The organism is Anaerolinea thermolimosa (assembly GCF_001050195.2).
GTDB classification, from domain to species: domain Bacteria; phylum Chloroflexota; class Anaerolineae; order Anaerolineales; family Anaerolineaceae; genus Anaerolinea; species Anaerolinea thermolimosa.
In genome coordinates, this window is sequence record NZ_DF967965.1 from 2,875,411 (window position 1) to 2,933,081 (window position 57,671).

49 protein-coding genes and 1 tRNA gene (1 of these 50 running past the window's edge) are annotated in these 57,671 nt (G+C 56.7%); 19 read left to right on the forward strand and 31 right to left on the reverse strand.

Translation table 11 applies throughout. The annotated features are described in order from the left end of the window. Positions 1 to 194 precede the first annotated feature (194 nt). The 9 genes from ATHL_RS12940 (at position 195) to ATHL_RS12985 (ending at position 14,563) form a co-directional block, all read left to right on the forward strand. Positions 195 to 1,778, forward strand: a complete 1,584-nt coding sequence (locus ATHL_RS12940) for a hypothetical protein (protein ID WP_062194526.1) — start codon at positions 195 to 197, stop codon at positions 1,776 to 1,778. Positions 1,779 to 2,213: 435 nt separating this feature from the next. Next, on the forward strand, positions 2,214 to 3,353 hold the full coding sequence (locus tag ATHL_RS12945) for a transposase (protein ID WP_062194528.1): 1,140 nt from the start codon (positions 2,214 to 2,216) through the stop codon (positions 3,351 to 3,353). A gap of 659 nt (positions 3,354 to 4,012) precedes the next feature. Beyond that, complete coding sequence (locus tag ATHL_RS12955; protein ID WP_062194534.1) at positions 4,013 to 6,010, forward strand: hypothetical protein; 1,998 nt, start codon at positions 4,013 to 4,015, stop codon at positions 6,008 to 6,010. A 128-nt stretch (positions 6,011 to 6,138) separates the two neighbouring features. After that, on the forward strand, positions 6,139 to 7,206 hold the full coding sequence (locus ATHL_RS12960; protein ID WP_062194536.1) for an efflux RND transporter periplasmic adaptor subunit: 1,068 nt from the start codon (positions 6,139 to 6,141) through the stop codon (positions 7,204 to 7,206). 9 nt (positions 7,207 to 7,215) lie between these two features. After that, on the forward strand, positions 7,216 to 10,116 hold the full coding sequence (locus ATHL_RS12965) for an ABC transporter permease (RefSeq protein ID WP_062194539.1): 2,901 nt from the start codon (positions 7,216 to 7,218) through the stop codon (positions 10,114 to 10,116). A 3-nt stretch (positions 10,117 to 10,119) separates the two neighbouring features. After that, entirely contained in the window at positions 10,120 to 11,181 is a 1,062-nt protein-coding gene (locus tag ATHL_RS12970) for an ABC transporter ATP-binding protein (RefSeq protein ID WP_084001425.1), read from the forward strand. Continuing rightward, on the forward strand, positions 11,178 to 11,885 hold the full coding sequence (locus tag ATHL_RS12975) for an ABC transporter ATP-binding protein (protein ID WP_062194542.1): 708 nt from the start codon (positions 11,178 to 11,180) through the stop codon (positions 11,883 to 11,885). Before ATHL_RS12970 ends, ATHL_RS12975 begins: the two co-directional genes overlap by 4 nt. A 67-nt stretch (positions 11,886 to 11,952) precedes the next feature. Continuing rightward, a complete protein-coding gene (locus tag ATHL_RS12980; protein ID WP_062194545.1) occupies positions 11,953 to 13,602 on the forward strand; it encodes a TCP-1/cpn60 chaperonin family protein in 1,650 nt (549 codons plus the stop codon). A 13-nt stretch (positions 13,603 to 13,615) separates the two neighbouring features. Beyond that, positions 13,616 to 14,563: a WD40/YVTN/BNR-like repeat-containing protein gene (locus ATHL_RS12985; RefSeq protein ID WP_062194548.1), complete on the forward strand. Its 948-nt coding sequence runs from the start codon at positions 13,616 to 13,618 to the stop codon at positions 14,561 to 14,563. 6 nt (positions 14,564 to 14,569) lie between these two features. Here the strand turns inward: ATHL_RS12985 and ATHL_RS12990 are convergent, their stop codons facing one another. The 4 genes from ATHL_RS12990 to ATHL_RS13005 are packed head-to-tail and all read right to left on the reverse strand — an operon-like array spanning position 14,570 to position 18,716. After that, positions 14,570 to 15,220 (reverse strand): bifunctional 4-hydroxy-2-oxoglutarate aldolase/2-dehydro-3-deoxy-phosphogluconate aldolase, encoded by a 651-nt coding sequence (locus ATHL_RS12990; RefSeq protein ID WP_062194550.1) that lies wholly within the window; start codon positions 15,218 to 15,220, stop codon positions 14,570 to 14,572. 14 nt (positions 15,221 to 15,234) lie between these two features. Next, the gene (locus ATHL_RS12995) at positions 15,235 to 16,566 is read right to left on the reverse strand and encodes a hypothetical protein (protein ID WP_062194553.1); all 1,332 of its coding nucleotides are present in this window, start codon (positions 16,564 to 16,566) and stop codon (positions 15,235 to 15,237) included. Continuing rightward, entirely contained in the window at positions 16,563 to 17,516 is a 954-nt protein-coding gene (locus ATHL_RS13000) for a uroporphyrinogen decarboxylase family protein (protein ID WP_062194556.1), read from the reverse strand. The genes ATHL_RS12995 and ATHL_RS13000 overlap by 4 nt, the downstream gene beginning before the upstream one ends. 30 nt (positions 17,517 to 17,546) lie before the next feature. Continuing rightward, positions 17,547 to 18,716 carry a M28 family metallopeptidase gene (locus ATHL_RS13005; protein ID WP_062194560.1) on the reverse strand — a complete coding sequence of 390 codons (1,170 nt, stop codon included), beginning with the start codon at positions 18,714 to 18,716 and terminating at the stop codon, positions 17,547 to 17,549. A 144-nt stretch (positions 18,717 to 18,860) separates the two neighbouring features. Here ATHL_RS13005 and ATHL_RS13010 point away from each other — a divergent pair, with 144 nt between their 5' ends. From ATHL_RS13010 to ATHL_RS13025, 4 genes are read left to right on the forward strand one after another with little or no spacing between them, the layout of a single operon-like run. Continuing rightward, the gene (locus ATHL_RS13010) at positions 18,861 to 19,319 is read left to right on the forward strand and encodes an MGMT family protein (protein ID WP_201797979.1); all 459 of its coding nucleotides are present in this window, start codon (positions 18,861 to 18,863) and stop codon (positions 19,317 to 19,319) included. A gap of 16 nt (positions 19,320 to 19,335) precedes the next feature. Beyond that, positions 19,336 to 19,773, forward strand: coding sequence for a dUTP diphosphatase (locus ATHL_RS13015; protein WP_084001426.1), 438 nt, complete (start codon positions 19,336 to 19,338; stop codon positions 19,771 to 19,773). Between the two features lies 1 nt (position 19,774). Beyond that, the gene (locus ATHL_RS13020) at positions 19,775 to 20,986 is read left to right on the forward strand and encodes an MFS transporter (protein ID WP_062194570.1); all 1,212 of its coding nucleotides are present in this window, start codon (positions 19,775 to 19,777) and stop codon (positions 20,984 to 20,986) included. Between the two features lie 28 nt (positions 20,987 to 21,014). Beyond that, positions 21,015 to 23,072, forward strand: coding sequence for a beta-galactosidase (locus ATHL_RS13025; protein WP_062194573.1), 2,058 nt, complete (start codon positions 21,015 to 21,017; stop codon positions 23,070 to 23,072). An 84-nt stretch (positions 23,073 to 23,156) separates the two neighbouring features. On the opposite strand, the gene ATHL_RS13030 is transcribed toward ATHL_RS13025, so the two are convergent. Then, positions 23,157 to 23,348, reverse strand: coding sequence for a hypothetical protein (locus tag ATHL_RS13030; protein ID WP_062194576.1), 192 nt, complete (start codon positions 23,346 to 23,348; stop codon positions 23,157 to 23,159). 136 nt (positions 23,349 to 23,484) lie between these two features. On the opposite strand from ATHL_RS13030, the gene ATHL_RS13035 reads away from it, so the two are divergent. Continuing rightward, positions 23,485 to 24,264 carry an SDR family oxidoreductase gene (locus ATHL_RS13035; protein ID WP_062194578.1) on the forward strand — a complete coding sequence of 260 codons (780 nt, stop codon included), beginning with the start codon at positions 23,485 to 23,487 and terminating at the stop codon, positions 24,262 to 24,264. Between the two features lie 70 nt (positions 24,265 to 24,334). On the opposite strand, the gene ATHL_RS13040 is transcribed toward ATHL_RS13035, so the two are convergent. Genes ATHL_RS13040 through ATHL_RS13105 form a run of 14 tightly spaced genes read right to left on the reverse strand, consistent with a single transcriptional unit; the run spans position 24,335 to position 39,572 of the window. Next, positions 24,335 to 26,119: a polysaccharide biosynthesis tyrosine autokinase gene (locus ATHL_RS13040; RefSeq protein WP_062194584.1), complete on the reverse strand. Its 1,785-nt coding sequence runs from the start codon at positions 26,117 to 26,119 to the stop codon at positions 24,335 to 24,337. Positions 26,120 to 26,155: 36 nt separating this feature from the next. Continuing rightward, the gene (locus ATHL_RS19520; RefSeq protein ID WP_062194587.1) at positions 26,156 to 27,391 is read right to left on the reverse strand and encodes an O-antigen ligase family protein; all 1,236 of its coding nucleotides are present in this window, start codon (positions 27,389 to 27,391) and stop codon (positions 26,156 to 26,158) included. After that, positions 27,388 to 28,851 (reverse strand): undecaprenyl-phosphate galactose phosphotransferase WbaP, encoded by a 1,464-nt coding sequence (wbaP, locus tag ATHL_RS13050; RefSeq protein WP_062194590.1) that lies wholly within the window; start codon positions 28,849 to 28,851, stop codon positions 27,388 to 27,390. The genes ATHL_RS19520 and wbaP overlap by 4 nt, the downstream gene beginning before the upstream one ends. Before the next feature lie 39 nt (positions 28,852 to 28,890). Beyond that, entirely contained in the window at positions 28,891 to 29,655 is a 765-nt protein-coding gene (locus ATHL_RS13055) for a WecB/TagA/CpsF family glycosyltransferase (protein WP_062194593.1), read from the reverse strand. Beyond that, entirely contained in the window at positions 29,642 to 30,823 is a 1,182-nt protein-coding gene (locus tag ATHL_RS13060; RefSeq protein ID WP_062194596.1) for a glycosyltransferase family 4 protein, read from the reverse strand. Before ATHL_RS13060 ends, ATHL_RS13055 begins: the two co-directional genes overlap by 14 nt. Beyond that, positions 30,762 to 32,066: an O-antigen ligase family protein gene (locus ATHL_RS13065; RefSeq protein WP_062194599.1), complete on the reverse strand. Its 1,305-nt coding sequence runs from the start codon at positions 32,064 to 32,066 to the stop codon at positions 30,762 to 30,764. The genes ATHL_RS13060 and ATHL_RS13065 overlap by 62 nt, the downstream gene beginning before the upstream one ends. Before the next feature lie 21 nt (positions 32,067 to 32,087). Next, positions 32,088 to 33,323, reverse strand: a complete 1,236-nt coding sequence (locus ATHL_RS13070) for a glycosyltransferase family 4 protein (RefSeq protein WP_062194603.1) — start codon at positions 33,321 to 33,323, stop codon at positions 32,088 to 32,090. Positions 33,324 to 33,327: 4 nt separating this feature from the next. Then, positions 33,328 to 34,095, reverse strand: a complete 768-nt coding sequence (locus tag ATHL_RS13075) for a glycosyltransferase family 2 protein (protein ID WP_062194607.1) — start codon at positions 34,093 to 34,095, stop codon at positions 33,328 to 33,330. Further along, positions 34,092 to 35,195, reverse strand: coding sequence for a phosphotransferase (locus ATHL_RS19580; protein WP_062194609.1), 1,104 nt, complete (start codon positions 35,193 to 35,195; stop codon positions 34,092 to 34,094). Before ATHL_RS19580 ends, ATHL_RS13075 begins: the two co-directional genes overlap by 4 nt. Before the next feature lie 5 nt (positions 35,196 to 35,200). Then, positions 35,201 to 36,490 carry a nucleoside/nucleotide kinase family protein gene (locus ATHL_RS13085; protein WP_062194611.1) on the reverse strand — a complete coding sequence of 430 codons (1,290 nt, stop codon included), beginning with the start codon at positions 36,488 to 36,490 and terminating at the stop codon, positions 35,201 to 35,203. Next, complete coding sequence (locus ATHL_RS13090; protein WP_062194614.1) at positions 36,480 to 37,613, reverse strand: glycosyltransferase; 1,134 nt, start codon at positions 37,611 to 37,613, stop codon at positions 36,480 to 36,482. The genes ATHL_RS13085 and ATHL_RS13090 overlap by 11 nt, the downstream gene beginning before the upstream one ends. Further along, entirely contained in the window at positions 37,610 to 38,023 is a 414-nt protein-coding gene (locus tag ATHL_RS18945; RefSeq protein WP_162787709.1) for a polysaccharide biosynthesis protein, read from the reverse strand. Before ATHL_RS18945 ends, ATHL_RS13090 begins: the two co-directional genes overlap by 4 nt. Then, on the reverse strand, positions 37,975 to 38,268 hold the full coding sequence (locus tag ATHL_RS13100) for a glycosyltransferase family 4 protein (protein ID WP_062194623.1): 294 nt from the start codon (positions 38,266 to 38,268) through the stop codon (positions 37,975 to 37,977). The genes ATHL_RS18945 and ATHL_RS13100 overlap by 49 nt, the downstream gene beginning before the upstream one ends. Beyond that, positions 38,265 to 39,572: an MATE family efflux transporter gene (locus tag ATHL_RS13105; RefSeq protein WP_162787710.1), complete on the reverse strand. Its 1,308-nt coding sequence runs from the start codon at positions 39,570 to 39,572 to the stop codon at positions 38,265 to 38,267. The genes ATHL_RS13100 and ATHL_RS13105 overlap by 4 nt, the downstream gene beginning before the upstream one ends. Before the next feature lie 76 nt (positions 39,573 to 39,648). Between ATHL_RS13105 and ATHL_RS13110 the strand changes: the two genes are divergently transcribed. After that, positions 39,649 to 39,721 (forward strand) — tRNA-Gly (locus tag ATHL_RS13110). Positions 39,722 to 39,754: 33 nt separating this feature from the next. On the opposite strand, the gene ATHL_RS13115 is transcribed toward ATHL_RS13110, so the two are convergent. From ATHL_RS13115 to ATHL_RS13125, 3 genes are all read right to left on the reverse strand, one after another. Further along, positions 39,755 to 40,660, reverse strand: a complete 906-nt coding sequence (locus ATHL_RS13115; protein WP_062194630.1) for a tetratricopeptide repeat protein — start codon at positions 40,658 to 40,660, stop codon at positions 39,755 to 39,757. Positions 40,661 to 40,779: 119 nt separating this feature from the next. Continuing rightward, the gene (locus tag ATHL_RS13120; RefSeq protein ID WP_162787711.1) at positions 40,780 to 40,992 is read right to left on the reverse strand and encodes a hypothetical protein; all 213 of its coding nucleotides are present in this window, start codon (positions 40,990 to 40,992) and stop codon (positions 40,780 to 40,782) included. Positions 40,993 to 41,340: 348 nt separating this feature from the next. Continuing rightward, on the reverse strand, positions 41,341 to 42,078 hold the full coding sequence (locus ATHL_RS13125; protein ID WP_062194636.1) for a PIG-L deacetylase family protein: 738 nt from the start codon (positions 42,076 to 42,078) through the stop codon (positions 41,341 to 41,343). Between the two features lie 278 nt (positions 42,079 to 42,356). On the opposite strand from ATHL_RS13125, the gene ATHL_RS13130 reads away from it, so the two are divergent. After that, on the forward strand, positions 42,357 to 42,992 hold the full coding sequence (locus tag ATHL_RS13130; protein WP_062194638.1) for a lytic transglycosylase domain-containing protein: 636 nt from the start codon (positions 42,357 to 42,359) through the stop codon (positions 42,990 to 42,992). A 13-nt stretch (positions 42,993 to 43,005) separates the two neighbouring features. On the opposite strand, the gene ATHL_RS13135 is transcribed toward ATHL_RS13130, so the two are convergent. The 5 genes from ATHL_RS13135 to ATHL_RS13155 form a co-directional block, all read right to left on the reverse strand. Next, positions 43,006 to 44,163 (reverse strand): PP2C family protein-serine/threonine phosphatase, encoded by a 1,158-nt coding sequence (locus tag ATHL_RS13135; RefSeq protein WP_062194640.1) that lies wholly within the window; start codon positions 44,161 to 44,163, stop codon positions 43,006 to 43,008. Next, on the reverse strand, positions 44,160 to 46,094 hold the full coding sequence (locus ATHL_RS19165; protein WP_062194643.1) for an FHA domain-containing protein: 1,935 nt from the start codon (positions 46,092 to 46,094) through the stop codon (positions 44,160 to 44,162). The genes ATHL_RS13135 and ATHL_RS19165 overlap by 4 nt, the downstream gene beginning before the upstream one ends. A 149-nt stretch (positions 46,095 to 46,243) precedes the next feature. Next, positions 46,244 to 47,254 carry a UDP-glucose 4-epimerase GalE gene (gene galE / locus ATHL_RS13145; protein WP_062194645.1) on the reverse strand — a complete coding sequence of 337 codons (1,011 nt, stop codon included), beginning with the start codon at positions 47,252 to 47,254 and terminating at the stop codon, positions 46,244 to 46,246. Beyond that, positions 47,251 to 49,314, reverse strand: a complete 2,064-nt coding sequence (locus ATHL_RS13150) for a hypothetical protein (RefSeq protein ID WP_062194648.1) — start codon at positions 49,312 to 49,314, stop codon at positions 47,251 to 47,253. Before ATHL_RS13150 ends, galE begins: the two co-directional genes overlap by 4 nt. Further along, positions 49,311 to 50,291 carry a glycosyltransferase family 2 protein gene (locus ATHL_RS13155; protein ID WP_162787712.1) on the reverse strand — a complete coding sequence of 327 codons (981 nt, stop codon included), beginning with the start codon at positions 50,289 to 50,291 and terminating at the stop codon, positions 49,311 to 49,313. Before ATHL_RS13155 ends, ATHL_RS13150 begins: the two co-directional genes overlap by 4 nt. Before the next feature lie 176 nt (positions 50,292 to 50,467). Here ATHL_RS13155 and ATHL_RS19750 point away from each other — a divergent pair, with 176 nt between their 5' ends. After that, positions 50,468 to 51,199, forward strand: coding sequence for a redoxin domain-containing protein (locus ATHL_RS19750; RefSeq protein WP_272897356.1), 732 nt, complete (start codon positions 50,468 to 50,470; stop codon positions 51,197 to 51,199). 51 nt (positions 51,200 to 51,250) lie between these two features. On the opposite strand, the gene ATHL_RS13170 is transcribed toward ATHL_RS19750, so the two are convergent. Both ATHL_RS13170 and ATHL_RS13175 read right to left on the reverse strand, forming a co-directional pair. Continuing rightward, positions 51,251 to 52,210 carry an aldo/keto reductase gene (locus tag ATHL_RS13170; protein ID WP_062194653.1) on the reverse strand — a complete coding sequence of 320 codons (960 nt, stop codon included), beginning with the start codon at positions 52,208 to 52,210 and terminating at the stop codon, positions 51,251 to 51,253. Positions 52,211 to 52,311: 101 nt separating this feature from the next. Then, complete coding sequence (locus ATHL_RS13175) at positions 52,312 to 53,235, reverse strand: CPBP family intramembrane glutamic endopeptidase (protein WP_084001430.1); 924 nt, start codon at positions 53,233 to 53,235, stop codon at positions 52,312 to 52,314. 88 nt (positions 53,236 to 53,323) lie between these two features. Here ATHL_RS13175 and ATHL_RS13180 point away from each other — a divergent pair, with 88 nt between their 5' ends. Both ATHL_RS13180 and ATHL_RS13185 read left to right on the forward strand, forming a co-directional pair. Next, entirely contained in the window at positions 53,324 to 54,316 is a 993-nt protein-coding gene (locus ATHL_RS13180) for an aldo/keto reductase (RefSeq protein WP_162787713.1), read from the forward strand. Next, positions 54,306 to 54,986: a GNAT family N-acetyltransferase gene (locus ATHL_RS13185; RefSeq protein ID WP_062194660.1), complete on the forward strand. Its 681-nt coding sequence runs from the start codon at positions 54,306 to 54,308 to the stop codon at positions 54,984 to 54,986. The genes ATHL_RS13180 and ATHL_RS13185 overlap by 11 nt, the downstream gene beginning before the upstream one ends. Here the strand turns inward: ATHL_RS13185 and ATHL_RS13190 are convergent. Both ATHL_RS13190 and ATHL_RS13195 read right to left on the reverse strand, forming a co-directional pair. After that, positions 54,955 to 56,703 (reverse strand): hypothetical protein, encoded by a 1,749-nt coding sequence (locus tag ATHL_RS13190; protein ID WP_062194663.1) that lies wholly within the window; start codon positions 56,701 to 56,703, stop codon positions 54,955 to 54,957. The two genes, ATHL_RS13185 and ATHL_RS13190, sit on opposite strands and share 32 nt — an antisense overlap. Positions 56,704 to 56,718: 15 nt before the next feature. Beyond that, on the reverse strand, positions 56,719 to 57,671 hold the 3' portion of the coding sequence (locus tag ATHL_RS13195; protein WP_062194666.1) for a L,D-transpeptidase. 214 nt of this gene lie beyond the right edge of the window; only the last 953 of its 1,167 coding nucleotides appear in the window; its start codon lies off the right edge, out of view; the stop codon is at positions 56,719 to 56,721.

Here is a 57,671-nt window from a genome sequence, read left to right on the forward strand (position 1 = left end):
GAGGAGCCTCCTGCCGATAGGTTGTTGTGAACTATAAGTATCGGTTGTGAGGCTCTTTATACATTCATATGTCCTAACTCATGTCTCAATCTCAGTCGGAAGAACTTGCAGAGTTGGGCTGGTGTATGTTATTCTAATTCAACTGTGGGCAGGGCCAGCCGCCCTCCCTATTTTCGAGAGAGGGATAGCCAAACTTGGTCAAGAAAGATACGGCGCTGATTGGACTGTTTGTTTTGGTGATCCTTTTTGGGTTGATGGGTGATTTGGGGAAGATCATGACTTCCCTCAATCGCAACGAACACATGTATATTACCGCCGGCGTGCTGGTGTCTCAAGACAAAGTACTGTACAGAGATTTTGCCTTTCTCCAGATGCCTTACTTGCCGCTGCTGTATGCCGGGCTGTTTAAGGTTTTTGGATTGGAGTCGTATTATTTGTTGACGGGTAAAATCGTCAGCTTTCTGGCCCTGATTGCCGCTGGGGCGGCCGTATTTTTCCTTTCCAAACGGGTTTTATCCAGCCGATTGCTGGCTTTCGGGTTGGCTGCCTTGTTTGTGATGAACTTGACGATTGTTATTCCTTCTCGGGAAGTCTCGAATTACATTACCCCGCTGGCGTTGTCTCTTTGGGCGGTTTATTTCTTTCATCTCTCGCTTACTTCTTCGAGGTACGCCCGTTTGCTGACCGGGTTCAGCGGATTTTTGGTGGCCCTGGCAGTTGGCAGCCGGTTGACCTATCTACCCATCGTTTTGCCGTTTGCGATTGTGCTGGGGTTGTACTCCTTGGGTCAAAAAGACGGCCGGCTATCTGTTTTGGTTGCAAGGTTGGCATCCTTCACAGCGGGTCTTCTGATCGGATGGTTGCCTGTGATTGGCTTCTTGTTTTCCGACCCGACTTCGTTTATGTTCAACAATCTGGGGTATCACCGCCTCAATACCCAATGGCGGTTTCTGACCGGTTACACCGATGCCATGTCCCTATCGTCCAAGATCTTCTTTGGGGTTGAAATCTTCCTCAGACCAGAAAACTTAATGCTTCTTATTGCCATTGTGCTTGGTGGGGTTTTCACGATTCGTGAAGCATGGTTGAGCAAGCAAGTACCGTATGGTCTTGTGTTGGGGTCTCTTTTGCTGATCACCAGCCTCGTAATGGCGGTATCCCCTACCCCTTCTTTCGTTCAATACTACGCCCAGCCGGTTGGTTTGTTATATCCTCTGTTGGTTTTTTCGTGGTCGGCGAGAGCAGATTATCTGAATTCGTTTCGTCGCATAACACTGTTTATAATGGTCATGATCGTTTTGATGCTTAATGGATCGTCTCAGCTAGAGTCGATCCTGCAATTGAGCCAGCGGGAACAGTGGAGTGGATTGTTGGTGCGTGATCTGTCTATCGAGATTCGCAATCATCTTTCAACCCACACGGGCTGCTCTGCTGGAAAAGTGGCTACTTTGTCTCCGTTGTTTGCTTTAGAAACCGGTCTTTCAATCTATGAAGAACTGGCTACTGGGCCGTTCCTCTATCGGGTCGGGGATTTACTCACCCCGGCCGAGCGGTCGTATTTTATCGGTACTTCACCAAAAACTCTTTCTGGTCTTTTTGACAATGACCCTCCGCTTGCCATCCTGACCGGTTTTGAGGCAGAGCTGGAGGATCCCTTTGTCAGATATGCTGAAGAAAATGATTACAGGCGTGTTGAGCTGTCGAAAAATAGGGGGGCTTTGTTTATCTGTCCATCTTGTGCCTGCACGTCCTCATCAAAATCCATGCACCGGCCCTGACGGTCTGTTAGGGTATGGTTTTTATCCTCATAGTCCATCGCTTATCCGAAGATGGGTAAAGCAGTTTGTGGCGGGATTAGTATTGTTGTCTCTTCAGCCTAAACCGGTGGGGAAACATGCAGTTTGAGGGTGCTAAATGATCAAATGACAGTCCAGGAATTTTTGTACTTTGAATTTCTCTTCCTGTTATTGAATACAAAAACTAAACCAAAAAATCAGGATTTGCTATCTTTTGGAGAGTGTTGATAAAGTCATATTTGGCATACTCCTATCTGAAAAAATAATTATTTGACACCATATCTGGGGGAGTAGTTTGGTTTTTCAATTATCTCCCCTTGACCTGAAGTTCGGACATGAGTTAGGACATATGAATGTATAAAGAGCCTCACAACCGATACTTATAGTTCACAACAACCTATCGGCAGGAGGCTCCTCATGGATAAGTATATCCCGATGCGGTCTTTCATGCAGCACTTTTTTGAGGATGAAACCACTGCTGCCAAAGCGGCAGAAATTGGGCAAGCCATGCTGGTGGCCCGCTCCTTGCGGCTGAGCGAGATTGCGGCCAAAATGCGCGGCGGCAGCGCCGCCAGTTACAAACGCATCCAGCGCTTTCTGCGAGAGGTTGACCCGCGCGCCATGCTATGGCGTCTGTTTTGTGAACAAGCCGAGTATGTGATTGGCGACCCGACCGAGATTGAGCGTCCGCAAGCGTGGAAGACGGCGTATGTTGGCACGCTCAAAGACGGGAAGACCCGCGGCTTCTGGATGTTGCTGCTGGCTACACCGTATCGCGGCCGGGCCATCCCCTGCGGCTTGCTGACTTACTCGTCCAGGACGATTGCAGCAGGTCTGTCGTCACGCAATACGAACCATGTCCGTGCCTTCGCTGAACTGAAAGACCTCTTGGGGGAGCGTCCGTTGGTGTTGGATCGCGAATTCAGTTACCTCGAGTTGTTGCTCAATCTGGTCGAAGAGGGAGTGAACTTTGTCATTCGGCTGAACCAGGGCAGCCACACGCCCAAGTTCTGGGATGCCGAGGGCAAGGAAGTGGTCTTATCGCTCTCCCCCGGCGAAAAGGTCATCCACCCCGCAGTCTGGTACAAGGGCAAGGTGTGCCTCAGCCTGATCGGCGTGTGGAAGAAAGGCTTGGCTGAACCGCTGTGGGTGATGACCAACCTCGAACCTGAGCGGGCGTGGCAAATGTATCTCTCGCGGATGAAAATTGAGGAAACCTTCCGCGATTTGAAGGGACTGCTGGGAATGACCCGGCTGATGAATAAGCGACAGGAAAACATGGAAAAGATGGTAGCGATGCTGCTGTTGATTTATGCCATCGCTCTCTTACTCGGGGAAAATCTGCGAGACCGCCTGTATGGGGAGATATTCCAGCCGCAGGAGAGCGTTGACGTCCTTCCGCACAAGACGGGTAAGAAATGGCGGCGCTATTCGGGTCTGTTTATCTTACTCAAACAGAAATGGTGGCTTCCAGCCCGTCAGTGGCAGTCCATTGTCAAGGAGGCTTTGGCGTCGTTTGCTGCTATCGTTCGCCCCACTGTCCTAACTTATGTCTGAATTTCAGGTTTTACTGACGAATTCTGGGCTTTCTTAAAGTCGAGTAATAAGGGCTAAGGCTTCAGCAGGATGAACAGCAAAGTAGCGCCTGGCGCGGGGAAGGGAACGAAACTTCAGTTTGCCCAGGAGAATGCCTGGCACCAGATTGTTGATACAAGCCATTGCCTGCCCCATTCTTCCTTTGGTCATCCGCGTACGGTCTTAACATCTCGAAGATAATGCGCGGCATGTTTCTCCTTTTCAATTTCAGCCATTCCACCAGCATCTCCGTGCGATGCTCGGCTCATTCGGCAATCCACCGGGATGATCTTCTCCGCAAATCTTCGCCAGTACGATCAGCAGCACCAGTGCCTGCGGATACTGTACCTCCTCGGGCTTCCTGGTGTCCTGCAGGCCTTGAAAATGCGCATACAACCTCCCTGCATCAAACACCATCCCGGCTTCTGTGGTATGGTTTTTGTTTGATCAACTCAAAGCATAACCGAAGAAGGTCTCCTTTGTTACCTGTATGCCTGCTTTAAGAAAGCCCTGCTGACGAATTTGCAAGGATTTTTCAACCTCTTTACACCCGTTGGGCCTTTTCCTCCGGGAGCATGGCTTAAAAGTGACTTGCTTTTTTGGGGACAGGATGCCAAACTATACCTGGAGGTTGAAATTTTATGATGGAACATCCCTTCTTCCCTACCCGCTTTAGCGGCTCGCTGGTGCTCATGGAGCGCGAGCCGACCATTCCCCACGCCGTCTGGTTCGAAGCCCCTGAAGTCAACGATGGCCTGCTCTACACTTTCCCTACCGGAACACTGACCGGCTTCTCTTACCTGACCAGCGATCTCCTTCTGGACGGAGATGAACTGGTGGTATTTATGCTCACTCTTCAGGAAGGCGAAAACGGCCCGGTGTTTCGCTTTTCCTTCGGCCTGCTCAACCAGTGCCAGGCACGGATGCGCCTCCCCCTGGAAGCCGTCCATCAGAATCGCTGGATGTACCCGCGCGAAGGCGCCTGGCTTAAACCGCTCTGCTGGGGCGATCGCGTGGATCTGGCGCGGGTGGATCGTATGGGCTTTCACGTGTACCGTAAAACGTCGCGTCCGGCTCGCTTCTGCCTCTCCCCGATCACTGCAGTTACCGAAGAACCTCCGCGCCTTGAACAGCCCATCCTGCCGAAAGGCGCGCTCCTCGATGAACTCGGTCAGAATACTCTGCGCGAGTGGCCGACGAAGTCACGCAGCGCCGACGAAGTCACAGCGCGCTTGCTGGCTCAACTTGAAGTCGCTCCCCACCAGCACCTGCCAGACGGGTATTCACACTGGGGAGGATGGGAGGCCATTCGCTGGGAAGCCACTGGTTACTTCAGGGTGCACCACGACGGTCAACGCTGGTGGCTGGTTGATCCGGATGGTCACCCCTTCTGGTCTGCCGGCATCGATTGTGTGCGCGTGGATACCGAAGCTAACATCAGCGGCCTTCAAAACGCACTCAGCTGGATGCCCGACCCTCAGGGAGAGTATGCTCCCATCTACTCCACCCACAATGGCGCCCTTCAGATTAACTATCTGGCGGCGAACTTCATCCGCGCCTTCGGGCCATCCTCATGGAAAGAAGCCTGGGCAAAAATCGCTCTGGCCGAATTACACCGCATCGGGTTCAACACCGTTGGAAACTGGTCAGACTGGCCCATTGCCAGCCAGGGGCAAACCCCCTACGTGCGCCCGCTGGCTCCTCTTTACGAGACTCTGCCCTGCGTCTTCCGTGATTTTCCAGACGTTTTCCACCCCGACTTTGAAGCCGTCGCCGAGCGTTACGCCGCCCAACTCCACGAAACCAGAGACGACCCGGCCTTCATCGGATATTTCATGATGAATGAACCCACATGGGGTTTTGCCAGTCAATCGCCTGCAGAGGGTATGCTTTTCAATACCCCGTCCTGCCATGCCCGCCGTGCCCTGGCCGACTTTCTACGTCAGCGCTACGGGAGTGATGCAGCCCTGGCATCTGCCTGGAAATTGCCTGTTTCTTTCACCGCCCTCGCCGAAGGAAGCTGGGAAATGCCCCTCACTCCTGAAGCCCGCGAAGACCTCTCCAGTTTCAGCTCCCTGATGGTCGACCGATTCTTTGGTGGCCTCAGTGCCGCCTGCCGCCGCGTAGACCCCAACCACCTCAACCTGGGAATACGCTATTACACCGTACCGCCCGCCTGGGCAGTGAAGGGAATGCGGCATTTCGATGTGTTCAGCATGAACTGCTATAAAGAGCGCCTGCCCGCGCAGGAAATGGAAGCCATCAGCAGGGCATTGAACCTGCCCATTCTCATCGGAGAATGGCATTTCGGCGCCCTGGATGCCGGCCTGCCCGCCAGTGGCATCGGGCATGTGCCCAATCAGGCGGCCCGCGGCCAGGCGTATCGGGTATACCTTGAAGACGCCGCCGCCAAACCCTGGTGCGTGGGGGTGCATTATTTTATCCTCTACGATCAATCAGCCCTCGGTCGCTTCGATGGAGAGAATTACAATATTGGCTTCCTGGATGTGTGTAACCGCCCCTACGAACCTCTCTGCCAGGCGGCACGCACCAGTCACGAACGTCTCTACCCGGTCGCCATGGGTGAAATTCCTCCCTATGATGAGCCGCCCGAGTATCTGCCGCTTCTCTTCCTTTAAGCGGACTTGACCGGTTTTTGTCCCCGTTGAGTCCGACGAGCGGCATTATAATTATTAACGTTCTGCCCCGCGCGATTTCGTTCCCGCTGGATGAGATCGCGCCACTCGTATATCGTCCCGGAGATAAAATGTTTGCTCGCATGGTTTCTGCACACCGATTCATCGTCGCCCGGCGGTTGATCTTCCTGCTGGTGCTGGCCGCTTTTGCTCTCAGCGCCTGCGCGGCCCAGCCCGCCCAGGAAGAACCAACCCCCACCCCTCTTCCCACGCCCGTCATCCCTACCAAGCCCACCTATCAGGTACAGACCGGCGAAGTCGTCCGCAAACTTGAATTTACCGGCCGGATTGTGCCAGTCATTCAGCAGGAGCTTTACTTTAAAGCCAGCGGCCGTGTGGATAATGTTTATGTCAAGAAGGGTGACCGGGTAACCCAAGGCCAGCTGCTGGCCGACCTGGAAAGCGGCACCAGCGCCCTTGACCTGCGCCGTGCAGAAATCTACCTGGAAATGGCCAAGCTCAACCAGCAACTGGCCGAAATGCAAACCCCCCGCTACCTCAAAGAATACGATATTTTAATGGCCAAACAAAAGTACGAGGTCGAGCTGGCACAAATCGCCCTGGACGAAATTAAAGCCAGGGTTGAATCCACCCAGATCACAGCCCCCTTTGATGGCACCGTGCTTTCCGTATTTCTGAGTGAAGACACCTCTGTCGAAGCCTACAAGCCGGTCATTGTCGTTGCCGATCTGGCTGAGCTGGAGATCAGTTCCGAATTAAGCGACAAAGACCTGCAGCTTCTCACCGAGGGAATGGCCGTCGAAACCTGGCCGGTCAATGCTCCAGGGCAGGTAATGAAAGGCACTATTCGCAAGCTCCCCTACCCCTACGGCAAAGCCACCGAAGCCAAAGCCACCGACAGGGAAGATAAAACCACACGTATCAGCATAGAGGGTAATCTTGAAGAGAAAGGGCTCTCACTGGGCGATTTACTGCGTGTGGTAGTGGTGCTTGAGAAGAAAGAAAACGCCCTCTGGCTGCCGCCTCAGGCCATCCGAAACTTCGAAGGACGGCGCTTTGTGGTGGTCAAAGATGGCGAAGGGCAGCGCCGGGTGGATGTGAAAGTTGGAATTCAGGGCGACGATCGCGTGGAGATCGTCGAAGGGTTGACTGAAGGTCAGGTTGTGGTTGCCCCGTAGGCCAAACACATGAGCACCTTACTCCGCTTCTGGGCGATCTTTATCGTCACGATCAAGCGTATTTTCGCGCAACGCGGGCTGGCGCTTGCCACCTCTCTTGGAATTGTCGCGGCCGTTGCGCTGACGATGAGCGTTCCCATTTACTCCGATGCCGTCTACCAGGACATTCTCCAACAGCAGATCTCCGGAGAGACTGCCCCCACCGGGGAAATGGGGCGCCCTCCCTTTGCTTTCATGTACCGTTATGTCGGCGCATGGAATGGGTCTGTGAACTGGGAACGCATGAAGCCGGTGAACGAATATCTCTCCGGCAGGGTGCGCCAGGATATTGGCCTGCCGGTTAAGTTTTTCGTACGTTACTTCAAAACCGATTCCCTCAAACTCTTTCCTGCCGAAAAGGGTACTTACGACACCACCCAGGAACCCCTGGCATGGGTGTATTTTTCCACCCTTACCGACCTGGAAAAGCACGCCACCCTACTGGAGGGAAGCTTTGCCCCTGAATCAACCGGCCTGGCCGACAGCCTGATCGACGTTATGATCAGCGAAGAACGGGCCACCCTGCTGGGTGCCCATGTAGGCGAAAAGTTCATTGCCTACACCACCATCAAAAACGAACAAACCACCACCACGGTGGAATTCCCGGTGCGCATTGCCGGAATCTGGAAGCCTACCGACCCGCAAGAAGATTACTGGTTCTACAGCAGTCAGGAGTTTCGAGATGCGCTCCTGGTACCCGAAGCGACGTTCTTTGATCGCGTCATCCCTTACCTGAAGAATGATGTCTATCTTGGGTTATGGTACTGGGTATTTGACGGGTCACACATTCACTCTGCCGACGTACCCGGCCTGTTGGGGCGCATTTTTTACACCCGCCAGACCTCCATCAACCTGCTGCCCAATATGCGGTTAGATATTTCTCCCGAAGACAATCTGACCAAATACCTGCGGCTTTCACGCTCCCTCACCGTCTTCCTCTATGCTTTCAGCGTTCCCCTGCTGATCATGATCCTCACCTTCATCGGGCTGGTGGTCGACATGGCAGTGGGGCAGCGCCGGAATGAGATTGCCGTCCTGCGCAGCCGGGGTTCGACCACAGGTCAGCTGGTCGGCATGGCCATTCTGGAAAGCCTCATCCTCGGCGCCGTCGGGATGCTCCTGGGCGCTCCTCTGGCTCAACTGGTGGCTCAATTTTTCGGAAAAGCCCGCAGTTTCCTCGATTTTTCGGCAGTAACTGGATTAAAACCCGCCATCACCCCCGAGTCATTGCGCTTTGGCCTGGTGGCCGTCGCCGTGGCCATGCTGGCGATGGTTCTGCCCACGCTTGGTGCGGCCAAACACACAGTCATCACCTATAAACAGGATCGCGCCCGCCAGATTCAAAAACCCTTCTGGCAGCGCGCCTTTCTCGATTTCCTCCTGCTCATCCCTGCTGGCTACGGGATGTATCTCCTTCAACGCTCCGGGGATATTGGCGGGCTTTCGGCCGATCCGTTCCAGAATCCGCTTCTCCTGCTCGTTCCTGCTCTGGGAATCTTCGCGGTGGCCCTGCTGGTCATTCGGTTTTTACCGCTGGTAATGCGGGTCATCGCCTGGATAGCTTCTCAAACCAACAGTGTGGGGCTGCTCATGGCGGCGCGCTACCTCTCCCGCTCCACCTCCGGTTACACCGCTCCGCTCATCCTGCTGGTGATGACGCTCAGCCTGTCAACCTTCACCGCCACCCTCGCTCAGACACTGGACCGCCACATGCACGATCAGACCTTCTATAAAGTGGGGGCCGACGTGCATGTGATCGAAATGGGGCAGTTGCAGGGCGCATCGGGCGCTTCCGGCGCCCCGGGCGGTCAGCAGGCTCAAAGCCAGAGCCAGCAAGGCGCTTCCGCGGAAAATAGCGCCCCCATCTGGGTCTTTATGCCTGTCTCGGAACACCTCAAAGTGCCCGGGGTGCAGGCTGCGGCGCGAGTAGCGCGTATCAAGGCCCGCCTTTCAACGGGCGAATCGGTCGGCGATATCAACTTCATCGGCATTGACCGCATTGATTTTCCCCAGGCGGCCTTCTGGCGGCGTGACTTCGCCCCCGTACCCCTCGGCGCCCTGATGAATGATCTGGCGCGCACCACCGAGGGTGTGCTCGTCTCGTTTGACATGCTCCAAAAATACAACCTCAAACTGGGCGATACCATCGGGGTGAGTGTGTATCAATTGAGCAACGCCCGCGATATTCAATATCGCATTGTTGGCACTTTCTATTACTTCCCTACCTGGTATCCTGAAGAGGGGCCGCTCGTGGTGGGCAACCTGGATTACCTCTTTGAGCAGGTCGGGGGTGAGTTCCCCTACGATGTGTGGCTGCGAACCGCACCCGGAACCAATTACCGCTCCCTCCTGGAGGGCATCGATGACCTTTACCGGCGGGTGATGTACCCGCGGGTGTCTTTGGAAATTTTAAACCAGGAACAACTTCGCCCCGAGCGGCAGGGGTTCTTTGGTCTGCTATCCGTAGGTTTCGTAGCACTGGCGTTCTTAACCGTCCTCGGTTTTCTGCTTTATGCCTTTTTCTCCTTCCGACGGCGTTTCATCGAGCTGGGCATGCTGCGCGCCATCGGGCTTTCTGCCGGACAGATGCTCGTTTTCCTGGCTTCTGAACTGGCCTTCCTCTTCCTTGCGGGGCTGGCCGCCGGAACAGGCATGGGGGTATGGGTCAGCAACTTTTTCATCCCCCATCTTCAGGTTGGCAACGACATGGCGGCCCGCATTCCTCCTTTCCTGGTGCGCATTGACTGGCCCGCAGTGTTCCAGGTCTACATCCTCTTTGGTGTTTTATTTGTGATCGCCCTGGCCGTACTGGGCTGGCTGTTGATGCGGATGAAAGTGTTCCAGGCGATCAAACTGGGCGAGGCGGTATAAAACATGATCATTGAAGACGAACCTTTTATCCTTTGTGATGGTCTGGTCAAAATCTACAAGGTGGCCAACCTTGAGGTAGTGGCTCTTCAGGGGCTGGATTTACTCGTGCACCGCGGGGAACTCCTGGGCATTGTCGGAGCCAGTGGGAGCGGCAAATCAACCCTGATGAACATTCTCGGCGGGCTGGATCGCCCTTCGGCAGGACGAGTTTTCGTGGATGGGCGCGACCTGCTGAAAATGTCAGATGCCGAATTAAATGCCTATCGTAGCACACGGGTGGGCTTCGTCTGGCAGCAGGGTGCACGCAATCTGATACCGTACCTGTCTGCGCTGGAAAACGTAAAACTTCCCATCACCATTGCCGGAAAAATGACCAGAGAATCCAGCAAAAGGGCCGAAATGCTCCTCGATGCAGTGGGGCTGGGAGAGCGAAAATTGCACCGACTGGTGGAAATGTCTGGTGGTGAACAGCAGCGGGTGGCCATCGCAGTAGCTCTGGCCAATAATCCCTCTCTCCTTTTAGCCGATGAACCCACCGGCGAAGTTGACACGAACACCGCCAACGAAATTTTCCAGATCTTCAAGGATCTCAACCATGAATTGGGGATAACCACGATCATCGTCAGCCACGATATGAACATCGCCCGCCATGTTGACCGGGTGGTGGCCATTCGCGACGGAAAAACTTCTACCGAAACCGTGCGTCAGCCGGTCAACAACCTCCACCCCGCGGTTGCCGAAAGCGAACAACAAACCGGCGAGCCGAATGCCCCCACAAACCCTGACCACCACGAGGAAGTAACCTTTGAAGAGGTTGTTTTGCTCGATTCCGCAGGGCGCTTACAGGTTCCGCGCGATTATCTGGAACAATTCAATATCCAACGGCGTGTCTTCGTCGAGGTAACCAAAGACGGCATTCTCATCCGCCCGGCGCCCCCCAGCGAACGAGAGAAAGCTCTGGTTCAGGCCACCAGTGGAAAACTGCCACTGGAAGAAAAGGAAACCGGCCTGCGTGCCCTGTTTAGCCGTCTGCGCATTCCTAACATCACCCGGAGGCAACCATGATGACAGACGTTGAAGCTCCTGCCACCACCTGGGTCATCGAGGCCGAAGACCTCTGGCGCATTTACCGCACTGGCACACGCGAGGTATACGCCCTCCGGGGGGTCAACCTGCAAATTCCTCTGGGGCGGTTTATTGCTCTCAAAGGGCGCTCAGGAAGTGGGAAAACCACCCTGCTCAACTGCCTGGGCGGTCTCGATCGCCCCGATCGAGGCGTGGTGCGGATTTTCGGGCGCGACCTGTCGCAATTAAGTGAAAAAGAACTCACCCAGTGGCGGCGCAAAGAAGTGGGATTCATTTTCCAGTCCTTCGGGCTTCTGCCTACCCTCTCCGCTTACGAAAACATCGAGCTCATGCTGCGTATCGCCCAGGCTTCTCGAAAAGAGAAAAAACAGCGCACCATCGAACTGCTGGAGATGGTCGGGCTGGCCAAATGGATGCACCATCGGCCCTTCGAGCTTTCGGGGGGGCAACAGCAGCGGGTGGCCATTGCCCGCGCCCTGGCAAACCGACCCCGCCTCATTCTGGCTGATGAACCCACCGGTGAACTCGACAGCACCACCGCCCGTGAAATCCTCTCCCTCTTCCGTCAGATCGTTGAGGAAGAAAAGATCACCGTGCTTATGTCTTCCCACGACCCTCTGGTTGATGGTTATGTGGATGAAATTCTCCCCATGAAAGATGGGCAAATCGTCCGAGAGAGATGATACAATCACCATCCTTTCAGCATTCCATTCAACCCACCTATTTTATTCAGGAAGGTGAAACGAACGCATGGCACGCCCTCCCGTAGTAGTCAAGGACTTCCAGAAACCGAAAGTTGTTTTTCAGCCCGAAGTACGCCAGGGCATGCAACGCGGAATCAACCAGATCATCAACGCCATTCGCCCCACCCTGGGGCCCCTTCCGCGTACAGTGGCCATCGAACGCATCGCACGCACTGACGAGTTACCCGAACTGCTCGATAGTGGTGGAACCATTGCCCGCCGCATCATTCAAATCGAGGGGCGCGACGAAGACGTCGGCGCCATGTTCATCCGCCACGTTCTGTGGGAGCTTCAAGAAAAGGCCGGTGATGGAACCGCAACCGCCGCGGTGATGTTCCAGTCCATTTTCAACCAGGGAGTGCAACACATCGTCAACAGCGGCGGTAACGCCATGCGCATGCGCACTTACTTTGAGCGATGTCTCCCTCCCATTTTCGAGGCCCTTGACCGTCAGACCCGCCACCTGCAGGGGAAAAATCAACTGGCCCAACTGGCGGCGACCATCATCAACGACCCTCCCCTGGCCAAAATGCTCGGTGAAATCTTTGACGTCATCGGCCCCTTTGGCCGCCTGGAGATTCGCCAGGGGCGTTCGCGCGAGTTGGAACGTGAATATGTGGAAGGAATATACTGGGATTCGGGTTGGTTCTCCCGCGAGATGATGAACAACCCGCAAGACCTGCGCGCCGAGCTGGAAGATGCCTGGCTGTTGATCTCAGATCTGGAGATCAACGAGCCTGCCGAGTTGATGCCTCTGCTGGAGATGGCCGTGGGCGCCGGGGTGCAACGCCTGGTGCTGATTGCCGCTACCCTGTCAGACCGCGCCATGTCACTTCTGACGGTAAACAAAGACAGGATCACCGTCCTGGGGGTAAAATCGCCAGAAATTGCGGCCTCCAAACGGCAGGCCGCCCTGCAAGACCTGGCGATCTTAACCGGCGGCACACCCTTCTTCAAAGCCGCAGGCGACACCCTGAACAACGTCCGCCCGGAACATCTCGGACGCGCCCGGCGGGTGTGGGCCAACCGCGATTTCTTTGGTGTCATCGGGGGGCGCGGTGATCCTCGCCGCCTGCGCCAGCACCTTAAAGAACTGCGCAAGACCTTCTCGGCCACCTCCGATAAAGAAGCCCGTGAAGCCCTTCTCGCCCGCATCGGGCGGCTCATGGGCGGTTCGGCCACCCTCTGGGTAGGGGATATCACCCCCACAGCCATTGAACAGCGTAAAGAGCTGGCCATCCGTGCCGCCGAAGCCATGCGCGGAGCCATGCGCGAGGGAGTTGTCCCGGGTGGGGGAGTTGCCCTGCTGGCCTGCCGTGAGGTGCTTCGCCCCTATCTGATGAAGGCCGAAGACCCTGACGAAAAAGCGGTTTACCGCATACTGATGCGCGCCCTTGAGGCCCCTGCCCGCACCCTCTGGCAGAACGCCGGTTTTAACGACATTGAAATCATGGCCGATCTGCGCTTCGCCCCCCCCAATTTTGGTTTAGATGTTGTCCACAAACGCATTATCTCCATGGCCGAAGCCGGTATCTGGGATGCCGCTACTGTGGTCAAAGCCGCAGTACACAGCGCGGTAGCCGGTGCCGCACTGGCCCTCACCACCGACGTCATCATTCATCGCAGACGCCCCCCTGAATCCATGGATACTGCCTGAGGAAGAGGAAAGCATGGCCAAACTCAACGCAACATCGACCCCTGACGAATTCATCTACACCCTCGCCGCGTATGACAATGAGATGCTGGCGGCCAGCACTTCGGGGCTATATCGCTCAACTGATGCTGGAGAAACCTGGCAACTGGCCACCGCCTCTCTCGGATTGAGCGAGGAAGTGCCTGCTACCGCGGTGGTCTTTTCACCCGATTATCCCGAAGATCACACGATCATCGCCGGAATGGCCGGTGGCATTCTCCGCTCAGGGGATGGAGCTGCCACATGGGTGCTGGGAATAACCCCTCCACCCCCGCCTACCGTCACTGCGCTGGTGCTTTCGCCTGCCTTCCGAGAAGACGGCATCTTACTCGCTGGTACTATGGACGATGGCGTTCTGCGCTCTGCCGACCGTGGTTATCGTTGGGCGTCCTGGAACTTTGGTCTGCTCGATCTTTCCATCTTTTCCCTGGCCATTTCACCCGACTTCGCCAGCGATGAAACGGTCTTTGCGGGTACTGAATCGGGCATCTTCCGCAGTACCAACGGCGGGCGCGCCTGGCGCGAAGTAGACCTGCCCATTGGCTACGAGACGGTGCTCAGCCTGGGCATTTCTCCCAACTTTGGCAAAGATGGCACCCTCTTTGCCGGCACCGAAACCCAGGGTCTTCTCCGCTCTACCGATGGCGGCACCACCTGGCAGAAGCTCGGCGAAGGTGTTCTTGACGGGCCCATCAACAACGTCATCGTGTCCCCTGCTTATCCCCAGCAAAAGGACGTGGCCGTTCTTTGCAATGGCGAGGCCTGGCTCTCGCGCGATGGCGGCAACACCTGGCAAACCCTGTGGCCCGAACTTCTCGAAGAAGGTGAAATCACCGCGCTCCTTGCACCCCAGGGGTTTACCGCCAATGCAACCGTCTGGGTGGGAATCGTGGGGGGCGAGGTGAAACGCCTCACCCTCGCCTGAGTTCCATCAGGGCCAGGTTCGCCCCCGCGCCACCTCTACAAGAAAAGCCGCTGCTCGACGGGTGATTTCTGGAAAATCGCCAGCGTCGAGCAGCTTTTGATTGACCAGTTCTCCTCCAACCCCCAGCGCAGCGGCGCCCGCGCGGATAAATTCAGCCGCGTTCTCCAGTGTCACCCCGCCCACCGGGGCAACTTCAAGCTGGGGGAGCGGCGCCAGAATCGCTCTGAGCATCGCCGGGCCGCCCACCGAAGCCGGGAAGAATTTAATCATATCTGCTCCCGCCTCCCAGGCTTCAAGCATTTCGGTAGGCGTATAACAGCCGGGCATCACCGGCACACTGTAGCGGCGCGCCAGCCGAATGACCTTACGGTTGAGCGTGGGTGTGACCAGAAACGCCGCCCCGGCCAGAATAGCCGCTCGCGCCGTCTCCGCATCCAGAACCGTGCCTGCGCCAAATAGCACTTCGTCCCCAAAGCGTGCCACAGCCTCTGAAATCACCTGCAATGCCCCGGGCGTGGTCATGGTGACCTCAATGGCGCAGACCCCACCCGCTCGCACCGCCTCGGCGGCGGCAACCAGCTGGTCCGAACTGCTGGCACGCAGAATGGCAATCACTCCCGTCTGCCGAATCCGTTGCATCTTTTCATAAGATTTCATCGGCTTTTCCCCACTCATTCAATTCGCTTCACCTGCAACCCGAACACCTCAGCAAGCAGGTCAATCGCCGCTGTAAAACGCCCGGAGGCCAGAATATAATGATGCGATGCCAGTTCGGTCATCAGGCGGTGCCCATCCGGAACCCGTAAAATCGCCCCGTTCAGACAATCGGAACCCGGGAACCCGGCATACCCCTCAAGATCACCTTCGACTACCGAGAGAGTATCAAAGGGCGGCTGGAGCTTAAGCAGGGTCATGGGGCCTTCTGGCAGGCGGGCATCGATGGCAGTGGCATTCTCGTCTACAATTGCCAGTACCTTCCGCCGTAATGCCCACTGGCTGGCAAACGCCCTCGGTAACACCCCCAGGTAACCACAATGCGCCGTGAGCACCGTATTCTCTTCCTCGCGGCTCACTCTGGGGAAGTGCGGGATGCGCTCATGCTTCAAGGCCGCCTGCCCCATAAGGAACGGGTATAAATTGGTCATCATGGCTGGCTTTGCCAGCCCGCGCGTGGCAAGCAGCAGGGTAAGCATGGAAACGGTATCTGCCTCACATCCCCAGGCCAGCCCGCGTTCAGAATAGAGGAAATCCCAGGCCAGGCACGGGGTGGTATCGGAGAAATGAGATTCGTTCAAACAGTTAATCCCCGCAGAAAGCACTCCCGGCGTACTCTCAAGGTCGCGCTTCACAGCCAGATAGAGCTTCACCGCACTCAACAGGGAGGATTCAGGGATGTGTCCCAGGGGCACCTGGTCTTTCCATACCTCCCACGCCTGTTTTGCCTCATCGTCCGGGATGCCTTTGGCCGCCTCTCCCAGCGCCCGAAAACTGCGCTTTTCGATGGTGATTCCAAAGCGTTCTTTTAACCGCGCTGTGCACTCCTCTTCCCACCAGTAAAACCGCTTGAAGATACTCGCCTGGAATCCCTCACCGGGGTTATCCTGATAAACAAGGAAACGCGCCTGATGCAGTTCCCGTTTTAAGGCCAGTAAACGGCACACCAGGCGCGCCTGTTCCAGGTTATATGGCGCCAGCACCTGCACCCCTGATGAGCGCAGGTACTGGTTAATTTCCCAGTCCCACATGGAAACCGTGCCAAACTCTGAGGTGATCACCAGCACAGGTACCCCCAGCGCCCGGAACTGATCCAGCCTGCGGTAGGCCTCGCCGAGCATTTGCGGGAAGACCGCCGCATCGGTCATCTCAGGAAGGGGGTCTCCGAGAGCCTGAGGGGGAAGAATCTCAGCCTCCTCCGAAAGCAAGCCGTGCAAGGCTGTCCATTGCGCGGCAAAATCGGGGTCGTCGGGTGAAGTAAAATACAGCGGCACAATCCGTGCTTTCATGCATTCCTCCTGCGATATTGATGCGCCGCATCAATTGCGACGCGAATGTTCTCCCAGTCGGTATCCGAGGGAAGGGTACAATCGGCCCCTAAAATAAATCGCTCAGGGGCTTCAGCACACACAGCCTCTACCGCCTGTCGGATTTCCTCAGGGGTTCCACGGGCAATGACTCCCTTTCGATCCATTCCTCCCATGAAGGGGCGGCCAAAGCGGGCCGCGACCTCACGGGGGGGAATCCTGCCAGTCGTCAATTCCAGGCTGCAATTGACGACATGCCCGGGGTAATTCACAAAGGGGGTCAGATCGGCGTATGGAAGATGATAATCGCAAATGTGAAGGATGTTAAACGGACAGGCGCGATTAATTTCTTCCATCAAAGTCAGATCATAAGGGCGCACGCAGGTTTCAAAGAGGCGTGGATCGGTGAACCGCCCTGCTTCACCCCCCTGGGTGGAGGTGTAGAACCCATCCAGCCCGGCCTGGATACAGGCCCGGACAAACCCCCTCAGGCTCTCAGTGATGATCTCCAGGCCTTTTCGCACGGCGTCGGGGTCTTCTTGAAGGTGTTCTACCACTTTTTCCTGACTACCCGCGGCCTGGCCCGCTACCATAAAAGGCGAATACAGGGTTAACAGCACCGGTGCTTCGGCCTTGGCCGCCCTTACCAGTCCTTTGACCACATAAAGCGGTTCTTCATAAAAGGAAAGATCATAAAAGGGCATGCGCGCCCAGTCCTGTGGATGTTGAAGAAAAGAAAGCTGAGGAAAGGCGTGTTCATACTGGATTTTGACAAAATCCATGTCAGTGCGCCGGAAATACTCCAGGTGCCTGGCCACGGCGGCATCTCCCCGATGGAAGGACGGGTCAAAATGCAGGAAAAAAGCCGCCGGAATGATTTCCGGGATGGAATCGCGTTCCAACAGGCTCATAATCCGATCACGCTTGTTCATGCTGACTACCTCCTGTAGCCTATTTTCTCATTAATCGCCATCCACCTCTTGCAACACCTGCCAGGTAAATTGCTCCGTCTCAGCCAGCGCCTGCGGATCGATCACCTCAAAGCGATCAGACATCTGATGCCAGTGAGCCGAAGCGCCGGCGTCTCCCTCAGGCACCGTACACAGGGTGAGGGCCACCCTTCCCCGAAGCGTAGCCGGGAGCGCGTCTGTGTAGGCAGTGCCGGGTATTTCTTTAACCTTCATTCCCCCAGACTGCCGGGCACGGCGCGCAAGCTCCAGAGCGCGGGGATGTGTAGGGTGCTTGAAAATCAACCCATCGTTGAGCAAATAACACAGTTGCCCCACCCCCACCTGATCGATGGCCACGTACAGGCAATCTTCTCCCAGTTCCCGGGCATGCTGATTGAGAAATGCCCGCATCCCCCAGGCGCCCGTTTCCTCACAATCGGTAAACAAAAGATGCACCTCGGTATGCCGTAATGGCTGCTCTTTTAAACGCCCGGCCAACCCAAGGATTACTCCCACCCCCGAAGCGTTGTCATTCGCACCCGGAGAAAAAGGGGTGAAATCGGCCATGGCTACCATGATCAACGCAAACCCCTGGAACGGCAACAGCCCTGCACCCACCCAGCCGAGTTGAACGCGGGCCAGAAGTGCTCCGGCGGCAAAGACCAGAGTTCCCGTCAGCATACTGATCAGGCAGGCCGCTACCAGCAGGCCAAAAAGGCGCTGCCAACCTGCCGAGGAGTAAAATACCGGGGTACGGTGTGTATCCAGATGGGCACAAATCACCACCCGCCGGGTGACCGTTCCGGCCGGGCGAATCACGCCGCACACATTCCGGGTAGGTCGGTGATGGATCAGCCAGCCGGCCCAGTGCGGAGCAAACTCGGCTTCTGCCAGCATGGCCCACGCCCCTAGCCCGTTGAGCACGGCTCCAAGCGCCAGATACAACCGGCCAACCCCGGTGAATGCCAGCAGGCTACCGGCAAACGCGGCCAGAAAGGCCAGCATAAACGGGCGGTAAGTGGAGGCCGCACCCGCGAACGGCTCGAAGCGCACCTCATGCGTTCCCAGGTCTCGAAGTACCCCGTGGACGTATTCCCCTGCCCGGCTCACTGCGGGGGTACAACTTCCCCGCCCCCCGATCGTTTCCGCAAGATAGCGAATCACAGTAAGAGGTAATGTCATGATTACAATTATAGGGGGTACCCGCCCTCACGACAACCCTGAAAATCCACCCAGTTTTTGAAAGCGTTTTCGCGCCTCCCTGTACTATAATAGACCCAGTTGGACGGACTGGTGATAAAAAATTGAACCAGAAAGTTTTCTTCCTTGACCCGAACCCGGAGCTGGAGGTGCCCCATCGCTGAAATATCCCTTCCGCCCGGGGCGCGTGCGGCTTTCTTCCAGGCCGTCTGGAGCATTGCCCGTCTCATTCCTCCGGGGCGGGTGAGCACCTACGGCCAGATCGCGCTTTACCTCCCCTGCCCCGAAAGCGTGAAAGAGATGGATTTTCTCGCCTTTCGAGCACGCTGGGTTGGCGAAGCCATGGCCGCCTGCCCTTCCGACGTGCCCTGGCAGCGCGTCATCAACAGCCAGGGTAAAATCAGCCAGCGCCCGGGGGCTGCTCAACAACGCACCCTCCTGGAAGCCGAAGGGATCGTTTTCAATGACCGCGCTCAGGTTGACTTAAAACGCTTCGGCTGGAACGGCCCTTCTCCCGCATGGTTGAAAGCCAACGGGTTTGTTATTCCACCCGGGGAAGGCGCCAGCCAGCCCGGCTTATTTTAGATCAGGACTCTATTATATGGAACGCATCCGAATGGCCCGTGTGCGCCCAGGCGCATTGCTTCCCACCCGTAAACACCCGACCGATGCCGGGCTTGATTTGTTTGCCGCCGCCACACTGAGCATTCCCCCTCACAGCACCAGCATCGTCCCCACCGGCGTTACCGTGGAAATCCCGCCAGGCTATGTAGGGCTGGTTAAACCCAAGGGACGCAATGATCACCTTCTGGGCGCCGGGGTGGTGGATGCAGGTTACCAGGGAGAAATCCTCGTTAAAGTGGTCAACCCCTTTGCTAGCCCTCTGCAAATTACCGCCGGAGACGCCATCGGACAACTGATCATTCTGCCGGTGGTAACTCCGGTGGTGGATGAAGTCTCACCGGAAGAAATTCACACCCGCCCTTCCTCACGCGGTGCGACGGGTGGCATTGTCACTCAATGGGAAGGAACATCGTAACATGACTCTCAATCTTGCCCGGCGCTTTTCAGGCGCCTCACGGGAACTCAGGCTCTTTGCTGTCGCCTCACTGGTGGTAGGTATGGCGTACAGTATCGTGGACTCGACTTTTAACAATTTCCTTAACGATCGGTTTGCTCTGACTGGCTTTCAGCGATCTTTTCTGGAGTTTCCCCGTGAACTGCCAGGGTTCCTGGTGGTTTTCGTCTCAGCGCTGCTGTGGTTTCTGTGCAGCCGCAGATTGGGGGGCGTTTCCATGCTCCTCGGCGCTGTGGGGGCTATTCTGATTGGTTTTGCTTCCCCTTCGTACGGCTGGATGGCCCTCTGGCTTTTTATTTACAGCATGGGGCAGCACCTTTTCATGCCCATTGCCTCAACCATCGGAATGGAACTGGCTCATGAAGGGAAAACCGGCCAGCGGCTGGGGCAACTCAACGCCATTCGCAACCTGGCGGCCATTCTGGGGAGTTTTCTGGTGGCGCTGGGATTTCGCTTTCTGCATTTTACCTACCAGCACACCTTCACTCTGGCCACCCTCGGATTCGTTATCACCGCAGCACTGCTTTTTTCCATGCAACGCCAGCGTGTCCGCGCTCCGACTGCTTTTCTAAAACTGCACAAAGAATACCGCCTCTACTATGCCCTTGCCGTCCTTTACGGTTCGCGCAAACAGCTCTTCATCACTTTTGCCCCGTGGGTGCTGGTGACCATTTTCAAACAACCCACCCAGATTCTGGCCACTCTGATGACCATCGGCGGCGTTATTGGCATCCTCTTCCAACCCCTTCTTGGATGGCTGATCGATCATTTTGGTGAACGCCTGGTTCTGGCATCTGAAGCGGTTCTGCTCGTGTTCGTTTGCTTCGGCTACGGCTTTGCCCGTTCGCTTCTCCCCGAAGGTACAGCTTTTCTGGTGGTATGCGCCTGCTTTCTCCTCGATCAAATGCTCATGTCGGTCAGCATGGCGCGTTCCACGTACATGAAGAAAATCGCTCTCGACCCGGCCGATATTCAGCCCGCCCTGACCGCCGGTGTAACCATTGACCATGTTTTCTCAATCTCTATCGCGCTGCTGGGCGGGGTGATCTGGAATACTTATGGCTTTCAGTATGTTTTCCTTCTGGGAACTTTGATCGCAACGATTAATTTCTTTGTGGCCATGCAGGTTCGATTGCCACAGCAGGCCGCTCCTGCTCCGGCAATCGCCGATTAAGATCCAATTCAATCTAAAAAGAGGCTCTATGATTCAACGTTACCCCCCCATCAATCCCCGGTTTCCGCACTTCCTTCACGGTGGAGATTACAATCCCGATCAGTGGCCTGAAGAGGTGTGGGCAGAAGACATGCGCCTGATGAAACTGGCCAACTGCAACGCCATGAGCGTGGGCATTTTCGCCTGGGCACGCCTGGAACCCGAAGAAGGCCGTTATGATTTCTCATGGCTGGATCGGGTCATGGATTTACTCGCCGAAAACGGCGCGTATGCTGTTCTGGCCACCCCCAGCGGCGCCCGCCCGGCCTGGCTCTCGCAAAAATACCCTGAGGTATTACGCGTGCGGTCCGACCGCGGACGCAATCTGCATGGAATACGCCATAATCACTGTATGACTTCTCCCGTTTACCGTCAGAAGACCCAGGCAATCAACCGCGCGCTGGCTGAGCGTTACAAAGATCATCCAGCCCTGCTCGTCTGGCATATTTCTAACGAATACAACGGCGAGTGCCACTGCGATCTGTGTCAGGCGGCCTTCCGCAACTGGTTGAAAAAGAAATACGATAACGATCTGGATAAGCTCAACAAAGCCTGGTGGACTTCTTTCTGGAGCCACACCTATACCGACTGGGAGCAGATCGAATCCCCCAGCCCCATCGGAGAACCCATACTCCATGGTCTCAACCTCGACTGGAAGCGCTATTCCAACGATCAAACGATCGATTTCTTCCTGAACGAAATTCAACCCCTGCGTGAACTCACTCCCAACGTACCGGTAACCACCAACTTCATGGGGCTGTTCCCGGGTTTGAATTACCCCAAATTTGCTCAGTACGTGGACGTGGTCAGCTGGGACAACTACCCCGTCTGGCACACCACCGGCTCCGACTGGCGGCTGGCGGCACAGGTAAGTTTCATCCATGATCAGAACCGCTCCATGAAGGGTGGCAAACCGTTCATGCTCATGGAATCGACTCCTTCCAATACCAACTGGCAACCCATTCCAAAACTCAAACGGCCCGGAATGCACAAGTTAAGCAGCCTTCAGGCTGTGGCGCATGGCTCGGATACGGTGCAATATTTCCAGTGGCGCAAGAGCCGCGGCAGCGCCGAGAAATTCCACGGCGCGGTGGTTGATCACGTCGGGCATGAGCATACGCGTGTGTTCAAAGATGTGAGTGAGCTGGGAGCCATTCTCCGCCAGCTTGATCCGGTCATTGGCACTACGGTTCATCCCGATGTGGCCATTTACCTCGACTGGGAAAACCGCTGGGCCATTGAAGATATGCAGGCCCTGGGGCGTGACCGCCGGAACTACACCGATACCGTGATCGCCCATTACCTGCCCTTCTGGAAGCGCGGCATTCCGGTGGACGTTATCGCAGAGGAAGCCGAGATCAGCCAGTACAAACTGGTCATTGTCCCCATGCTCTACATGCTCAAGCCGGGCGTGGCGGAGCGTATCCGCGCCTTTGTTAAAAATGGCGGTACGCTGGTGATGACTTACTGGAGCGGGATCGTTGACGAGAACGATCTGTGCTTCCTGGGCGGTTGGCCGGGGAATGGCCTGCGCGAGGTGCTGGGCATCTGGGATGAAGAGACCGATACCATCACCCCTGAGGAACGCAACCGGGTGCTTCCTGTGCCCGGCAACGAACTGGGACTGAGCGGTGGCTTCGAAGCCCGCGATTACTTCGCCCTCATCCATGCTGAGGGTGCACGGGTGCTGGCCACGTTTGGCAATGACTTTTACGCCGGGCGCCCGGCGCTCACGGTGAACGACTTCGGCAAAGGCCAGGCCTACTATGTGGCTTCACGCAACGATGAGGCCTTTATGGATAGCTTCTTTGGAAAACTGGCCGAACGGCTCGATCTGCTTCGCGCGCTCCCGGCAGAACTCCCGGAGGGGGTGACTGCTCAACTGCGCAGTGATGGTCAGAACCGGTTTATTTTTGTCATGAACTTCAACCCCGCTCCCGCCACAGTAGACCTGGGTGCGGCGTCATACCGCAGCCTTCTCAGCGGCCAGTCGGTGACCGGCCCGCTGGGGTTGCCCGCCTACGGTGTGGAGATCCTTCAGGCCTGATCCCCTGCCGGGGTGAGTTAATCTCAACGCCTCCCGCATGGGAGGCGTTGAGATTGATCGGGTCATGGCGATGGAAAAGAACGCTCAATCGTGCTCGTGTGGTTCGAGACGCTCTGCACCGGGTAGCTTTCCCACCAGAAGTTGCGGCTGGTGAATAAGGATGGGAAAATGCTGGGGGCAAATCCAGTAACTCTGGTCACGGTATCGCAGTTCGATTAACGGTACCTCCGTACTGTCCAGTTCACAGACCAGGCAACGTGGAATAGAATGGCTCATCAGAATCTCCTTAAACCCTTAATAGTGAAACTCTTTTTCAGTATACTTCTTTTCCACCGCGCGTCTTTGCGCTCGCGCAATCTGCACGGCTGAAGACTCAACCCTGGAGAGACATCTTAACCGAAAAGGCCATTCCATGAACCAGAGCCAACCTCAAAATGCCCTGGTCACGGGCGTCAGCCGGAAAGCCGGAATCGGAGCGGCCATCGCCCGCGAGTTTGCCCGCCACGGCGTGAACGTGTTTATCACTTACTTCCGCCCCTATGACCATGAAAGCGGCCTGGCAGGTGACCCTGCAGAGCCTGCACAACTCCTCGATACATTACGCGGGATGGGCGTGCAGGCTGATGGCCTGGAAGCAGACCTGGCCGACCCCCATACCCCGGCCCGGTTAATGGAAGCCGCCGAGTCTGCGCTGGGGCCGGTCAACATTCTGGTGAACAATGCGGCTTACTCCATGCGAGATGGCATCGATGCACTCACCGCCGACCTGCTCGACCGCACCTACGCGGTCAACCTGCGAGGGATGGCCCTGTTATGTGCCGAGTTCGTCCGCCGCTTCAGGCGGCATCAACCCACCTCTGATTTCGGGCGCATCATCAACCTCACTTCGGGTCAGTCGCTAGGCCCTATGCCCGGTGAACTGGCCTACGTGGCCACCAAAGGCGCAGTAGAGGCCTTTACCCTCAGCCTGAGCGCCGAACTCGCCCCACTGGGGATCACAGTAAATGCAGTTGATCCGGGCATCACCGATACGGGCTGGATTAGCCCGCCGCTCCGTACCACCTGGGAAGCCAGCGCCCCTATGGGGCGCCTGGGTACGCCCGAAGATGCCGCCCGGCTGGTGCGGTTTCTGGCATCTCTGGAGGCCGGCTGGATCACCGGTCAGGTGATCCATTCTCGCGGGGGTTTATAGCCCGGCTGCTCCATAAAAAAAGCCGCCCGTTTTACCGGGCGGCGTTCGGTGCTCCACAGGTGCGCTTCTTCTACAGGGGTTCTCTCGGAGCCGATTCCCCGGCGGGATGAGGAACGGGAGCGTGCTTTCCGTTGCTTCGCGAGCCGTTGCTGGAAGGTTTCCGTTTTTCTCCCTCGCCATAATAGGCGCTGTACTGGTAATAATAGTAGTTACGGTAATAGTAATGATAGCGGGCATGGCGCGGGCTAACCCCATTGATCACCACCCCCACCAGGTTGGCATTGACCTGCCGCAAATGCTCAATGGCCTGAAGGAACTCGCCACGTTTGGTCTTTCCCAGCCGCACCACAATGAGGATGCCATCTACCGCCTTGGAAAGGGCTACTGTGTCGGTGACGGTGAGGACGGGCGGCGTATCGAGCAGCAGGGTATCGAAGGACTGGCTGAGCCGGTTGAGGATCTCTTTCATCTTTTGCGATCCCAGCAACTCTGCCGGGTTGGGAGGCGTTCCTCCGCTGGTGATCAGGTGTAGCCCCTCGGTACGCTGCGAGTGCACGATGACTTTTTCCAGTCCATCCATCGGCTGGACAAATAACGACGAAAGCCCGAGTTTGTTCTCACACTTGAACATTTTATGCAGGCGGGGCCGCCGCAGGTCGGCATCGATCAGGAGGGTATTTATTCCCCCCTGCGCCAGCACCACAGCCAGGTTGGCCACGATGGTGGTTTTCCCGTCTTCAGGGGTGGGGCTGGTAACGATGATACGCCGCAATGGGCGGTCAACGCTGGAGTACTGCACATTGGTGCGCAGGGAACGGAAAGCCTCGGAAACGGGTGATCGCGGATAGGCCTGGGTGATCGGCCCGCCATCTTCCACCTCATGTTCGCTGATCGAGGCAAGGATGGGCAACCCGCTCAACGTGGTAATGGACTCCGGATCGTGAAGGGTATCATCCAGAAAGTCGATGACAAACACGCCCCCGATGGCAAGCATTAACCCCACCACAGCCGCCAGCGCAGTGTTCAACAGGGTGCGTGGGCGGATAGGCTTCTCTGGCGGGGTGGCCGGCTCTACTTGAATGAAGCTAGTGGTGGTCTGCGCCTCGGCCAGGCGGATCTGCTCATAGCTGGAGAGGATCGAGGCATATAACTGCCGGTACTGCGAGATGCGCGTCTCCAGCCGGTCAATTTCTGCCGCATTGAGCATCCGAGCACGCTCTAACAGTGCCGCCGTCGGCTGGGCCTCAACATTTTCACCAGATGATTGCAGTTGTTTGAGGTTGTTCTGAATGATCGCGTCAAGAGCGTTCTGGTTCTCGACAATTTGCTGGTCGAGGTAATCGAGTTGCGCCTTAAGGTTCTCTTTGGAAGCGGCATACTTCGACTGCTGCAGGTTGCGGATATCTTCGGAGAAGACTGCCACCATCTCGTTGGCCACGTTGGCCGCCAGGAAGGGGTCGGTGTGCTCCACGAGCAGCTGCACGAGCTGAGTATCGCGGATGAAATTGACCTTTACGTCGAATTCCACATTTTCGCTGAGGCCCAGGTTCTGCCGTACCTTATCGAGCAGGGGTTTTTTCGTGAGCATCTCGGCGTAGGTTTTGGTCAGCTGCTGGCTGGTGAGGTAGATGGCCGAATAATTACTCGACTGGGTAGACGGCGCCTCATTCACCAGGATGGTGGTAGAAGCCTGATAGACGGGAGTTTGCAATTCACTGACAATAAAAGCCGCCCCCGCCGCCAGAAGAGTGGCCAGACCGATGAGCCACGCCCATTGCCAGAGTAACCAGAGGTACTTCCGCAGGTCGGTGTCTCCGGTGTTTAGCGTGCTTTCTTCTCCATCAAAATGCTCCATGTCCTTACCCTTTTCTTTCCAGTGATGATCTTACTGTTATGAATCATAATCCTGCTTCAACCGATCAGGAAGAATCTGTCTCGCCCCGCAGCACACTCCCCAGATGAGCCACGGAACAAAGGCCATACGTGTGCCCCAGGTTACCGCATCCCAGATTCCATGCACATTCATGGCCAGCAGGGAGGCCAGCAGCCCCGCCCCCAGCCCCTGCCATGGAGCCGATGAGCGATAAAGCAGGCATCCCTCTACCACAAGCGCCAACATCACCCCTCCCCAGAGGATCACCCCGGGCCAGCCCAGCTCAGCGCCCACCTGCAGAAAGAGATTGTGCGCGTGAGGGGTGGCTTTCACCCCACCGGGAACAGGGGCAAGCACGTCAGAGGCGGGGCCAAAACACCCCAGCCCCACCCCTGTGAGCGGAAAATGCCGAAGCAAAAAGGCCGCCTGCCGCCAGATATCCTCGCGCCCCTGAAGAGCAGTTTGCAAGGAAGAGCCGAACAGCATCTCGCGCGGCAGAGGTGAGGATGGAGAGAAGAAGAGCACCCCCGCCAGCAGGCCCGCCCCCAGCACCAGCGCTGATCCCGCACGCTTCCAGCGCAGCATGGGGAGCAGAGCCACTCCCCCGGCCAGCCCCAGGTAACCGGCGCGCGATTTGGTGAGCACCACCACGCCGCCCATGATGAGCAAAACCCCTCCCAGACCCAAGGCTCCGGCCCACCCCAGCCGCCGCAAATTGAACAGCCACCACGCTCCCAGAAAAGGCACCAGCACCACCAGGGCACCGGCCATCACATTGGGATGCACGCGCTCACCCAGCCGCGGCAGGCGCATGAGGAAATCGATGGGAATGAAAGACAGTTTCCGATCCGTCCAGTTGACGGTGAAGAGCGCCGCTCCCGCCAGCGCCAGCCCAAGCAGGGCCAGCCCCGCCACCGCCAGGTTCACCCGCCGACGGGTTCGCACCCAGAGGCCCAGCGCCAGGAACACCCCCACCCACGCCAGCAGGCGCAAGCCCTCCAGCAGGCTACGCTCTGGCAGGGGAGAGACCCCCGCCTGGAGCGCCGCCAGCCCGGCCAGCCCGGCCACCGGCCAGACCGCCCCCAGGGATACACGCCGCACCCCTGCCAGAAGGCCCATCAGCCAGAAGAGCGCCGCCGCGCCCACTGCGGCCAGCAGGAAGCGCTCCTCAACGATCCCCGCCAGCGCCAGAGCCCCCACCACCCAGGGTTCGGCTTCCAATACGGCGCGGGCGGCGCGGCGCAGAGCTCTCATCCGGCCCCCTCACAGCGCAGCACCACCCATACGGTGCGCAACAGAATATAGAAGTCTAACCAAATCGACCAGTTTTTCACGTAGTGCACGTCGAGCTCCACCCTTCGGCTGAAGGGCAGGCGGTTGCGCCCCGAAATCTGCCACAACCCGGTCATCCCCGGCGTCACCCGTATGTAGTCGCGGAAGGCCTCTCCATAGAGCGGCTTCTGCCCCGGCATAATGGGCCGCGGCCCCACCAGGCTCATTTCTCCGGCAAAGACATTCCACAATTGCGGCAGTTCATCGATGCTGAAGCGCCGCAGGATGCGCCCCACGCGGGTGATGCGCGGGTCGGGCTGGAGCTTCTGATACTCCTGCCACTGCCGGCGCGCATCTTCGTTCTCCTGCAGGTAGCGCTCCAGCAGTTCATCGGCGTGAACATGCATGGTGCGGAATTTGAGCATGTGGATGATCTTCCCCCCGCGCCCCAGGCGTTTTTGCAGGTAAAAAACCGGCCCGGGAGAGTCGAGCCGGATGAGCACCGCCAGCAGGGCAAAGAGGGGTGAGAGCAAAATCAGCCCCAGCCCGGAGAGGAGCAGGTCAACCAGGCGCTTCTGCACCTGAGCAGAACGGTCGAGGAGGGTTTCACACACCTGCAGGCCCTGCAGATGGCCAAATTCCACCACTTCTACGCCGTGCAGGGGGAGGGGGCCATCTCCGGTTTTGAGAAGGGTGAGGCGCTCAAAGATTTCTCCATAGCGCCGACGCACGGCGGGCAGTTCATCCAGCCGGTTCACCAGTACCAGCGCCGCCGAGAGGTTGCACTCTGCGCGCACTGACCCCAGCTGTGCCTCAGGCAAAACCTTCACCCCCGCCGGCAGGGGGTGCCCGTCTACCGGTTCATCGCTCACCAGCACCAGCGGGCGCAGGCCCAGTTTGGGGTCGCGTTGAAGGTTCCCGGCTAGCCGCGCCGCCTCGCTCAGCGGGCCGATCACCGCCACCGGCTCGCCCCACACCCCCGCGTGCACCGCCAGGTGACGCATCAGCACGCGCCCCAGCGGCACCAGTCCCAGCGCGAAAAGGTAGGTCAGGCCCATCACCAGCCGTGAGTATTGCTCTGCCCCGCGCACGAGGTAGGTGATGGTAATGATCAACAGGAACATCACCGATGTGGAGAGGGTGAGCCGCCGGAACTCTTCCACCACCCCCAGCCCCACGCCCGGATAAAGCCCGCGCAGGGCATACATGCCCAGAATGGCCAGCAGGATGGGCGAAAGCTTCAGGTAGGTGCTCCCGCCGATGCTCCCCAGCAGCGCCAGGCGCACCCCGAACCCCAGCGCCCCGGCGGTGAAGAGCATCAACCCGTCCGAAAGCAGCAAGAGCCCGATCATCCACAACCGCGCATGGCGCACCTGCCATCGCTCCTGCGGCCGGAGCAGGGTCTTTTCCAGTATGGTGTTTGCTTCGATCAGGTTGTTCATTGGTTTCCCCCAAAAATTACGAGAATCTTGCGTTGTTTTTCAGTGCGCGCACAGCCGCTCGAGGGCCGCCAGCACGACAAACTCAGCCCCATACACCAGGTAACGCCTCCACAACCGGCGCGGCTCCTGCATCAGGCGGTAGAACCACTCCAGCCCGGCGCGACACATCCAATCGGGAGCACGTTTCTTAACCCCCGCCAGCAGATCAATGGCCTGCCCTACCCCCAGCATGGCCGTCACCTGCACCCGCGAAGCATGTTCAGCCATCCAGATTTCCTGCTTCGGGCAGCCCAGCCCCACCCAGAGCACATCGGCACCCGAAGCGTTGATCTCCTGTACTGCGGCTTCGTCTTCTTCGGGTGTCAGCGGACGAAAGGGCGGCGCCTGCATCCCGGCAATGACTGTACCGGGCCAGCGGCGGGTGAGGTTTTCACGCAGTTTTTCAAGCACCTGCGGAGTGCCACCGTAAAAATAATGCCGCATGCTCCCATCCTGCCAGCGCGCCATCGCCGCCTGCGTAAGCCCGGGCCCATCGGCCCGGCCGGCCAGCCGGTGACCGTAACTGCGCCCCACGAGTACAAGCGGGAAGCCATCAGGAAGCACCAGATGCGCTCCCCGCAGGGCCGAGGCCATACGCGGGTTATGCCGCCCCTCGATGAGCCCATGGGTGTTGGTCACAATCACCACCCGCCCGCGCGCTCCTGCGGCTTTCCAGGCTTCGATCTGCCCCAGCACATCGGCATACTGCACCGCATGTACCCCAAACCCCAGCACCGGGAAAGTGGCAAAGTCAATCTCTGGCATGAGAGTCCTCCCCCGCATCGGCAAGCGCTTCCCGGTAAATCTGCATCAACAGCGGATAGCTGACCTCCGGGGTGTAGCGGGCCAGGTATTCAGCCCGAGCCGCCCGTCGCATTTGCCGCATCTCCTGCGGGTGTGAAAGGGCATACTCCATGGCTTCAGCCAGCGCTTCAGGGCTGTGTGGAGCAAAAGCCAGACCGGTACGCCCCGCTTCCACCAGATCCTCCAGCGCCCCCAGGCGCGGCGCCAGCACCGGCGTACCTGCCGCAAACGCCTCAACCACAGCCAGCCCAAAAGTTTCTAAACATGTAGAAGGCACCACCAGGCAGAGGGCCTCTCTCATCTGTTCGGCCACCCCGGCCAGCGCCAAACGCCCCACCCAGGTAATACGCCCGTCTGCCCGGGCGGCGGCCTCCACCCGAGGGGCCTCGGGGCCATCGCCTGCAATCACCAACCGTCCTCCCTTCACTTTCTTCCAGGCCTCTAACAGCAGGCCAATGCCCTTCTCCGGCGAGAGCCGCCCAACGAAGAGCATATAGCCCCCTTCACCGTTGCCCGGCTGTGGCTCACCGGCCACAAAGTTTGGCTTCACTGCAATCTTCTCACGCGGCAGGCCCCCGCGCACAAAAAGACTGCGCGCAAAGGGCGTGAGCGCAATGTAGCGGTTTACCTGACGGCGGTAGGTACCCAGTGCACGATGCAGGGCGAGCATCAACACCACCACGGCGCTCGCCGCCCGGCTGCCCCGATAGCACCCGTGAACCATACCCGGCCAGGCCACTGCCCGTCCAAGACAATCGGTGCATATCCGGCCACCGCGGGTAAACAAGGCGTTGGGGCAGAGCAGGCGGTAATTGTGCAGGGTCTGCACCACCGCCGCACCGGCGTGCCGCGCCGCATAATACACCGCCGGAGAAAGCAATGGAAACGGGTTGTGTACGTGCACCACCCCACCCGCCGGGGCCAGCCCACGCACCGCCCGGTAAGCCGCCGGGTTCCACAGGCTGAAGGCGGCCTGCCGGACAGATCCCAGCTCCTTCAGCGCGGTATTGTTGAGCGTATAAACGCTCACCCTGTGGCCGTGCTCCTCCAGCAGGCGCCGCTCGGCCTCAAAAACCTGCTCTTCGCCTCCGCGGTGAAGGTAATAGTTGTGCAACAGGAGAATATCCATTATTAGATTGGGGAGAGAAAATAACCTTCTCTATACCGAAACTTATCCACATCATGATGAGAAAATCGGTGCTTAAATCGAGCGATGCTTCAGTCCAAGAACGAATCAGCAGAAACGTAAAACACCCAATCCAGAAAGCAGTTAATCGATTTCTGTTATATTTGACGACCATTTTAATGACCAGAACCAATACCCGAAGAACCAGGATACAAAAAAAGAAAAGCCCCAAATAACCAGAATTAAAAAGCACATCAATGTACGCATTATGAGCATGAACAACCGTTGGTAGATTAAAACCAATAACCCTCATGTAATCCAACATTAGATCCTTCATCGTGGTAAACCCATAACCTAACCAGGGCCTTCGGTTAATTAGAGAAAAAAGGACCTCCCACAGTCGGGTCCTTCCTGAAAGTGTCTCGATCAATTCTGGTGAAGACATATAGTTCTCCCAGGCAAACCTTAAAGAATCGCCCAGGAATCCATAGGCAACCGTACCGGCCAGGATAATTAATGCAACCAACCAGCCTTTACCCGATGTGTTGCTCAATGCCAGAGAAATAAAGCTCCCCACCAAGACCCCTAAAATTGCCGTTTTGCTGATGGTTAAAATCAAAACAAAGAATAACAAAATAGTGATCAAGACCGAGATCACCCTGTTTCTGAAAATTTTGAGGTAAAAAGTCATAAAAAATCCAAGCCCGGCCAGCGCGCCAACCGCATTAGGATGCAACAACTCGGGGTCACCAAAACGAAGCTCTTCAACAGTTAAGGTATAACGAAACCCACGAGTGATTAGCAACACCACCAGAGCACAGATAACCCCAAAAACAAACGACCTTCCGGCCGACAGGAAATAAAATGACAAAGAGAAACGAACTTGAGCAACACTCCAAATACTTAGCACAATCACTACATTAGCCAGAAATGTCCCCCATGCTCGGAGAAAATTCTGCTCTGTAATAAATGGCGAAAAGACCATCGAAAGCATGACTGAAAAACAAAAAAAGAACAGCCAAATGATCCCTTTAAGTTCGATTTTTCTACCCTGCATCCATCCCAGAAGGAACAAAGTTAAACCCAAAACCAGTGTAATGATACTGTTTATGGCACTGAGCAACTTCAAATTGCTTGAAAAGAGCAAAGAAGTGGCATATTTGGCGCTGATCCAGAACCACAAAACAGACCACAAGGTTTGTATTAACCTAAACCTGAGTGGAAGTTGAGGATGAGAGTAACCCATAAAGAATTCCTTATAAAACCATCAAATGCAAATAGGATCTATCTTTGATAATTGTTCATAAAACGCGCCAATTTTTTTTCCCTTCCTCTCCCAACAGAACTCATCCCGCACATGCGCCCGGCTGGCTTCTCCCATACTGGAGAGGAGCCCGGGGGTTTGGGCCAACCGCACCATGCCCTCGGCCAGGTCCGCCATTGCCTGCTGTGGGCTCAGCCCCGGCACCCGGATGCCCGTCTCTTCGCTCACCTGCAGGGCCGGGCCGCCCAGGTCGAGGCACAACACCGGCCTCCCCGCAGCCATGGCCTCCAAGCACACCCAGCCGCCGGAATCGTGCAGGCTGGGGTGCACCAGCGCGTGGCACTGCGCCAGCGCCTGCAGGGCTTGCGCGCGCGCCAGCCAGCCCCAGAAGCGCACCCGGCCGGCTACCCCCAGCCGTTCGGCCTGCCGCTCCAGCCGCTCACGCTCGGGGCCATCGCCTACAATCCAGTACTCGGCCTCCGTCAGCCCGCTGTGGGCAAACGCCTCCAGCCCAAGGTGAAAACCCTTCCAGGCCAGCAAGCGCCCCAGGCTGAGGAAGCGCAACGGCCTTTCCGGTAGTTGCGGTAAACTTCCCAGCGCGTTAATTTCATCTCTGAGTAGCCCCACCTGCGAGAAGACCCTCACCTCCCGTGCGCCCAGCCGGCGCAGGCGCGCGGCCGTCTCGGGGGTGGTGGCCAGCGCCAGCCCGGCATGGCGTGCGGCGGCGCGCACCTGCGGGTTGCACTCGGCAAGCCAGCGGTTCAGCTCGCGCACCGCCTCAAAAGCCGCCCCCCGCGCCCCCAGCCCCGGCCAGAAGTTCCGCGGGGCGCTTTCTCCGCCGCCCACCGGCCCCCACAAAAAGGGCACCCCCAACCCGTCCACCGCGGTGGGCCAGTAATAATTGACAAAGGTCACGTGGTGCGCCACATCGAAGCCCACCCGCGCATGTAATTCCCGCGCCACTGCCGCCGCCCCCACCTGCCAGAGCAGGTAATAAAGGTGTACCCCGCGCTGGCCGTGCTTCCACCCGCGCAGGCGGGGGGGCAGGTCATAATAAGCAAAATGCAACCCGGGCTGAGGGTTCCGGGCCAGCGCCGCCTCAATGGCCGGGCGGTTGTTGGCGCGGGTGAGCACCCACACCTCGTGTTCTGCCGCCACCGCCCGTGCCACATTCCAGCCCACCCCCGGCTCCGAGCCTTTCCCCGGTTCACAGGCATACGCAGAGAGGAGAATCTTCATAACTTTAGAAGCTCCCGGTACACAGTTTCCAGCCGATGCGTAATAACTTGGCTGCAACGCGTTTAATACATCTCGCCGTCGGAGGATTTCTCCGCACATATCGCTGACGAATAATGCGGTCTTCTTCATTGCTCTTTTCGCGTAAACGCTGGTTTTTTTGCTCCGGATAAAAACGCATCCGTGACCAGATTCGCCGTACATGCTTCGGGAAACATACCTCAGCAAATCGTGCCCATAAATCTGCATCCATCGCCAGATCAAAGGATCGATCAAGCCCCCCGACTCGCTCATAAAGTCCACGTCTCCAGAATGCAGAAGGCTGAGGGATGTAGTTGTAATCATACAGCCAGATAAACCAGTTGAAAGGAATTTCTTTTTTAGGTTTGATGGGCCTCCCTTGAATATCAATCCATAAAGCATCCCCATAAATAAACTCATCCTCCGGGTGATTCCGAAACCAATCTGCCACTTCCCAGAGAGTATGTGGTTCATAAAGATCATCAGAATTTAACCACGCCAGGATTTCGCCTGATGCCTTCGAAAACCCCTTAATTAATGCATCCGTTTGTCCTCCGTCTGGCTCGCTTACCCAGTAAGCCAGTCGGCTGGCGTATTTTTGGATGATTTCAACACTTTCATCGTTTGAGCCACCATCGATGATGATATGTTCCAGACCAGGGTAATTTTGCCGATGAATGCTCAAAATGGTTTCTTCAAGAAAACGCTCCTGATTAAAAGACGGGGTAACAATTGAAATCTTTGGCCAGGTCATTCTGATGAGCTCCCAATTCTTAGTATCTGGTTACCCAACCAATCCAAAAAAATTTCATTGCCCGCTTCGGGCGCATGGACCCGCGCCTCCATATAAAACACAGCCTGATCGAGCAGATAGAGCAGGTAAAGTTCTCTGGTAAATTCCGTCCATTCAGGAGCCAGGCTCTCCAGCCAGGGAAGAAGTTTTTTCTCTGACTCGCGGGCAAACGCAATTCCCAACCCCGCCTGGATGGAAACAAAATGGAAAAGATCATACCCCGGAGGATAATCTGGTCGGGCCATTTCCCAATCGAATACCAGCAATTGATCTCCATCCATACGCGTATTCCAGGGAGTGAAATCTCGATGAGCCCATCCAAAGGGAAATACCCTCCCATGCAAAAATTGGTCGGCCTTTTTAAAAACATGAGCCAGAGGGACAGCCAAGCGATGGTACCTCTGAAGGATGGAATATTTTGTATGTAAATTCAGGCGAAAGGGTGACTGCTCCCAGGTAAACTTCTTCTGATCCGCCAGAAAAAGCCTCCGGCACCACGCGAAATGCTCTGCAGATAAGATCCTCTTTCCTCGGGCGCCGCCAAAGGGGGAAATGCCTATAAAAGGCCTTCCATACCAGACCCCTTCCGTAAGGATTTTTGGAATCGATCCTTGCATAGAGCCTTCTAACCGATGTAAAGAAACCGTTTCATCTTCAATTGTTTGATCCGCCAGCGCAGACAGAGACAATTTAACGATCCGACAATTATCCTGTCGATTCCAGAGTCCAATCACTGCCTTCCGGTATGCACCGGGTGTCCCAACGTAAACCACACTATATACCGGGCAACTCATTCCTGCCTGTTCAGCCAGATCGTCAAAAAGAGCCTTCTGAATTTGAACGGATTCGCCAGGGCGCCCTCCCAGGCGCCAGAAAAACCACCTCCATTGCATTTGCTTTCCGGAAGGCAGAAAAACCCGGCTGACTTCAGAGACATAAGAACGGTCTCTGGGGAGAAGCCAGAAAGAGCCCGACGGGTTCCAGGCTACCCAGTAAGAGGTATCCCCATGTTCGAAAAGATGTTGCAATGGACCTATGGACTCTTTCTCAATCAAAGGCATATTGGTTAATCCATTCCCAATCTTTTTCGAGTCCGGCTTCGCAGATAAGTAAGAATCACCTTTTCTGCCGCATCGGCCACTTCGGCAGGGGGGAGAGAGGCATCCAGCACATGCGCATTGGGCAGAGCCCGGGCCAGCTCCAGGTAGCGCTGACGCAGGGCACGGGCCTCATCAAGGGGAATTTCAGGCTTGCGTGCGTGCGCCACTTCTGCGGGCAGATCAAGAAAGAGGAAAAGATCGGGTCTGGGGATGAACCCTGCCAGCCAGCGCGCCAGCCCCATCGGCCCGCCGTAACGGTAACGTTTGGGGTCAACGAGAAGATCGTGATAATAGCGGTCAAAAATAACCAATATACCCTTTGCACGGAGATGGACTATTCTGTAGAAATAGCCAATCCACCAATCCCCCACCAGGCAGGCTAATTTCAACAACGAAAAAATTAAACTTCGAGGCGACTTTCCATGAGGATCGGTCACTGGTGCTGCTCCTTTTTTGGGAAACAGCACCGCCGGGCTCCAGTGGTAAATTCTAATTCCAGCAAAAACCCTTCCGTTCTTTACAATCTCTTCAATACCATTGATGAGGCTCGTCTTCCCACTGCCATCCAGACCCAGAACAGCTGCCCACACCACAGGCGGGTCCAGGCGGAGCCTGAATTCATACCAAAGAAACAGAAGCCATTTTCTCAATGTACCCCAAGGGCTTTTCCAGAAAGCCCGCCACCAGACCTGGAAGCGCAAAACCTTAACCCAGTTCTTTGAAACTTCTGGTTCACCATTTCTGGCGGTCAGGAAGAGCTTGTGCGCCCAATGCTGGCCCACCGCCTGCTGGAGGGCTTCCAAGAATTCCTCCGGATATTCCTTAGCCGCACTTATGATCACATTTTTATAACGATCTTTGAAAAAACCACCCCAGAGCAGACTTGAAAACCAACAAATTAAGGCTTCGTGGGCTGGATGTGCCGCCTGGATACCATTATCACGAATGGCCTTATTAAATAAAACTTGTTTTGGAAGATATTCCGCCCCGTGCCATTCAATATCAGGGAATAGATCAATATAGCCCCACACCCAGTAATACCCTGAAACATAAGAACGATAGGCGACCTTAACGGGAGCACCTAGTTCTCTGACAAGAGCCTCTCTTGCCTCACGGATATTTTTGACACATATATCAACGTCCCCTCCACGTTTCAGGTTCTCGATATAATCGAAATTCCGCAGAAGTACACCATTCAGAGATTGGAAAAGAACTTTTAGTTTCTCTTCAGGGATATTTTCGTTCTCAATGGACATAGGCTCTCAACATATCTCCGGCAAGAATTTTCCATTCGTAATTTCTGGCTAATTGGCGCGCATTTTCTCCCATCGACCCTAACTCCAACCGTGACACTTTGGAAAACCGCGAAATAACACCCGCAATGGAACCAACTTCTGGAACCACCGTTTCTCCAGCCATGAATCGGTTAATCATCTCATCCGGATCTGCCTGCCTAGAGGCAATAACAGGTTTTCCTGCCGCGAGCGCTTCCAGGATACTCAGAGAGAGACCCTCCCATCGGGATAGCTGGATATAGATATCAATTTCGTTGAAAAGAGCCCATTTTTCCTCCCCAAACACTGGCCCCGTAAAAACCACTCGTTCGGTAATCCCAAGCTTCGCTATAAGAATTTTCAATTTTTTAATACTCCCGTGCCAGTCAGGGCCAGCCAAAACCAGAGCAGCATTCTCCGGATTAGCTAAGGCAAATGCTTCCAATAAGATGTCCAATCCTTTTTGGGATGGATCCAATCGACCAAGGAACAGGAAGAGACGGCGGCCAGCTAACTCTGGAAAATGAACGGCTAAATACTGACAACTTGTTATTGAAGGAACATTTTCCAGATCAATTCCATTGGGTATTTTCACAAATCGAGGATTGATACCCAGGGTTTTGAGCCCAAGAATATCATTCTGGCTTACAGCGTGGACAAAAAATGCATTTTCCAGATAACTTTTCTCAATCCACCGTGTATAGAACTTCACACGAACGTCAGATTGGGACATCTTCTCCAACGCATAACCACCGTTAGGAGTTACAATGTATGGTATTTTTTTTTGGCGTAGGCTCTGCGCAACGGCAATAAAAGGCCCAATATGCACTGAATGAAAATGAACAATATCCGGTTTCCATTCCAGCAGCTTTTCTTCCAGCCCGCAGAATGAGAAGGGCAAATGAATCAGCAATCCTTTTCGAACAGATGGGATGGGTATCACTTCAACCCCTGGAATAGGTAATGGCTCTTTATCTGTAATCGAGAACACAGCTACCTTTTCACCTGCTTTAGCCTGGTGAAGTGCCAAATAATAAACTGTTTTATCCACTCCATTAGCACTTTCGGAGTTACACCTGCCAAGAATACAGTGAGCAATTCTCATCCGGCTTTCTCCTGCATCTCTTTGAATCCACTTATGGTAAATAGCAATGCTGAAATAAGATTTACAATCACCACCGTTGAACCTGCTCCAATGATTCCCCCAAAAAGAGGTATCATCAAGAAACTCAAGGATGAGGAAATAATGGCGTTGATCGAATAAATACCCGCAATTTTCTGAGGTCTTTCCATTGCTCGTAGTATTCCCCCAAATGTCCCTGTAAATACTGAAGAAACAGGTAATAGGCCCATCCAACTCAATAGTTTGGACGACTCTAAATAACGACCACCATATACCCAAAACATAAGTTGGTTTCCTTCAAAAATTAATAAAACCCAAAAAATACATGCCGGAATTAATAAAATTATGAGAACCCGGGCACTGAATGAAAATGAACAATATCCGGTTTCCATTCCAGCAGCTTTTCTTCCAGCCCGCAGAATGAGAAGGGCAAATGAATCAGCAATCCTTTTCGAACAGATGGGATGGGTATCACTTCAACCCCTGGAATAGGTAATGGCTCTTTATCTGTAATCGAGAACACAGCTACCTTTTCACCTGCTTTAGCCTGGTGAAGTGCCAAATAATAAACTGTTTTATCCACTCCATTAGCACTTTCGGAGTTACACCTGCCAAGAATACAGTGAGCAATTCTCATCCGGCTTTCTCCTGCATCTCTTTGAATCCACTTATGGTAAATAGCAATGCTGAAATAAGATTTACAATCACCACCGTTGAACCTGCTCCAATGATTCCCCCAAAAAGAGGTATCATCAAGAAACTCAAGGATGAGGAAATAATGGCGTTGATCGAATAAATACCCGCAATTTTCTGAGGTCTTTCCATTGCTCGTAGTATTCCCCCAAATGTCCCTGTAAATACTGAAGAAACAGGTAATAGGCCCATCCAACTCAATAGTTTGGACGACTCTAAATAACGACCACCATATACCCAAAACATAAGTTGGTTTCCTTCAAAAATTAATAAAACCCAAAAAATACATGCCGGAATTAATAAAATTATGAGAACCCGGGCACATACACGCCGCAAACTTTTACTCTCTTTTGCATGTGTAAACAATGGAATAAAAAGACTGCTTATTGCCCCATTAAAATGCAGAACAGGCATTAGCAGGTTATAAAGAGCCTTCAATGTCGCTGAAGCTTCTAAGCTCGAGAACAAGGGAAGCAAAACATAATAAATATTCCCCGGCACCCAGGAGAGCGCCCCCGCCAGCAGGGCCCAGCGGCCATATTCCCAGTGCAAGCGCCGCACCTGTCCGGGCGAGGGCTCAGCCGTGTCAGGGCCGGGCAAGCGCTTTTGCACCCGGCTGAAGATGAACCCTCCCGCTACCAGCGCCGTGCCCCCCATAGCTAAAAAGGCAGTCGCCTCATTCAACCAGCCAAGCCTGAAGAGCCCCCCTGCGCATCCCAGGTAAAGCACCATATAAAGGGCCCCGCCACCCGCTGCCAGGCGCGGCTCGATCAGCACATAGGCCGAGCGCCTCACCAGCCACAGGTAAAGGATCAACGGCGTAGCTACCCCCAGCCCCAGGAAGCTCAGGCCCAGTTCAGAAGCGCCCCGCAGGAGGAAAAATCCCCCCACCCCGGTAAAAGCCAGCGTGCTTAAAAAGAGCAAACGCCAGTGGTCGGCAATGAGCGCCCGCTGGTATCCCCTGAATGACTCGCGGAAGCGCCCCGAGCCATACACCAGCATGGGTTCGGTCCACAAGCCAGTGTGTAATGTACCCACCAGCATGAACACCGAATAAGCCGTTGAAAATGCACCATAGGCCGCGGGTTCAAGCCAGCGCGCCAGCAGCACTCCCACGAGGAAATTACTCCCGGCAAAGAGCGCCTGGTCGAGCACGGCCCAGAACCCTCTCCCCACCCAGCGGCGCAGGGCCGGCAGGGCCGGGATGAGCTTATTCTGAACGAAACGGACGGCAGAGGAAGCGGTCAAAAGCATCTCCAGTGATTGTGAGTGACGATTCTCCCCTTGACGAAACCGGGGAAACCGGGTATAAATTTGAGCGCAAGCGGGCGTGGTTCAGTTGGTAGAATGTCTCCTTGCCAAGGAGAAGGTCGTGGGTTCGAGTCCCATCGCCCGCTCAGAGCCGCCGAAAGAAGGCGGCTTTTTTTATTTTATGGCTTCGTCAGGCGCTCCACCAGCTGGAGCATCGAAGCGTCTTCCGGGGCCTGCGCCAGCACCTGGCGGGCAAAGTTCAGCGCGGCCTCTGCCTGGCCGGCCCACTCATAAACCTGGGCCGCGCGCCGCAGCACCCAGGCAGGGGTGGGCTTACCGGCCTTCTCCAGCGCCTGGTTGATCATCTCGAGCGCCTCGGCGGGGCGCCCCATCTCGCGGTAGCACTGAGCCAGCTCGGCGTAGCTTTCGGGGCGGTCGGGGTTCAGCGCCAGTGAGCGGTGGTAGGCCTCCAGCGCCCCGTCGTACTTCTTCTGTGCCCGCAGAGCATTGCCCAGCAGCATCCACCACTCAGCGCGCGCGGGCGCCTGCGGGTAAGCCTCCAGCGCCCGGGCGAGCACCTGCTCCATGCGCGCATAATCGCGCAGAGGGTACCACAGAAAGCGCGCCAGCGCCGCCGTCGAACCGAGCGGGTCAATCTGCGCCGCCAGCTGATAATTAATCAGCGCGTCCTCGGGCATATCGGCCTCCGCAAAAGCCGCCGCCAGCCCGCGGTAATACTCCCCCTTCAACCCATCCAGCATCGTAGCACACCGGAATGCCCCGATGGCCTTATCAGATTGTTTGGCCTTTCTCATCTCATTCCCCCGTAAAAATGCAATGTAAGCTGCGTTGACCTTCTCTTCCGCGCTCAGCCCTGCCGGAGAAGGGCACCCCCCCGAGCCAATCGCCTCCAGCGCCTGCCAGTAAGGGCCCTCCAGCGACGCCGCGCGCCCGCCTGCCAGGCGCCACAGTGCCCCCAGCGCCTGGCGGTTCGCCTGCAGGCCGCCGGTAAAGACAGCCCACAGCCCCACCACCAGCAGGGCCGGCGCCCACCACCAGCGAAGAAAACCGCAAATCCACTTCATTCAGAGCACCGAACCGTCCGGCAGCGCCTTCCCGCGCTCCGCCCTCCCGACATCACCCGTCGAGCCGGTAAACTACCCGTAGATGAACTTCACCGCTAATCTACAAAGAACAACGACCGCTAAAACCGTGAACGCCTGGGGTTCCCCTTCCAGCGCAGGGCATCGAAGCTTTGCTCCACACAGATGAAGCGCAGGCGGCCCTTCTCAACCTTGAGGCGCACCTCACCGAACTCACCCACGCGGGCCAGCGCCTCTTCGATCATCGCCACCTGCTCGTCCGTCAGGCGCTGCACCTTACCCAAAGGCTGGAAATCATCTGGAGAGCTTTCCATCCCCACACTCCCTGCAACAGAAAACGGCCCCGCGGGTTTCATCACCTCATCGAGAGCCGCCCCGGCCACTTCAAAACCTCACTGGCCCGAACCTGGCCCCCGCCCTGCGGCGTGTCTCCCCGGTAACATTAGCCCGGGTGCCGCCACATCGGCATGGTAGAAAACCGGTAAACAGGTATACCTCACCCCTCCCCTGCTCGATTCATCCATTGTGCGTTCAAGAGATCGGAAGGCCTGGATCCCCCCAGACCTTACCAGTAAGATCAGCAACCCCAATTATAAAATAAAACCTTTAATCACCCCCGCTAAAAACCATACAAAAACGTTGCAAAAACCGGCGGCCCGGCGCTAGCGGAACTTAAAACGGCGGAACTTCTCCTCGTAGCGGGGAGCCTCCGGGGTGGAATCCGGGGTGCGGCGGGCGCGCAGGCGCTCATCGAGCGCGGCCATGTCGGCGATCTGCGTGGCATGGCAGTGCAGCGCGGCGATCTTCCGCTCCCATTGTTCCGTCACATCAACAGACACATTGGGGTGCCCCGTCACCGTCAGCCAGAGCTCGTGCACACTGTGCGGCTGAAGCCCCTCTTCATGCAGCAATTCCGGGAAGTAAAGCGGGTTGCCCGCCGCCGGGAAGAGCGCATCCACCACCACCTGCCCCACCGTGCGATGATCGGGGTGGTTAATAGAGTTATCCCCGAAGATCTGGGTAGGGTCGCAGGTGACGAGAATATCCGGCCGCACGCGCCTGATCACCCGTGCCACCGCGCGGCGCGTCTCAAGGTCAGCCACCAGGTAGCCATCCTCGTAATCCAGATAGAACACGTCCTTCACCCCCAGCGTATCGGCAGCACAGCGTTGCTCGTGCTCGCGGGTGGCTGCCAGCTCCTCCGGGGAAACAACCTGGTCACGTACGCCCTTATCGCCGCGGGTGAGCAGGCAATAATGCACGGTATGCCCCAGCGCACACCAGCGGGCAATCGTTGCCCCGCAGAAAAATTCAGGATCGTCGGGGTGAGCCAGGATGAGCAAAATCGTCTGGGGAGCTTCCCAGCCTTCGGGTTCGTGAGGAAAAGGTGATGCATGCATAGGGTCAGTCCTGCGAGGAAAAATGAACGCAAGTCCCGATTATATTCCTGTTTCTCTCTCCCGGTGTGAAATTGAGGGGCTGGCATCCGAAAAATCTCATGCTTAATCCTGGTTCAGTCAAGCCTCAATACCCTTCTCCTACCGGCGGGATCGGCTCATGCCGCTACAGCCTTTGAAAAAGCCGCTTTAACCCTCTACACATCCATCCAAACAGTGGATAAAATATAGAACATGTGTGCTATAATATAGCCAGCCTGAGTGTGAAAGGGTGCGATCTTATGTACAGTGTTCAAAAAGCTATTTTTCCCGGCATTCTTCTGGGGATGATCGTCTTGATCGGCCTGACGAGAATGATCGGCTCGGCCCAGATCGTGCTGGCTTCAACCGAAGAAGCGCCCGTGCTCCAGGCTGAAGCCATCCCCTTATCCATTGACGACCCCGCCCCGCCCGAAACCCCGGTAGATGCAAAGCCATCCTCCTCAGAATCGGCGGATGGAGAATGCGCAGTCAGCTCAACCTACCCGCAGGCGGTGCTGCGCTGGTGCTCTCTGATCACCCGTTATGCCGTTGAAGCCAACCTCGACCCGAATCTTGTAGCGGCGGTCATCCTGCAGGAAAGTGGCGGTAACCCTGAAGCTTATTCACGCAGTGGCGCAGTCGGATTAATGCAGGTGATGCCGCGCGATGGAATCGCCGCGGGGTTTCAGTGCATCAATGGGCCCTGCTTTGCTTCTCGCCCGGGCATGGCAGAATTGCTCGACCCCGAATTCAACATCGCCTACGGCACAAGAATGCTCGCAGGATTAATCCAGAAACGCGGTTCGGTGCGCGATGGCCTTTTTGCCTACGGCCCCATGAACGTGGGATACTCATACGCCGATAAAATCCTGGCCATTTATGAATCACACCGATAACCCGCAAGACCGATCAGGGAGAAGCCGGGCGGGTGTTGGTCGGCCAGGGAGTGATCGTCGCCCCATTTTCTTCAAAACCTGGCAGGGTCGATGAGGTGGCCAGCAGAGGCTGGGTGGGGGTCATCCCCCGGGCTGGCACCGGGGTTTCCATCGCCGCCGGTGAGGGGGGGAGCGTCGTTTGCACCAGAAGCGAGTGCGTGGGGGTCGGGGAAAGCCGGAAAGCTTCTGACTCTCTCCTCAGCCACAGCCACCCTCCAAGGATCGCCCCCGCGAGAGCTGCCACCAGCAATACCCCGGCACATCCGGCTGCCACCCAGCGCCATGCCGGGTTGCGCCGTTGCCGTGGGCGCGCAAGACGTACCTCCGCCGGAGCTTTAAAGGCCACCAGGGTGATGTTATCGTGACCGCCCCGTTCCAGCGCCAGGTCTACCAGGGTATGGCAGGCAGTTTCAGCGTCTCCCTGCTGAAATGCGGCCAGAATTTCAGCATCACTTACCAGGTCAGTCAATCCATCACTGGTAAGGGCTACCGTATCCCCGGGCGCGAGTAAAAATCCCTGGTTAGCCTCCGCCTGGGCATCACTCTCCAGGTCGGAAATGCGAAGCCGCAAATCGACCTCTGGAGGGGTTGGAGAACCCAGGTATCGCCGGATGACATGCGCATTCGGATGCGTATTGGCCTCTTCAGGGCGCAACATACCGTTTTCGATGGCTTCCTGAATCCAGGTGTGATCGGTGCTCAGACGGCGAATCTGGCCACCGCGAATAAGATAAACCCGCGAGTCGCCCACAGTAGCCGTATAAAGCCGGTTACCGATCATCCAGGCGCAGGCACAGGTCGCACCCATCCCCGCCTGTTCCGGGTTGTGTAAAGCCTGAATACGAATGGCCTCAGAAGCAGTTTGAATCGCCTCGATCAGGGTGGCAGGGGGATGATCGGCATGACTGCGCTCCACTACCTGGCTGATGATATTCACCGCCATCTCAGCCGCAATTTCACCTGCACGGTGCCCTCCAATGCCATCCGAGAGCACTGCCAGCAGAATGGGGCTGGGCCCCTCCGGGCCCGCACTGAAGGCAGCCACCCCGTACCGATCTTCGTTTTCTTTGCGCTTTCGTCCGGGGTGGCTGATAGCCGCGACCGGCACCTGGGTGTACTTCAGGCGAATCATAAGCTCTCGTCTACTTTCTCCACCACTGGCAGACGAAGCGGAGGAGCTTTGGTTAACTCAAACCGAAAAGCCACTCGCCCGATATGGATCAAATCTTCATGCTCCAGGCATCTCCCCGCGGCACCGACCGGCGCGTAATTCACCCAGGTACCCGCCACAGAACCCTCATCGAAAATAGTGTAAGTATCCCCATCTCGAACCAGGCGGGCGTGGCGCTTACTCACCGAGGCATCGGACAGCAACACCACCGACTGGCGGGCATCACTGCCAAAGGTCACCTCACTCCGGTTGAGCGGGATCAGACTCCCGGGGATGGGCTGTTCTTCCTCAGTCACCCGAATGAGGCGGGCTGTCGTTCCGGGTGCCGCTGAAGCCTTCGGCCAGCTTGCAGACTCAACTGCCGCCCGCCGCGTGCGTGGTTTCTCCTGAACGATGGGCACGGGCTGGGTAAGCGGGTCGGCCTGGCGGCGGCGCTCCGCCTGCCTGCGTCGGCTGCGGAGCCGGTTTTCGCCCAGTAGAACCAGCCCCAGCACCATCCCGGCTACCAGCACTGCCCCCACTGCCACCAGCCCCCGTCCCGAAATCCTCTCCAGCAGGTTCGTCGCCGGACGCGGGGCCACCACCACCTCTACAGGTACGGCAATACTTGAGCCAGTCAGGCCCAGTACGTCCACCGCCTCAACGCGCAGGGTATGCATTCCCGACTCATTCAAAGTCGAAACATCCCAGACAAACCGGTCAAAGGGCGGAGCAGAGTTTTCCACCAGCAGGGTATCATCCAGGAACAGACGGGTGTTCTTTAAATCCCGCGGGTGACTGTCCGGGAACTCCACGAGAATCTGCACCGGTTGCGCCACCGGCTGGAGAACCCATTCCTCACTTCCCTCAGGGCGGCTCCAGGTACGTTCCAGCCGTGATGGTGGAGCGAAAAAGATCGGGTTGGGTGGCTTAATCTCCAGGGTGTATTCCAGAGTCTGGGTTACCCCGCTCCACCCGGTACGCTTCAAGCCCACCGTCAACCGATGCACACCACTTTGACGGGCGGTGGAGATAAAACGCACCGTGATCGCCCTGCGGAGGGGAGCCAGCCAGCTCTCCACATCGGGCATGGTATCGGGGCCAGCCACCAGGGTAAACCGCCCTCCCGTGGCATCGGTGAGGTTCTGAAATGCGGCTGTATCGGGAGCAGCCGCATCCAGACTGCTGACGGGCATCCAGATAAAGACATGCACACCAGACTGCTGGGCACGGCTCAACGCCTCTGCCAGCCCCGCTGTCAGAGAAGAACCGAGCGGAGGGGTCACCCAGAGGATGACCCGTTTCATCTGCGGATCAATTTTCTGGTCTGCCGCCAGATCGAGTGCGGTCATCAGGCTGAAGAGGTTGGCCTCAGAACGGGTCAGGTCAGGCTGATAATCATTCAGCGCTTCAACCAGTTTGAGCGGATCGTGTGACCGGATCAATTGAAGCCCGGTGCTGGTTGAGAAGCTGAAATCATCCTGCCCGTCTGCGGGCAAGCGTTGAGCCCAGGCCTGCAGAGACGCCTTCAGCCACTCCAGCTGCGTCTTTTCACCAAAGCGGGTGTTCCATGCCGCGGCCGGGGTGATCGCCAGGCTAAACTGCAGGCCCGGCTGAACAGCCTGCAGGCCCACTTCCTGCACGGGCCGCCCATCTTCCTCCAGAGTCAGGTCTCCGGGGGTCAGGTCAGCCAGAAAGTTGCCTTCCCGGTCGTACACATCGAGGGCGAATTGAATGGTCGGGAAGTCCTCGGTTCTAAGGTTAGAAACCCGTAATCGCCCCACATCCCCGGCCTGGGAAAAAGCCGGTCGCGCCAGCCCGAGAACCAGGCACAGCACCAGCAACCCTTCCCCGAGGTAAAAAAACCACCTGGAGAAGAATCGCCATCCACTCCATTGGTGATGCCCACCCATTTGAATCCTCATTCGCTTTCGTTGACCGGGCTCCTCACCCGGCTCTTTCATTCCATTCGGCGCACCGATGGCGTGTCGGTGCCCATGGGGGGCGGCTTCTCCATCCTCTTCTCTTTACCATCGCAGGGATGCATCCCTGGAGACCGGTGTTACTCGTAATGAAGAACCCGGTCACGAATCTCGGCCCATTTCAGAGCATCTGCAATAGCCTGCTCAATCGAGAGCTTTGCCTTCCAGCCCAGCAAACGCAGCGCGGTATCGGCATTGGCATAAGCACCGGCTACATCACCAGGGCGTGGAGGCTTTTCCACTTTATTAATGGGCTTCCCGTATACCCTTTCGAAAGCCTCCACCAGCTCTCGCACGGTCACACCACGCCCTGTACCCAGGTTAATCACCACATAAGACTGCCCACCACCCAGCCGTTCGAAAACCTGATCAAACTGTTCCACGGCCATCACATGCGCCTCGGCCAGATCCCACACATGAATGTAATCACGAATACCCGTGCCATCCCGGGTGGGCCAAGTAGTGCCGGTGATCTCAAAAGCCGGCTGCAGGCCACGCGCTGTGTTGACCAGTTTACCCAGCACCAGAGATGGGTTGCGCACCTGAAGCCCTGAGCGCATCTTCGGATCAGCCCCGATGGGATTGAAGTAGCGCAGCGCGATCCCTTTCATACCGTAAGCATGACAAAAATCCTGCAGGATCATCTCCATCATGTATTTGGTACGTGCGTATGGACTGCCCGGACGAAGCGGAGAATCTTCTCTTACCATGAAACCCGGCACCGTATCATACACCGAGGCAGAAGAGCTGAAAACCACTCGATTGCATCCCAGCCGGTTGAGCGTGCGGAAGAGCACCAGCGATTTAGCCACATTCTCAGTGTAATATTCGTAAGGTTTCTCCACCGATTCGGGCACAATGATCAATGCCGCGCAGTGAATGGCGGCGACAATATCAGGGTGTTCCTGGAAAATCCGCTCCAGCCCGGCCACGTTGGCAATATCATCCTGATAGAAGATACGCCCGCGGGTAAATTCCACCCGCCCGGTGACCAGGTTATCGAGGATGATCGGCGTGTGGCCACTGTCTTCCAGCGCTGAACAGATGGTACTTCCAATGTAACCGGCTCCGCCGGTGACTAAAACTTTCATGGGGTTTCCTCCTCGGTAGATTCTTGAACAGGTTCCTGCCTGGGCTCATCACAGCGCAAGGCCTGCTTAACCGATTGTACCGCAGCATCGCGTTCCGGGCTGAACGGAACTTCAGCCGCAATACGCTCCCAGAGGCGGCAGGTCAACACCTCATACACCGGGGCAATCCCGGCGGCCAGACGGGTTTGCTCCAGCGCTCGTTCCCAGTCACCGGTATGGGCATAAGCCTCGATGAAAGGAAAGCGCTCCAGCGGATCATTGGGATAATCACCAAGCGCAAAACCTGCCTCTCCCAGTGCCACAACCTGCGCCCAGTCACCCATCTGACGTGCCAGGTCGGCCTTTTCAAAATAATAACACCAGTTCTGGTTACTCTGGGTGCCAAAAAGGGCCGGCGGCAGGTAAGGTTCACCTTCAGCCAGAATGGCCTCAGTGCCCGCCAGGGGCAAAGCCTTTCGAAGATATTTTGGCAGGGTGTAGTTGCCTTCTTCTACAAACGGGTCGATAACCCGTAAACAGGCCGGGGGATTGTAATAAAAGGCTACTGCCAGCGAGGTGTTTCCCTGATAGGTAGCCGCCAGATAATCCAGTTCAAGAGGCAGGTTTTTTTCCAGTGCGGGAAGATTAATCCCCAGACGGATGGAAGGATAGTACAGCACATACCTCATCTGCCGGGTGCGGTTATCGGGCGCATAGACCCAGTTGAGCGCTGCGGTAAGCGAATTATCGGAATAATGACGCACCGGCAATTCATTGGAGAGCAGCACCGCACCCGGTTTCAGGCCGGGCATCCGCCACGACATCTGCCAGAACATCCGCTGCATCACGTTCCAGTCGCGGATATACACAATGGCCTGCTGGTATTGATACCCCACACAAAAGCCCAGAGGCACCGCCAGCAGAATCACCCGAACCCAGCGTGGAAGGGGCGGCAAATAGAGCAGACCCAGGGTAACCAGCGCCGCACCCAGCATAAAGGACAGGTTAAGCCGGTCAAAATGGAAAGTGAGCCGCAGGGGTAAATCAGCCATCCAGGCGGGCACGCCCCCCACCAGCAAACAAAACAGACCGATCCACAGTGGTTGCGGGAACCACGAACGTTGATCTTCATCCATTCCTTGCCGGCGAGTAAGCCAGGCAACCCCCAGCACACTCACCGCTCCGGCTGCAACCACCCCCCAGAAGACGCGCATCAGGTTGGGGGTTAACTCTTCGTGGGTTGGAATGTGAAAAGCATTCTGCCACACCTGCACGGTGGTGAACCAGGCGTCATGAACCACCCTTCCGGCCAGATGAGTCAACGCTCGGAGTGGGTCAGCCTGGATCATATCCAGCAGAACCGTGTCATAAACGGCGGAGTGGAAGAAAAACAAGCGCCAGAGGCTTACCCCCAGGAAGTTGACCATCCCGGGCAACCAGGCAAGGAAAGTCTGCTTGAAGCGAGAGGAAGATGATCCAAACGGAAGCCTGCCGCCGTCGCCCAGAACCACCCAGATCAGCAAGGGGCGCACCAGTTCCAGGAAGAACCAGTATTCCATGCACAGCAAATTCATCAGCCCGAGGGCCCAGGCCAGCCCCGAAGAAAGCCAGAAACGCCGCGGATGCCGCAGGGCATCTACCGTGAGCGCGAGTGAGGCCAAGAATGCCGAGAGGACGATCATGAAATGGCTGTACACCAGCGAGATGAACTGCTGGCTGAACCCCGGATAGACCAGCACAAACGCTGCCGTCCAGAGGGCAAAATCGCGGCGGCGCGGCCAGACAAGCCGTAAAAGCCACCAGAGCGCCAGCCCACTCACCCAGCGCCAGAAGATGGCAAACGCCTGCCAGGCCACCACATGCGTGCCCAGAAGCGGGGTGGTTATGCGGTAAAGCAAGCCCCAGATTGGCCGGTTGGTCGAAAAGTATCGCGCCAGCCCCTCACTGCCGTATGTGCGGGCAATCCAGCCGATGGGAAAGTCATCCCAGTACCAGCCCATACGCCAGGCCCACAGAGCATAAGCCAGCACGCACAACCCGAGTAGAAATGCGGGGGGCAGCAGGGAGCGCAGGCGTTTCATGCTTCGGCGGTGTCCTCCCGGGCAGGAACAGCTTTACGAATAATATACACGGGCCGCCGCTTGACTTCCTGGAAGATATACCCAATATAAATACCGATAAAACCGAGCAGGATCATCAGAATGCCGCTGACCACCAGAATCACAAACATAAGCGAGCTCCATCCAGGCTCCAGCTGGGCGCGCTGCCCACTGAGCCAGAGACTGAGCACATACACCATCTCCACCAGCGCCAGAAAGAGCATCAGCCCTCCCATGGAAAGGCCAATGTACAGCGGCACCAGCGAAAAAGAGAAGATGGCATCCCGCGCCAGGCGAAGCATTTTCTTCAGTGTGTACTTCGATTTCCCCGCAATCCGCTGCGGAGGCTGGTAAGGGAGGATCACCGTGCGAAAACCGATCCACGAAACCATTCCCCGTAGAAAACGGTGATATTCACGCATCCCCCGCAGAGCATCCAGGGCAGGGCGCGCCAGCAGGCGGAAGTCAGCCCCTCCGGGAAGAACCCGGGTCTCTCCGATGCGGTTGATCAGCCGGTAAAACTGGGCCGAAGTCCAGCGTTTAAATCCCGATTCATCCTCCGTATCCGCGCGCTGGGTAAGCACCACCTCATACCCGGCTTCTGCCAGCCGGAGCATTTCGGGGATCAGGGCGGGCGGGTGCTGGCCATCTCCATCCAGGCTGATAACATAATCCCCCTCAGCGGCATCCAGCCCGGCGCTCAGAGCAGCCTGGTGACCAAAATTGCGGCTCAACTCCAGCGTGCACACCCGCCGGTCGGCCTGCTGAATTTCTTTCAGGCGCTCAGCGGTGCCATCGGTGGAGCCATCGTTGACGTAATAGATCCGAAAACGATAAGGCAACCTGTCGATCTGCTCGCAGAGAAGGCGGTGAAACGCAGGCAATGCCTCTTCTTCGTTATATACGGGTACAACAATACCCACAAGAGGAACTTCGTGAAGATGCGTTGATTCGGACAAGGGTAAACTCACAAGGGCTTCCGATTTTCTCCAAGTATAACGCAAAATCATCGTTGAACGGGTCATCGCCCTGGCCTCTGAGAGAGTCCCTCGCTTTCCTTCTGAGCATTGACCAGTTAAGGTAGAATAAAACCGGTTACTGGAGGTGCCATAACATGTCGCTTCAAATCGGCCAGATGGCCCCTGATTTCTCCCTTCCTTCCCACCTGGGTAAAAATATTCGTCTGCAAGACTTACGCGGCCGCAATGTGGTGCTGGCGTTCTTTCCACTCGCCTGGACACCGATATGAACCAGCCAGATCCCATCGTATGAAGCCGAAATGGCCTCATTCGTGGGATTGAATACCCAGGTTCTGGGTATCAGTGTAGACCATGTGCCCTGCCTGAAGGCCTGGGCCGATCACCTTGGCGGAATCAGCTACCCTCTGTGTTCTGACTTCTGGCCCCATGGCGAGGTGGCCCGCTGTTACGGCGTATTACGCCCCGATGGATGTTCCGAACGCGCCCTGTTTGTCATCGACCGTGAGGGTATCCTCCGTTATATCGACATCCATGATTTCAACCAGCAGCCCGATAACGATGAACTGCGAGCTGTGCTCCGACAGATTGACCCCGAAGCCGCGCTCCGGTACGATTCCCGGCCCGCGCAAGAAGAGCCCCCTCTTCCCCGTGAAGGTGTCGTCATGTATTGCACCCCGTGGTGCGATGACTGTAAACGGGCGCGTTCCTGGCTCCGGCAGCTGGGAATTTCATACACAGAAGTAGACATCAGCCGCAGTCAGCGCGGCGCCGCACAGGTGCGTAGCTGGGCTAACGGTAACCTCACCACCCCGACCTTTGAGATTCACGGAAGGGTGATCGTCGATTTCGACATCGACCAGTTGAAACAGGCCCTCAACCTGGCCTGAATTTCCCGAATCAAAAACCGGTGGTTGTTTACCACCGGTTTTTGAATGATCTTACTCGCGCCAGTCGCTCGCCGCGTCGATGGCTTTCACATCCTCTTCGCTCAACTTCACCTCCAGGCTGCCCAGAATATCCTTCAGCTGTGCAACGTTGTTGGCGCCGATGATCGGCGAGGTAATGGCCGGACGCTGGAGCATCCAGGCCAGCGCCACCTGAGTCACTGTGGCTCCGTGTCGCTTGCCGATCTGGTCGAGCAGTTCAATCAGATCAAAATTTTTCTCGGTAAAGTAACGCTTCAGACCCTCAGCACGGGCGCTTTCGGCAATTTGCCCGCGGCGGTACTTCCCGGTGAGGAAGCCACCCTGCAACGGGCTGTACGGAATCACCCCGATACCCTGATCGAGGCAGACGGCTTCCAGTTCACGCTCAAAATCTGCCCGCCGCACCAGGCTGTAGGGTGGTTGCAGGCTGATAAATCGGTTGAGATTATATTTATCGCTGATCCACATCGCCTTAACCAGCCGCCAGGCCGGTTCATTGGAACAACCAATGTAACGCACTTTACCCGCCTTCACCAGATCATCCAGAGCACGCAGTGTCTCTTCCTGAGGGGTGTCGTAATGGGGCCAGTGCGTCTGGTAGAGGTCGATGTAGTCGGTCTGCAAACGGCGCAGGCTGTCGTCGATGGCTTTCATCACGTGCCCCCGGCTGAGCCCATCACCGTTGGGGCCGGGCCACATGCGCCCATTGAACTTGGTAGCCACCACCATCAAATGCCGGTTGCCGCGGGCTTTCAACCAGCGCCCGATGATCTCTTCACTCACCCCGCCAGGGTTGCCCTCCACCCAGGCCGAGTAGACATCTGCGGTATCGATGAAATTCCCACCGGCCTCCACATAGGCATCCATCACCTCAAACGCGGCCTTTTCATCCGCCGTCCAGCCAAACTGCATTGTGCCCAGGCAAATCCGGGCCACCTTCAGACCTGAGTTGCCCAGTCTTCGATATTCCATGACTTCCTCCTTTGTGATTGGGTTGCGCCACAATATTACCCTAATTCAATCCGATTTGGCAAGTTAGCTCTGCCAGGACGGCCCCCTGATGCAGATAAAGATCACCCGCCCGGAGCAACCGCCCCCACCGCCATAAAAAAGAAAATCATCACATCCTGTAAAAAATGAATAAACCACGCCCAGAAAAACCCCCGCGTTTCAAGCATGGCCTTGCCAAGTATCCAGCCCAGAAAGCTGGCCATCACCACGCCAATCATGCCGTACGGCACCCCAAAATAATGCCCGAGGCCAAAGAAAATGGCGGTGATCCACAACGCCTGGTGCGATCCCACTGCCTGCTCTAACCCCGCCAGAAGGGAAGCCCGATACGTCATTTCTTCACTAAAAGCATTCATGGCCGCGAGTAGAAGCACCACCGGCAACCAGGGTAACGCCTGAATCAGTGCCAATACCTGCGGGCGCCCTGCCAGATAGAGAAAGAGAAGGGTTCCCAGGCTGATGTACACTGCAAACTGTCCGCCAAAGCGAGTCCATGGCTCTGGTTTAGCAAAACCCAGCCAGCGCACCGGTTGAATGGGCGCGCTCAGATCACCCTTCACCAGGAAAAACGCCTCCCGCCGGTAGTGCAAAACCCGCAACACCCCGATCATGCCAAACGATACCAGCAACCGGCCCAGCTGAATCCCCAGCATGGACACCACGAAGGGAGCATCTGCCCCCCCAAACCATCTCTGCCATGTCGTGGAACCGGTTACAAGAGACACACCCGCTTCAATCAGGTAGATACTTGCCAGGATCAGGAAAAAAGGCCGCAGGGAGGTGAGCCATGGCCAGAACCACGAAGCCAGCCCCAGAAGAAGTAAAAAAGCCACCTTTGCCCAGAACAACCAGGAGGGTGAACGATGAACCACTTCATGGAATAAAATATTGGGGAGCATGCTGACGAGCAGCATCACTGCCCAGGCTACCGCCTGAGGCATGCGCCCGTTCATTGGCTTTGCAAAGGCCACCGCTTTCTTTTCCATTCTCCCTCTTGATAATACCCCTCTGGAGACCAGGGAAAAACATCCGTCAGCCGGGGAACATCCCTTTTATAATTATAGTGAGGAAACTATGCTTTACACCACCCTGCCGGGAACCGACTTACACGTATCCTCTCTCTGCCTGGGTACAGCGGACTTCGGATCAACCATTGATGAATCCACCGCTTTCCGCATGCTCGATTCTTTCCTGGATTCTGGCGGAAACTTTATCGATACGGCAAAAATTTATGCGGACTGGCTACCGGGAGAACGAAGCATAAGCGAGAAAACCATCGGCCGATGGCTGCGGCAGAGCAGCAAACGCCACCGCATTATCCTGGCAACCAAAGGTGCCCACCCCCACCTTGAAACCATGCTCACCCCGCGCCTCTCTCGCGCCGAAATTCTCTCCGACCTCGACGCCAGCCTGCGACACCTGGGAGTGGAAGTGATCGACCTGTACTGGCTCCATCGCGATGATCCCAACCGCCCCGTAGCCGAAATTCTGGAAACCCTGAACGAGGCCGTCCGGCAGGGCAAGATCCGGGCTTTTGGTTGTTCCAACTGGCGTGTAGAACGCATCCGCGCCGCCCTTGAAACCGCCCTGGCTCACAGGCTCGTGCCTTTTATCGCCGATCAAATGTTCTGGAATCTGGCCCTGGTCGATCCCCGTACCATGGGCGATTCCACGCTGGTAGCCATGGATGAACCCCTCCGTCGTTACCACAACGAGACAGGCCTGGCCGCCATCCCGTATTCATCACAGGCTAACGGGTTCTTCAACAAAATGGCACGAGGCCAGGTAGACGCTCTCAACCCACTCCACCGGCAAATGTATCTTCACGCCGAAAACCTGGCGCGTTTCCAGCGCGCTGATCAGCTTTGCCGCGAAACCGGCCTGTCGATCACGCAGGTGGTACTCGGATATCTTCTCTCTCAACCGTTTCCCACTGTACCCATTATCGGCCCGCGCACACTGGAGCAACTGGCCGACAGTCTCAGCGCGGCGGAGATCCGCCTGACCCCCGAACAAATTCGCACCCTTGAACAGGGCGCTTCCCGGGAGTTGCCCCTTGAGCTTTAAGATCGAACCCGCCGATACCCCCTCGCGCCCCGAAGTCCATCCGCTCCCTCCGCACCTCCTTCATCAGGCCGCGCAGGTGCTGGCAGATGCCTTCTTTGACGACCCTCTCATGGTTCATTACCTGCCCGACCCCCAAAAGCGGCGTGCCCTCCTCCCGGGCGTGCTCGGAGTATATACCCGGATCGCCATCCGACAAGGCCTGGCACTGACCACCCCCGGCCTGGAAGGAGTCGCGCTCTGGATGCCCCCCGGAAAGACGGATTCTTCGCTCTGGGATTATTTCCTCGCCAGCCTGGGAATGCTCGACCTGCGCTTTGTCTTCATGGCCTGGCGGCGCCTGCGCGAAATTGAACCTTTCGTCGAACGCCTGCACCATGAATGCCTCCCCCAGCCGCACTGGTATCTCGCCGTGCTGGGGGTGCGACCCGGCGCACAAAAACAGGGCACAGGCACCCGCCTGATCGCCGCCGGGCTGGAAAGGGCCGACCGTGACGCCCTTCCCAGCTACCTGGAAACGATGAGCGAAGAAAACGTGGCCTTTTATCAGAAACGCGGCTTCCAGGTGGTGCGCAGGGTGACTCTGCCCGGTACCATGCTTCCCCTCTGGGCCATGGTTCGCCCGGCTCACCCTCCCTCGCCTACGGAGCGGGAGCCAGATCACGCCGGATAAACACCAGCCCTTCCGGGTCCTGGTAAATCAATTTCCAGCGTGCGCGCCACTCAGCACTGGGATCGAATGGATCGCCGTGAGGGATGATCACCTGATACTCCGGCTCAGGGTGGACCACGCGATCAGCCCGGCCCAGCGGATACTGGAGCTTGGTAGGGGTGTTGGTAAAGCCTGGCCCATACATGTAATAGAACACCCCGCCGGTAATTTCAATCACGCTGTTCCGGATGTTGCGCTGAACATAATCATAGGCGCTGTGGTAACCATCCACCCCCACCGGATGGCGAAACTCATCTCGCAGGACAATCTCGTTGAACGGATTGAGCGCCAGCCGCCCTCTTGCATTCCAGACCAACCCCAGCGCCAGCACGATGGCCACCCCTGCCAGTCCGGCGCGGCCTAACCACTGCCGGTCAGCCCACTTTAAGATCCGGTTCACCGCTCCGGAAAGCAGAGTCAGAATCACCACCACCTCATACCCCACCACGGCAATCCCCAGCCTCCAGGCTGTGCGGGTGGGTTCCTGGGTTGTCTTTTGAAAGCCCGATTCGGGAGTAAAGAAGAAGGCAACCACCAGTATCGAAAACGCCAGGCTGATCCGCCAGCCGGGAACACCCTTCCACAGGGTGAAGAGCCAGGTCACCCCAAGCATTCCCATCAGAAAGATCAGGTTGCGAGGCAAATGCTGATAAAAGAAGGGGTTGGTCAGGTTGTTGGCCATACTCCATTCATTCATCACCCACACCCCTTCGGGGAAGATCGTGCCGATCACGATTAAATTGCGCACCACCCACAATCCACCCGGGATGATCAACACCGCCGCCAGAGCTACCTCCTGCCACGGCAGACGCCGGAGCTCTCTCCACGACTTTACCCACCCCCAGATCACCGGAAACCAGAGCGGCGTCACCACAAACATGCCGGCCGGTTTGGTAGCCAGCACCAGCAGGGTGGCAAAGACCAGCCCCGGGAAATGAAGGCGACTGGAAGAAGCCTCACGCCCAAGAGGGGCATGAATCAGCGCCGCCAGCACCCCCATGGCCAGGAAGAGGTCGTTCTTCCCGATCATATCCGCCTGATCGAGAAAAATATAGAACGGGTTGCCTTTGACAACAAGACTCTCGCTTAAGAAAATACCGGCCACGACGAAGAGGAGCAGGCCGCCGGGAAGACGCGTATAGCGCCGTCCAAGGAGCCACAGCGTCAGAAAGACCAGGAGCGCAATCAGCGCATGAAGCGCCCCAAAAAAGGTCTCTTTTCCGGTAAGAAGCAGGGCAAATGCCAGCATCGCTTCATACCCAAAGGGGAATTCGCCATAAGGAATGGAGAGATCCCAAACGTGGCCATGTTTATACAGCTCAACTGCTTTAGGGAAGTGATAGGCCCCGGCATCCCAGTGCAGGGTTTCACTGACGGTAGAATAAGGCCAGGCCGCGACCGGGTAGGCCACCAGAAGCAGAAAAAGTCCCAGCCCCAGCCCGTACAAAAGCAGGTTTAGCCAGCGGGGAAAATCCATTTCCTGCGGGAAGCTCTCGAAGAACCTCCCTCCATCATGGCGAAAATAAAGCCAGAGTGCCAGGCCAGTCAGTGCCAGGGTAAGCGGGAAAACACCCCAGGCACGGTAAATTCCCGCCAGCCCTAACACCTGCGCCGTGTAAACCCCGGCGAAAAAAAAGCACAGAAGAAACCCTGACAGGCGGTATAAAAATCTAGGCATCGCTCCGGTTGCCCATTACGCCCCCCCTGCGGTATACAGCGCGGGGTCGGTCGGGGTCTGCCCGGAAGGATCCCACACGTAAACCCAGTCGCCCTCGCGCGCCCATTGATAAAGCCACGCAGCATCACCGATGGAAAGGTTGACGCATCCGTGGGTACCGGCGAACCCGTACCACGCCCGCCAGTAAGCCCCGTGCAGGGCTCGCGCCTGGTCAAAATACATCGTCCAGGGCACATCCTCCAGATAGTAGAAGTCTGAACGGTCCGCCTCAAAGGCGCCCTGCATGGTTTCGAGGGGTTTCTTCTGGTAAATTTTGAACAACCCCGGCCGGGTGTAGAAAGGCTCTCCGCCAGTAGCCACCATGGTAGCAAAAAGGAGTTGACCGTTCTCGTATACGGCAAGAGTCTGCTCGTAAAGGTTCACCTCAATCCAGCGATTGTTATCCACCCCTTCAGGCGGAGTGGGGTTAACCGTCACCTGCCGAATATACCGCCGCTCAATCCACTGGTCAAAACCAATCTGAAACCACTCCACACCGTCTTTCACCACCTTCTGGTAAATGGGCACCGGGGTTTCGCGGTAAAGCAGGTCGCCTACCTCCGGGCTGGCATAACCCGGCGCACTGCGCGCCCGGGTGTGATCGACCAGCCAGCCAAAAGAGGTTGCCGGATTGCGGCTGAAAAGCAACCCCTGGAAGGAAGAATAGGCCGCCGGTGAGGCGCGCATCCACTCGCCGGTCTTCAACTGCACGTAAGGTTTATCATTCACCCGCTCAACATTGATATAAGAGACATACCGCAGTCCCTTTCCCGGCGCGATGAAACGCACCGGGTTATTCCCGCTGACGGCATCCTCCAGGGTGGCATAGAGCGGCGCAGGTTGATCGGCAGGGAGGTTGATTTTAGCAATGAACACCGGGCTGTGCGTCAGTTCTGCAGACGGGTGCACGGCAGGCAAAGGGCGCGGTG

Bases quoted from the DNA above. Each gene is read 5' to 3' on its own strand.
- ATHL_RS12945 (WP_062194528.1), top strand. From the start codon at position 2,214: ATGGATAAGTATATCCCGATGCGGTCTTTCATGCAGCACTTTTTTGAG.
- ATHL_RS12955 (WP_062194534.1), top strand. From the start codon at position 4,013: ATGATGGAACATCCCTTCTTCCCTACCCGCTTTAGCGGCTCGCTGGTG.
- ATHL_RS12960 (WP_062194536.1), top strand. From the start codon at position 6,139: ATGTTTGCTCGCATGGTTTCTGCACACCGATTCATCGTCGCCCGGCGG.
- ATHL_RS12965 (WP_062194539.1), top strand. From the start codon at position 7,216: ATGAGCACCTTACTCCGCTTCTGGGCGATCTTTATCGTCACGATCAAG.
- ATHL_RS12970 (WP_084001425.1), top strand. From the start codon at position 10,120: ATGATCATTGAAGACGAACCTTTTATCCTTTGTGATGGTCTGGTCAAA.
- ATHL_RS12975 (WP_062194542.1), top strand. From the start codon at position 11,178: ATGATGACAGACGTTGAAGCTCCTGCCACCACCTGGGTCATCGAGGCC.
- ATHL_RS12980 (WP_062194545.1), top strand. From the start codon at position 11,953: ATGGCACGCCCTCCCGTAGTAGTCAAGGACTTCCAGAAACCGAAAGTT.
- ATHL_RS12985 (WP_062194548.1), top strand. From the start codon at position 13,616: ATGGCCAAACTCAACGCAACATCGACCCCTGACGAATTCATCTACACC.
- ATHL_RS12990 (WP_062194550.1), bottom strand. From the start codon at position 15,220: ATGAAATCTTATGAAAAGATGCAACGGATTCGGCAGACGGGAGTGATT.
- ATHL_RS12995 (WP_062194553.1), bottom strand. From the start codon at position 16,566: ATGAAAGCACGGATTGTGCCGCTGTATTTTACTTCACCCGACGACCCC.
- ATHL_RS13000 (WP_062194556.1), bottom strand. From the start codon at position 17,516: ATGAACAAGCGTGATCGGATTATGAGCCTGTTGGAACGCGATTCCATC.
- ATHL_RS13005 (WP_062194560.1), bottom strand. From the start codon at position 18,716: ATGACATTACCTCTTACTGTGATTCGCTATCTTGCGGAAACGATCGGG.
- ATHL_RS13015 (WP_084001426.1), top strand. From the start codon at position 19,336: ATGGAACGCATCCGAATGGCCCGTGTGCGCCCAGGCGCATTGCTTCCC.
- ATHL_RS13020 (WP_062194570.1), top strand. From the start codon at position 19,775: ATGACTCTCAATCTTGCCCGGCGCTTTTCAGGCGCCTCACGGGAACTC.
- ATHL_RS13025 (WP_062194573.1), top strand. From the start codon at position 21,015: ATGATTCAACGTTACCCCCCCATCAATCCCCGGTTTCCGCACTTCCTT.
- ATHL_RS13030 (WP_062194576.1), bottom strand. From the start codon at position 23,348: ATGAGCCATTCTATTCCACGTTGCCTGGTCTGTGAACTGGACAGTACG.
- ATHL_RS13035 (WP_062194578.1), top strand. From the start codon at position 23,485: ATGAACCAGAGCCAACCTCAAAATGCCCTGGTCACGGGCGTCAGCCGG.
- ATHL_RS13040 (WP_062194584.1), bottom strand. From the start codon at position 26,119: ATGGAGCATTTTGATGGAGAAGAAAGCACGCTAAACACCGGAGACACC.
- ATHL_RS19520 (WP_062194587.1), bottom strand. From the start codon at position 27,391: ATGAGAGCTCTGCGCCGCGCCGCCCGCGCCGTATTGGAAGCCGAACCC.
- wbaP (WP_062194590.1), bottom strand. From the start codon at position 28,851: ATGAACAACCTGATCGAAGCAAACACCATACTGGAAAAGACCCTGCTC.
- ATHL_RS13055 (WP_062194593.1), bottom strand. From the start codon at position 29,655: ATGCCAGAGATTGACTTTGCCACTTTCCCGGTGCTGGGGTTTGGGGTA.
- ATHL_RS13060 (WP_062194596.1), bottom strand. From the start codon at position 30,823: ATGGATATTCTCCTGTTGCACAACTATTACCTTCACCGCGGAGGCGAA.
- ATHL_RS13065 (WP_062194599.1), bottom strand. From the start codon at position 32,066: ATGGGTTACTCTCATCCTCAACTTCCACTCAGGTTTAGGTTAATACAA.
- ATHL_RS13070 (WP_062194603.1), bottom strand. From the start codon at position 33,323: ATGAAGATTCTCCTCTCTGCGTATGCCTGTGAACCGGGGAAAGGCTCG.
- ATHL_RS13075 (WP_062194607.1), bottom strand. From the start codon at position 34,095: ATGACCTGGCCAAAGATTTCAATTGTTACCCCGTCTTTTAATCAGGAG.
- ATHL_RS19580 (WP_062194609.1), bottom strand. From the start codon at position 35,195: ATGCCTTTGATTGAGAAAGAGTCCATAGGTCCATTGCAACATCTTTTC.
- ATHL_RS13085 (WP_062194611.1), bottom strand. From the start codon at position 36,490: ATGTCCATTGAGAACGAAAATATCCCTGAAGAGAAACTAAAAGTTCTT.
- ATHL_RS13090 (WP_062194614.1), bottom strand. From the start codon at position 37,613: ATGAGAATTGCTCACTGTATTCTTGGCAGGTGTAACTCCGAAAGTGCT.
- ATHL_RS18945 (WP_162787709.1), bottom strand. From the start codon at position 38,023: ATGGAAACCGGATATTGTTCATTTTCATTCAGTGCCCGGGTTCTCATA.
- ATHL_RS13100 (WP_062194623.1), bottom strand. From the start codon at position 38,268: ATGAGAATTGCTCACTGTATTCTTGGCAGGTGTAACTCCGAAAGTGCT.
- ATHL_RS13115 (WP_062194630.1), bottom strand. From the start codon at position 40,660: ATGAAGTGGATTTGCGGTTTTCTTCGCTGGTGGTGGGCGCCGGCCCTG.
- ATHL_RS13120 (WP_162787711.1), bottom strand. From the start codon at position 40,992: ATGGAAAGCTCTCCAGATGATTTCCAGCCTTTGGGTAAGGTGCAGCGC.
- ATHL_RS13125 (WP_062194636.1), bottom strand. From the start codon at position 42,078: ATGCATGCATCACCTTTTCCTCACGAACCCGAAGGCTGGGAAGCTCCC.
- ATHL_RS13130 (WP_062194638.1), top strand. From the start codon at position 42,357: ATGTACAGTGTTCAAAAAGCTATTTTTCCCGGCATTCTTCTGGGGATG.
- ATHL_RS13135 (WP_062194640.1), bottom strand. From the start codon at position 44,163: ATGATTCGCCTGAAGTACACCCAGGTGCCGGTCGCGGCTATCAGCCAC.
- ATHL_RS19165 (WP_062194643.1), bottom strand. From the start codon at position 46,094: ATGGGTGGGCATCACCAATGGAGTGGATGGCGATTCTTCTCCAGGTGG.
- galE (WP_062194645.1), bottom strand. From the start codon at position 47,254: ATGAAAGTTTTAGTCACCGGCGGAGCCGGTTACATTGGAAGTACCATC.
- ATHL_RS13150 (WP_062194648.1), bottom strand. From the start codon at position 49,314: ATGAAACGCCTGCGCTCCCTGCTGCCCCCCGCATTTCTACTCGGGTTG.
- ATHL_RS13170 (WP_062194653.1), bottom strand. From the start codon at position 52,210: ATGGAATATCGAAGACTGGGCAACTCAGGTCTGAAGGTGGCCCGGATT.
- ATHL_RS13175 (WP_084001430.1), bottom strand. From the start codon at position 53,235: ATGGAAAAGAAAGCGGTGGCCTTTGCAAAGCCAATGAACGGGCGCATG.
- ATHL_RS13180 (WP_162787713.1), top strand. From the start codon at position 53,324: ATGCTTTACACCACCCTGCCGGGAACCGACTTACACGTATCCTCTCTC.
- ATHL_RS13190 (WP_062194663.1), bottom strand. From the start codon at position 56,703: ATGCCTAGATTTTTATACCGCCTGTCAGGGTTTCTTCTGTGCTTTTTT.